General features: G+C 44.8%; 62 protein-coding genes and 2 tRNA genes (2 of these 64 only partly in view). 46 read left to right on the forward strand and 18 right to left on the reverse strand.

Annotated elements, in window-relative coordinates; genetic code table 11:
* The 35 genes from HMPREF1139_RS08565 to motB all read left to right on the forward strand — a co-directional run.
* Positions 1-300: the final stretch of a DNA ligase gene (locus HMPREF1139_RS08565; protein WP_009650991.1), read on the forward strand. It extends 609 nt beyond the left edge of the window; only the last 300 of its 909 coding nucleotides appear in the window; its start codon lies off the left edge, out of view; the stop codon is at positions 298-300.
* Between the two features lies 1 nt (position 301).
* Positions 302-1,288, forward strand: a complete 987-nt coding sequence (gene galE / locus HMPREF1139_RS08570) for a UDP-glucose 4-epimerase GalE (RefSeq protein WP_009651049.1) — start codon at positions 302-304, stop codon at positions 1,286-1,288.
* Positions 1,285-2,607, forward strand: coding sequence for a UDP-glucose dehydrogenase family protein (locus tag HMPREF1139_RS08575; RefSeq protein ID WP_009651018.1), 1,323 nt, complete (start codon positions 1,285-1,287; stop codon positions 2,605-2,607). Before galE ends, HMPREF1139_RS08575 begins: the two co-directional genes overlap by 4 nt.
* Positions 2,604-3,032, forward strand: a complete 429-nt coding sequence (locus HMPREF1139_RS08580) for an ecotin family protein (RefSeq protein WP_009651084.1) — start codon at positions 2,604-2,606, stop codon at positions 3,030-3,032. The genes HMPREF1139_RS08575 and HMPREF1139_RS08580 overlap by 4 nt, the downstream gene beginning before the upstream one ends.
* On the forward strand, positions 3,029-4,261 hold the full coding sequence (gene tviB, locus HMPREF1139_RS08585) for a Vi polysaccharide biosynthesis UDP-N-acetylglucosamine C-6 dehydrogenase TviB (RefSeq protein WP_009650992.1): 1,233 nt from the start codon (positions 3,029-3,031) through the stop codon (positions 4,259-4,261). The genes HMPREF1139_RS08580 and tviB overlap by 4 nt, the downstream gene beginning before the upstream one ends.
* Before the next feature lie 14 nt (positions 4,262-4,275).
* Positions 4,276-6,417 (forward strand): STT3 domain-containing protein, encoded by a 2,142-nt coding sequence (locus HMPREF1139_RS08590; protein WP_009651080.1) that lies wholly within the window; start codon positions 4,276-4,278, stop codon positions 6,415-6,417.
* On the forward strand, positions 6,418-7,935 hold the full coding sequence (locus HMPREF1139_RS08595; RefSeq protein ID WP_009651072.1) for an MATE family efflux transporter: 1,518 nt from the start codon (positions 6,418-6,420) through the stop codon (positions 7,933-7,935). It begins immediately after the preceding gene.
* Complete coding sequence (locus tag HMPREF1139_RS08600; RefSeq protein WP_009651013.1) at positions 7,936-8,715, forward strand: glycosyltransferase family 25 protein; 780 nt, start codon at positions 7,936-7,938, stop codon at positions 8,713-8,715.
* 16 nt (positions 8,716-8,731) lie between these two features.
* Complete coding sequence (locus HMPREF1139_RS08605; protein ID WP_009650995.1) at positions 8,732-9,694, forward strand: glycosyltransferase family 2 protein; 963 nt, start codon at positions 8,732-8,734, stop codon at positions 9,692-9,694.
* The gene (locus HMPREF1139_RS08610) at positions 9,691-10,767 is read left to right on the forward strand and encodes a glycosyltransferase (protein WP_009651055.1); all 1,077 of its coding nucleotides are present in this window, start codon (positions 9,691-9,693) and stop codon (positions 10,765-10,767) included. The genes HMPREF1139_RS08605 and HMPREF1139_RS08610 overlap by 4 nt, the downstream gene beginning before the upstream one ends.
* Positions 10,764-11,807 (forward strand): glycosyltransferase, encoded by a 1,044-nt coding sequence (locus HMPREF1139_RS08615; protein WP_009651063.1) that lies wholly within the window; start codon positions 10,764-10,766, stop codon positions 11,805-11,807. The genes HMPREF1139_RS08610 and HMPREF1139_RS08615 overlap by 4 nt, the downstream gene beginning before the upstream one ends.
* On the forward strand, positions 11,804-12,928 hold the full coding sequence (gene pglJ / locus HMPREF1139_RS08620; protein ID WP_009651003.1) for an N-acetylgalactosamine-N,N'-diacetylbacillosaminyl-diphospho-undecaprenol 4-alpha-N-acetylgalactosaminyltransferase: 1,125 nt from the start codon (positions 11,804-11,806) through the stop codon (positions 12,926-12,928). Before HMPREF1139_RS08615 ends, pglJ begins: the two co-directional genes overlap by 4 nt.
* The gene (locus HMPREF1139_RS08625) at positions 12,918-15,044 is read left to right on the forward strand and encodes an STT3 domain-containing protein (protein WP_034966425.1); all 2,127 of its coding nucleotides are present in this window, start codon (positions 12,918-12,920) and stop codon (positions 15,042-15,044) included. Before pglJ ends, HMPREF1139_RS08625 begins: the two co-directional genes overlap by 11 nt.
* A 1-nt stretch (position 15,045) precedes the next feature.
* Positions 15,046-16,161, forward strand: a complete 1,116-nt coding sequence (locus HMPREF1139_RS08630; RefSeq protein WP_009651019.1) for a glycosyltransferase family 4 protein — start codon at positions 15,046-15,048, stop codon at positions 16,159-16,161.
* Positions 16,154-16,759: an undecaprenyl phosphate N,N'-diacetylbacillosamine 1-phosphate transferase gene (gene pglC / locus HMPREF1139_RS08635; protein WP_009651068.1), complete on the forward strand. Its 606-nt coding sequence runs from the start codon at positions 16,154-16,156 to the stop codon at positions 16,757-16,759. The genes HMPREF1139_RS08630 and pglC overlap by 8 nt, the downstream gene beginning before the upstream one ends.
* Positions 16,746-17,330, forward strand: a complete 585-nt coding sequence (gene pglD / locus HMPREF1139_RS08640) for a UDP-N-acetylbacillosamine N-acetyltransferase (protein ID WP_009651002.1) — start codon at positions 16,746-16,748, stop codon at positions 17,328-17,330. The genes pglC and pglD overlap by 14 nt, the downstream gene beginning before the upstream one ends.
* A 34-nt stretch (positions 17,331-17,364) precedes the next feature.
* On the forward strand, positions 17,365-17,994 hold the full coding sequence (locus HMPREF1139_RS08645) for a helix-turn-helix transcriptional regulator (protein ID WP_169767204.1): 630 nt from the start codon (positions 17,365-17,367) through the stop codon (positions 17,992-17,994).
* Positions 17,995-18,187: 193 nt separating this feature from the next.
* Positions 18,188-18,541 carry a RidA family protein gene (locus HMPREF1139_RS08650; RefSeq protein ID WP_011991910.1) on the forward strand — a complete coding sequence of 118 codons (354 nt, stop codon included), beginning with the start codon at positions 18,188-18,190 and terminating at the stop codon, positions 18,539-18,541.
* 57 nt (positions 18,542-18,598) lie between these two features.
* Entirely contained in the window at positions 18,599-19,975 is a 1,377-nt protein-coding gene (gene dcuC / locus HMPREF1139_RS08655; RefSeq protein ID WP_009651065.1) for a C4-dicarboxylate transporter DcuC, read from the forward strand.
* Between the two features lie 10 nt (positions 19,976-19,985).
* Positions 19,986-21,149, forward strand: a complete 1,164-nt coding sequence (locus tag HMPREF1139_RS08660; RefSeq protein WP_009651005.1) for a trans-sulfuration enzyme family protein — start codon at positions 19,986-19,988, stop codon at positions 21,147-21,149.
* Between the two features lie 3 nt (positions 21,150-21,152).
* Positions 21,153-22,517 carry an adenylosuccinate lyase gene (gene purB, locus HMPREF1139_RS08665; protein WP_009650978.1) on the forward strand — a complete coding sequence of 455 codons (1,365 nt, stop codon included), beginning with the start codon at positions 21,153-21,155 and terminating at the stop codon, positions 22,515-22,517.
* A 5-nt stretch (positions 22,518-22,522) separates the two neighbouring features.
* Positions 22,523-23,872 carry an MmgE/PrpD family protein gene (locus HMPREF1139_RS08670; RefSeq protein WP_011991913.1) on the forward strand — a complete coding sequence of 450 codons (1,350 nt, stop codon included), beginning with the start codon at positions 22,523-22,525 and terminating at the stop codon, positions 23,870-23,872.
* An 89-nt stretch (positions 23,873-23,961) separates the two neighbouring features.
* Complete coding sequence (gene pglE, locus HMPREF1139_RS08675) at positions 23,962-25,053, forward strand: UDP-N-acetylbacillosamine transaminase (protein WP_009650996.1); 1,092 nt, start codon at positions 23,962-23,964, stop codon at positions 25,051-25,053.
* Positions 25,054-26,835, forward strand: a complete 1,782-nt coding sequence (gene pglF, locus HMPREF1139_RS08680) for a UDP-N-acetylglucosamine 4,6-dehydratase (configuration-retaining) (RefSeq protein ID WP_009651066.1) — start codon at positions 25,054-25,056, stop codon at positions 26,833-26,835. It abuts the gene before it with no gap.
* A gap of 2 nt (positions 26,836-26,837) precedes the next feature.
* A complete protein-coding gene (locus HMPREF1139_RS08685; RefSeq protein WP_009651102.1) occupies positions 26,838-27,731 on the forward strand; it encodes a PDC sensor domain-containing protein in 894 nt (297 codons plus the stop codon).
* Positions 27,728-28,339: an imidazole glycerol phosphate synthase subunit HisH gene (gene hisH / locus HMPREF1139_RS08690; RefSeq protein ID WP_009651012.1), complete on the forward strand. Its 612-nt coding sequence runs from the start codon at positions 27,728-27,730 to the stop codon at positions 28,337-28,339. Before HMPREF1139_RS08685 ends, hisH begins: the two co-directional genes overlap by 4 nt.
* Positions 28,339-29,049: a 1-(5-phosphoribosyl)-5-[(5-phosphoribosylamino)methylideneamino]imidazole-4-carboxamide isomerase gene (gene hisA, locus HMPREF1139_RS08695; RefSeq protein WP_009651077.1), complete on the forward strand. Its 711-nt coding sequence runs from the start codon at positions 28,339-28,341 to the stop codon at positions 29,047-29,049. The genes hisH and hisA overlap by 1 nt, the downstream gene beginning before the upstream one ends.
* A gap of 62 nt (positions 29,050-29,111) precedes the next feature.
* The gene (locus tag HMPREF1139_RS08700) at positions 29,112-29,477 is read left to right on the forward strand and encodes a chemotaxis response regulator CheY (RefSeq protein ID WP_026175517.1); all 366 of its coding nucleotides are present in this window, start codon (positions 29,112-29,114) and stop codon (positions 29,475-29,477) included.
* Positions 29,477-30,310, forward strand: a complete 834-nt coding sequence (locus HMPREF1139_RS08705) for a 50S ribosomal protein L11 methyltransferase (RefSeq protein ID WP_009651094.1) — start codon at positions 29,477-29,479, stop codon at positions 30,308-30,310. Before HMPREF1139_RS08700 ends, HMPREF1139_RS08705 begins: the two co-directional genes overlap by 1 nt.
* Complete coding sequence (ftsH, locus tag HMPREF1139_RS08710; protein WP_009651011.1) at positions 30,311-32,257, forward strand: ATP-dependent zinc metalloprotease FtsH; 1,947 nt, start codon at positions 30,311-30,313, stop codon at positions 32,255-32,257.
* 2 nt (positions 32,258-32,259) lie between these two features.
* The gene (locus tag HMPREF1139_RS08715) at positions 32,260-32,880 is read left to right on the forward strand and encodes a phosphatidylserine decarboxylase (RefSeq protein ID WP_009650979.1); all 621 of its coding nucleotides are present in this window, start codon (positions 32,260-32,262) and stop codon (positions 32,878-32,880) included.
* On the forward strand, positions 32,880-33,611 hold the full coding sequence (gene pssA / locus HMPREF1139_RS08720) for a CDP-diacylglycerol--serine O-phosphatidyltransferase (RefSeq protein ID WP_009651056.1): 732 nt from the start codon (positions 32,880-32,882) through the stop codon (positions 33,609-33,611). The genes HMPREF1139_RS08715 and pssA overlap by 1 nt, the downstream gene beginning before the upstream one ends.
* A 134-nt stretch (positions 33,612-33,745) precedes the next feature.
* Positions 33,746-35,260 carry a 2-isopropylmalate synthase gene (locus HMPREF1139_RS08725; protein ID WP_009651039.1) on the forward strand — a complete coding sequence of 505 codons (1,515 nt, stop codon included), beginning with the start codon at positions 33,746-33,748 and terminating at the stop codon, positions 35,258-35,260.
* Positions 35,261-35,377: 117 nt separating this feature from the next.
* Complete coding sequence (motA, locus tag HMPREF1139_RS08730) at positions 35,378-36,151, forward strand: flagellar motor stator protein MotA (RefSeq protein ID WP_009651053.1); 774 nt, start codon at positions 35,378-35,380, stop codon at positions 36,149-36,151.
* A gap of 6 nt (positions 36,152-36,157) precedes the next feature.
* Positions 36,158-36,886, forward strand: a complete 729-nt coding sequence (gene motB, locus HMPREF1139_RS08735) for a flagellar motor protein MotB (RefSeq protein WP_009650971.1) — start codon at positions 36,158-36,160, stop codon at positions 36,884-36,886.
* A gap of 9 nt (positions 36,887-36,895) precedes the next feature.
* Here motB and HMPREF1139_RS08740 read toward each other — a convergent pair whose 3' ends face one another.
* The 5 genes from HMPREF1139_RS08740 to der all read right to left on the reverse strand — a co-directional run bounded on the left by HMPREF1139_RS08740 (position 36,896) and on the right by der (position 43,482).
* Positions 36,896-39,259 (reverse strand): tetratricopeptide repeat protein, encoded by a 2,364-nt coding sequence (locus HMPREF1139_RS08740; RefSeq protein ID WP_009651035.1) that lies wholly within the window; start codon positions 39,257-39,259, stop codon positions 36,896-36,898.
* Positions 39,259-40,503, reverse strand: a complete 1,245-nt coding sequence (serS, locus tag HMPREF1139_RS08745) for a serine--tRNA ligase (RefSeq protein WP_009651024.1) — start codon at positions 40,501-40,503, stop codon at positions 39,259-39,261. Before serS ends, HMPREF1139_RS08740 begins: the two co-directional genes overlap by 1 nt.
* Before the next feature lie 8 nt (positions 40,504-40,511).
* A complete protein-coding gene (trpS, locus tag HMPREF1139_RS08750; RefSeq protein ID WP_009650994.1) occupies positions 40,512-41,477 on the reverse strand; it encodes a tryptophan--tRNA ligase in 966 nt (321 codons plus the stop codon).
* 114 nt (positions 41,478-41,591) lie between these two features.
* Positions 41,592-42,116 carry a shikimate kinase gene (locus HMPREF1139_RS08755; RefSeq protein WP_009651060.1) on the reverse strand — a complete coding sequence of 175 codons (525 nt, stop codon included), beginning with the start codon at positions 42,114-42,116 and terminating at the stop codon, positions 41,592-41,594.
* Positions 42,097-43,482, reverse strand: a complete 1,386-nt coding sequence (der, locus tag HMPREF1139_RS08760; RefSeq protein WP_009650986.1) for a ribosome biogenesis GTPase Der — start codon at positions 43,480-43,482, stop codon at positions 42,097-42,099. Before der ends, HMPREF1139_RS08755 begins: the two co-directional genes overlap by 20 nt.
* Positions 43,483-43,586: 104 nt before the next feature.
* Here der and HMPREF1139_RS08765 point away from each other — a divergent pair, with 104 nt between their 5' ends.
* The 10 genes from HMPREF1139_RS08765 to HMPREF1139_RS08810 all read left to right on the forward strand — a co-directional run bounded on the left by HMPREF1139_RS08765 (position 43,587) and on the right by HMPREF1139_RS08810 (position 49,444).
* Positions 43,587-44,480, forward strand: coding sequence for a DMT family transporter (locus HMPREF1139_RS08765; protein ID WP_009650970.1), 894 nt, complete (start codon positions 43,587-43,589; stop codon positions 44,478-44,480).
* Positions 44,477-45,283: a 3-deoxy-8-phosphooctulonate synthase gene (gene kdsA, locus HMPREF1139_RS08770; RefSeq protein WP_009651054.1), complete on the forward strand. Its 807-nt coding sequence runs from the start codon at positions 44,477-44,479 to the stop codon at positions 45,281-45,283. Before HMPREF1139_RS08765 ends, kdsA begins: the two co-directional genes overlap by 4 nt.
* On the forward strand, positions 45,273-45,599 hold the full coding sequence (locus tag HMPREF1139_RS08775) for a DMT family transporter (RefSeq protein ID WP_009650989.1): 327 nt from the start codon (positions 45,273-45,275) through the stop codon (positions 45,597-45,599). The genes kdsA and HMPREF1139_RS08775 overlap by 11 nt, the downstream gene beginning before the upstream one ends.
* A complete protein-coding gene (locus HMPREF1139_RS08780) occupies positions 45,596-45,922 on the forward strand; it encodes a DMT family transporter (RefSeq protein WP_009651089.1) in 327 nt (108 codons plus the stop codon). Before HMPREF1139_RS08775 ends, HMPREF1139_RS08780 begins: the two co-directional genes overlap by 4 nt.
* 132 nt (positions 45,923-46,054) lie before the next feature.
* A complete protein-coding gene (gene ribH / locus HMPREF1139_RS08785; RefSeq protein WP_009651061.1) occupies positions 46,055-46,525 on the forward strand; it encodes a 6,7-dimethyl-8-ribityllumazine synthase in 471 nt (156 codons plus the stop codon).
* Position 46,526: 1 nt separating this feature from the next.
* On the forward strand, positions 46,527-46,922 hold the full coding sequence (gene nusB, locus HMPREF1139_RS08790; protein WP_009650981.1) for a transcription antitermination factor NusB: 396 nt from the start codon (positions 46,527-46,529) through the stop codon (positions 46,920-46,922).
* On the forward strand, positions 46,919-47,599 hold the full coding sequence (gene pyrF / locus HMPREF1139_RS08795; RefSeq protein WP_009651079.1) for an orotidine-5'-phosphate decarboxylase: 681 nt from the start codon (positions 46,919-46,921) through the stop codon (positions 47,597-47,599). The genes nusB and pyrF overlap by 4 nt, the downstream gene beginning before the upstream one ends.
* Positions 47,600-47,607: 8 nt before the next feature.
* The gene (locus tag HMPREF1139_RS08800) at positions 47,608-47,850 is read left to right on the forward strand and encodes a helix-hairpin-helix domain-containing protein (protein WP_009650999.1); all 243 of its coding nucleotides are present in this window, start codon (positions 47,608-47,610) and stop codon (positions 47,848-47,850) included.
* A 103-nt stretch (positions 47,851-47,953) separates the two neighbouring features.
* Positions 47,954-48,044, forward strand: a tRNA-Ser gene (locus HMPREF1139_RS08805).
* Between the two features lie 209 nt (positions 48,045-48,253).
* Positions 48,254-49,444, forward strand: coding sequence for a tyrosine-type recombinase/integrase (locus tag HMPREF1139_RS08810; RefSeq protein WP_009651100.1), 1,191 nt, complete (start codon positions 48,254-48,256; stop codon positions 49,442-49,444).
* Here HMPREF1139_RS08810 and HMPREF1139_RS08815 read toward each other — a convergent pair.
* From HMPREF1139_RS08815 to HMPREF1139_RS11575, 13 genes are all read right to left on the reverse strand, one after another.
* A complete protein-coding gene (locus HMPREF1139_RS08815) occupies positions 49,418-49,603 on the reverse strand; it encodes a hypothetical protein (RefSeq protein ID WP_009651051.1) in 186 nt (61 codons plus the stop codon). The genes HMPREF1139_RS08810 and HMPREF1139_RS08815 overlap by 27 nt on opposite strands.
* A gap of 182 nt (positions 49,604-49,785) precedes the next feature.
* Entirely contained in the window at positions 49,786-50,055 is a 270-nt protein-coding gene (locus tag HMPREF1139_RS08820; protein WP_034966432.1) for a hypothetical protein, read from the reverse strand.
* Positions 50,048-50,452, reverse strand: coding sequence for a YopX family protein (locus HMPREF1139_RS08825; RefSeq protein ID WP_009651030.1), 405 nt, complete (start codon positions 50,450-50,452; stop codon positions 50,048-50,050). Before HMPREF1139_RS08825 ends, HMPREF1139_RS08820 begins: the two co-directional genes overlap by 8 nt.
* A gap of 1 nt (position 50,453) precedes the next feature.
* Positions 50,454-50,648, reverse strand: coding sequence for a hypothetical protein (locus tag HMPREF1139_RS08830; RefSeq protein ID WP_009651073.1), 195 nt, complete (start codon positions 50,646-50,648; stop codon positions 50,454-50,456).
* On the reverse strand, positions 50,645-51,214 hold the full coding sequence (locus HMPREF1139_RS08835) for a hypothetical protein (protein WP_009650990.1): 570 nt from the start codon (positions 51,212-51,214) through the stop codon (positions 50,645-50,647). Before HMPREF1139_RS08835 ends, HMPREF1139_RS08830 begins: the two co-directional genes overlap by 4 nt.
* A gap of 9 nt (positions 51,215-51,223) precedes the next feature.
* Entirely contained in the window at positions 51,224-51,709 is a 486-nt protein-coding gene (gene ssb / locus HMPREF1139_RS08840; protein ID WP_009651046.1) for a single-stranded DNA-binding protein, read from the reverse strand.
* Positions 51,710-51,891: 182 nt separating this feature from the next.
* A complete protein-coding gene (gene bet / locus HMPREF1139_RS08850) occupies positions 51,892-52,830 on the reverse strand; it encodes a phage recombination protein Bet (protein WP_009650998.1) in 939 nt (312 codons plus the stop codon).
* A gap of 17 nt (positions 52,831-52,847) precedes the next feature.
* Complete coding sequence (locus tag HMPREF1139_RS08855) at positions 52,848-53,714, reverse strand: PD-(D/E)XK nuclease-like domain-containing protein (protein WP_009651059.1); 867 nt, start codon at positions 53,712-53,714, stop codon at positions 52,848-52,850.
* A complete protein-coding gene (locus tag HMPREF1139_RS08860) occupies positions 53,707-54,648 on the reverse strand; it encodes a DUF1351 domain-containing protein (RefSeq protein ID WP_009651048.1) in 942 nt (313 codons plus the stop codon). Before HMPREF1139_RS08860 ends, HMPREF1139_RS08855 begins: the two co-directional genes overlap by 8 nt.
* Positions 54,645-55,145 carry a sigma factor-like helix-turn-helix DNA-binding protein gene (locus HMPREF1139_RS08865; protein WP_009651044.1) on the reverse strand — a complete coding sequence of 167 codons (501 nt, stop codon included), beginning with the start codon at positions 55,143-55,145 and terminating at the stop codon, positions 54,645-54,647. Before HMPREF1139_RS08865 ends, HMPREF1139_RS08860 begins: the two co-directional genes overlap by 4 nt.
* Positions 55,146-55,233: 88 nt before the next feature.
* Entirely contained in the window at positions 55,234-55,602 is a 369-nt protein-coding gene (locus HMPREF1139_RS08870; protein WP_009650988.1) for a hypothetical protein, read from the reverse strand.
* 90 nt (positions 55,603-55,692) lie between these two features.
* Complete coding sequence (locus HMPREF1139_RS08875) at positions 55,693-55,947, reverse strand: hypothetical protein (protein WP_009651022.1); 255 nt, start codon at positions 55,945-55,947, stop codon at positions 55,693-55,695.
* A gap of 36 nt (positions 55,948-55,983) precedes the next feature.
* Positions 55,984-56,056: transfer RNA gene (locus tag HMPREF1139_RS11575), tRNA-Gly, on the reverse strand.
* Positions 56,057-56,590: 534 nt separating this feature from the next.
* Here HMPREF1139_RS11575 and HMPREF1139_RS08880 point away from each other — a divergent pair.
* Positions 56,591-56,622, forward strand: partial view of a hypothetical protein gene (locus HMPREF1139_RS08880; RefSeq protein ID WP_009651081.1) — the beginning only. 490 nt of this gene lie beyond the right edge of the window; the window shows 32 of its 522 coding nt (coding positions 1-32); the start codon lies at positions 56,591-56,593; the stop codon falls past the right edge of the window.

Here is a 56,622-nt window from a genome sequence, read left to right on the forward strand (position 1 = left end):
CCAAACGCTCCGTATGAGCGCGGTCGCAGTCAAAACGCGCTAAAATATAAAAAATTTAACGACGCCGAGTGCGTGGTGGTCGCGCATAAGGCAGGGCAGGGTAAATTTAGCGGGCTGCTTGGCTCGGTCGTTTGCGAAAATTTAAGCGATAAAAAACGCTTTAAAATAGGCTCGGGTTTTAGTGACGAGCAGCGTGCGAACCCGCCAAAGATCGGCTCAGTGATAACCTATAAATATCAAAATTTAACGGCAAAAGGGCTTCCGAGATTTCCCGTATTTTTGCATGTTAGGAAGGATTAGGATGAAAATTTTAATAACAGGCGGGGCTGGCTATATCGGCAGCCACGTATTAAAGGCGCTTTTAAAACAAGGCGGTCACGAGATCACCGTGATAGACAACCTCTCAAAAGGCTCAAGCCAGGCAATAAAAACACTCGAAAATATAGGCGAATTTGAGTTTGTAATGGCAAATTTAGAAGATGATCTAAGTGAAATTTTTGCACGGGGCAAATTTGACGCGATCATCCATTTTGCCGCATTCATCGAGGTTTTTGAGAGCACGCAAGAGCCGCTAAAATACTACCTAAATAACACCGCAAATGTAGCGAAAATTTTAACGTATTGCCAAAAATTTGGCGTGAATAAATTCGTTTTTAGCTCCACGGCTGCTGTTTATGGCGAGCCTGACGTGCCGGAGGTGACAGAGCAAAGCGCGGCAAATCCGATAAATCCATACGGACGAAGCAAGCTGATGAGCGAGCAAATCATCAAAGACTACGCGCTAGCAAACCCAAATTTTAAATTCGCCATTTTGCGCTATTTTAATGTCGCCGGAGCCGATGAGGAGGGGCTCATCGGGCAAAACTACCCAAACGCGACGCACCTTATAAAGATCGCCACACAAACCGCACTTGGCAAGCGCGCGAGCATGAGTATCTTTGGCGATGACTACGCGACGAAGGACGGCACTTGCGTGAGAGACTACATCCATGTGAGCGACCTTGCAGACGCACATTTAAGCGCGCTAGAGTTTTTAAATGAGTGCGGCGAAAGCGAGGTATTTAACGTGGGCTACGGGCGAGGATTTAGCGTCAAAGAGGTCGTGGAGATCGCTAAAAAGGTAAGCGGAGTAAATTTTAAGGTAGAGCACGCGCCGCGCAGGGACGGCGATCCTGCCGTACTCATTGCAAATTCGAGCAAGCTACGCGAGAAAACGACGTGGAAGCCAAAGCGAGACGATCTTGAATTTATCGTCAAAACCGCGCTGGAATGGGAGAAAAAGATATGAGAATAGCAGTCATCGGCACCGGATACGTGGGGCTAGTTAGTGGTGCGTGCTTTGCCAAAATGGGCAACGACGTCATCTGTATCGACGTGGATAGCGCGAAAATCGAAAATTTAAAGCGTGGCGTCGTGCCGATATATGAGCCAGGTCTCTCCGAGATCGTGGCGGAGTGCTACGCAAACGGCACGCTAAAATTTAGTACGCGCATAACGGACGGGCTATCGCACGCTCAGGTGCTGTTTATCGCAGTCGGCACGCCGATGGGCGCAGACGGACAAGCAGATCTAAAATACGTGCTTGAAGTGGCGCGCAGCATCGGGCAAAATTTGACCCACCCGCTCATTGTCGTGGATAAGTCGACCGTCCCAGTGGGAACGGGCGAGCGCGTGAGCGAGGTGATCGCAGCGGAGCTAAAAAAGCGAAATTTGGACGTGAAATTTGAAGTCGTGAGCAACCCCGAGTTTTTAAAAGAGGGCGCGGCGGTCGAGGACTTTTTAAAGCCAGATCGCGTCGTCGTCGGGGCTAGCAGCGAGTGGGGCGAGAGCGTTATGCGCGAGCTTTATGCGCCGTTTATGAAAAATCACGACCGCTTCATCGCGATGGACGTAAAGTCTGCCGAGATGACCAAATACGCAGCAAATTCGATGCTGGCGACCAAGATCAGCTTCATAAATGAGATCGCAAACATCTGCGAGCGAGTAGGAGCTGACATAAATTTGGTGCGAAAAGGCATCGGCTCTGACGCGCGCATCGGATATAGCTTTATTTATCCAGGCTGCGGATACGGTGGCAGCTGCTTTCCAAAAGATGTCGAGGCGCTCATCTACACAGCCAGACAAAATGGCTTTGAGCCGGAGCTCTTAAACGCAGTCGAGAGCCGAAACAAGGCGCAAAAGCGCGTGTTGTTTGATAAAATTTCTGCATATTTTGGTGCAGATTTAAAGGGCAAGAGTATCGCGCTTTGGGGGCTTAGCTTTAAGCCAAATACCGATGATATGAGGGAGGCTAGCTCGCTCGTTCTCATAAATTTACTCGAAAACGCCGGCGCGAGAGTCAGGGCGTATGACCCAAAAGCGAGCGAGGAGGCTAAAAAATATCTACCAAACTCAAATTTAAAATACGTCACGAGTAAGTATGACGCGCTAAATGACGCGGACGCGATGGTGCTGGTGACCGAGTGGAGCGAGTTTAGATCGCCTGATTTTGACGAGATGAAAAAGCGACTAAAAAGCGCCGTGATCTTTGACGGGCGCAATCAATATAACGCTAAAATTTTAAACGAACTTGGATTTAAATATTTTCAGATAGGAGTGAAAGGATGAGGAAAATTTTGTCTTTTTTGGCAGCTGCGACGTTGATGTTTGGGGCGGAGGCGATGCAGATGAATGTCATAAAGCTAAAACCCATGAAAGCGCCGTTATGGGACTTTAAAGTCGAAGTCGTCTTTGCCAAAAAGATGCAGGCTGACTGCAATTACCAGTTTTTGCTCGGCGGGCAGATGGAGGAGAAAAACTCCGCTAAATTTGGCGATTATTATGAATTCACAGGCGGCGATGAGGTCGCGACGAGCCTGATGCTCTGCCCTGACGATAAAAAGCGGCTCAAAGAGATAGAGTATGAGTTTAAGCCCATTTTGCCATACACGGGCGGTGCGAGCGATATAAAGATCCTAGCGCCAAAAGATGTCATCGTAAAATACAGGCTTTATGAAAAATTTGAAGAAAAAAATGCAAAGGTCAAAAAATGAAAATAGCAGTTGTAGGACTTGGTTACGTTGGGCTTCCGCTTGCGGCGGCGTTTAGTGAGAAATACGAAGTCGTAGGCTTTGATGTAAATCGCGCCCGCATCGAGGAGCTAAAAAACGCTCACGACCGCACGTTGGAGCTTAGTCATGAGCAGATGCAAAAGGCGATAGCAAATGGGATGAAATTTAGCCTAAATTTAGACGACATAAAAGACTGCAACTTTTTCATCGTCACTGTCCCTACGCCGATTGATAAAAATAAGCGCCCCGATCTAACGCCCGTGATAAAGGCAACGCAAAGTGTCGCAAAGGTGCTAAAAAAGGGCGACATCGTCGTGTATGAGAGCACGGTGTATCCGGGTGTGACGGAGGAGATTTGCGTGCCGCTGCTTGAAGAGAGCGGGCTAAAATTTAACGAGGACTTTTTCTGCGGGTATTCGCCAGAGCGCATAAATCCGGGCGATAAAGAGCATACGGTCACAAAGATCAAGAAAATCACGAGCGGTAGCACCCCTGCGGTCGCGGACAAGGTAGATGAAATTTACGCCTCGATCATCACTGCCGGCACGCACAAAGCCCCGTCTATCAAGGTCGCCGAAGCCGCGAAAGTCATCGAAAACACGCAGCGTGACATCAATATCGCCTTTATAAACGAGCTTGCGATGATATTTGAAAGGCTTGGTATCGACACGAACGCCGTTTTAGAGGCTGCGGGGACGAAGTGGAATTTCTTAAATTTCCGTCCGGGGCTAGTCGGCGGTCACTGCATCGGCGTAGATCCCTACTACCTCACGCACAAAGCGCAGGAGGTGGGCTATCATCCAGAGATCATCCTGGCAGGTCGCCGCATAAATGACAACATGGGCAAATACGCCGCCGATCAGGTCATAAAGCTGATGATAAAGCGCGGCGTGCTCATCAACAAAGCCCGCGTTTTGGTGCTAGGGCTTACCTTTAAGGAAAACTGCCCGGACATCCGCAACTCTCGCGTGATAGACGTGATAGACGAGCTAAAAGATTTTGGTTGTAAGGTCGATGTGTATGATCCATGGGTGGATGAAGCCGAAGTCGTGCGCGAATACGGCATAACGCCGCTAAAAAGCTATGAGCTAAAAGACTACGACTGCGTGGTGATAGCCGTGGCGCATGATGAATTTAAAAATATAAATTTAGACGGCTGCTTGGTTTATGATATTAAAAACGTCTATAAAAAAGCCGATGGCAGGCTGTAAATTTAAGGAAATATGTGGATAGTCAAGCCTTAAATTCAAATTTTCGCTCATCGAGGCAAATTTTAGCTTTTATTTTGCTGGCTTATTTATTTGGAGTGATATGCCGTTTTTACTGGGTGTATTGGGCTAGTGGGATAGAGCAGTTTTATTTTAACGGTGAATTCATAACCAACACGAACGACGGCTTTTATAACGCCGAGGGTGCGCGCGATATGCTCGCAGGCTTTCATCAGCCAAACGACCTTAGCCCGTATGGTGGCTCGATACCCACATTCACTTTTATCTTGGCTAAAATTTTGCCGTTTAAATTTGAAAGTATCATCTTTTATATGAGTGTGTTTTTAAGCCCGCTCATCGTTCTGCCTATCATCTTGATCGCTCGCGAATACAAAATTACAAATGTCGGCATCGTAGCGGCTTTGATCGCCTCTATACTTCCGGGATATTATATAAGGACGCTTGCGGGGTATTATGATAGCGATATGCTAAATGTGACTTTGCCGCTACTTGTAGTGTGGGCGCTCATAAGGCTAGTCGATAGAAAAAGCCAAAATTTCATCTTGCCTGCAATATTTATGGTGATTTATGACTGGTGGTATCAAAGCTCTTATTCGCTAAATTTAGCTTTGATCGTTATGTTTTTGCTTTATACGCTTGTGTTTGATAGGAAAAACGAGACGAACTATAAAGCTATGATCTTTATGCTGATGGCTGTTATAGATTTTGACGCTTATAGTGCGGATACCATCGTAAATTTCGTTTTTGTTTTAAAAGCAGCGATGATAGGCTTGCTTTATGTTTTGATGCTCTTAAGGCCTCAAATGTTTGGCAAAAAGATGCTTTTTTGCCTCGGAGCTTTTATGGTTGCTTTGTTTGCGGCTTTTGGTGGATTTAGCTCTGTATCCAGTAAATTGCATTTTTATCTCGTAAAACAAGCTAGCGAACTAAACGATACGTTTTATTTTCTCAATGTCAGTAAAACGATAGCGGAGGTTAAAAACACCAGTATTAGCCTCTTTGCCGTAAATGTCGGAGGGCATATCGTGGTATTTGCGCTCTCTTGTATCGGTATAGTCTTGATGCTGGTGAAATTTCGCTCGTTTTGGCTTGTCATGCCTATGCTTGCGCTTGGCTGTCTGGCCTTTGTGAGCGGAGGCAGGTTTAGTATGTATCTTACGCCTATAACGGCGCTTGGCTTTGGTTATTTTTTATATTTTGCGCTGAATTTATTTCAGATACGGGCTTGGTTGAAAGGCGCATTGTTTTGGGTATGCACTTGCTTGGCGCTTGTGCCAAATTTAGAGTATATTTACCGCTATCATATACCTACGCTACTTGGAAATAGCGCCATAAGTGCGCTTGATCTACTTAAAACGAAAGCTAGCAGAGAGGACTATGTCCTGTCATGGTGGGATTATGGCTATTTGATCAAGTATTATGCCGATGTCAAAACGCTGAGCGATCCGGGGAGGCAATCAGGCACATACAGCTTTCTAACGAGCTTTGCGCTTAGCCAAGATCAAATCAGCTCTGCAAATATGGCACGCCTTGACGTGGAGTATAGTGAAAGGCAGTTTGATGAGAAATTTAGATTTGGTTTGTCTGAAATGCTAAAGGACTACAACCAAACGGATGTCAATAAATTTTTAAATTCGCTAGAAGATAAAAATTTTAAACTCCCGCCAAAGACGAGAGAAATTTACTACTATCTTTTGCCAGAGATGGTAAATATCCTTCCTGAGATACTTAGCTTTTCGATGCTTGATATAACGACTGGGAAAGAGTTTGAAAAGCCGCTCATTTATATTGGCTTTCCGTTTTCGTCCGATGAAAAGGGTTTAAATATAGGAGAGGGTTTTGTCTTGCCGCTTGGAGATTTTAAATTTATAACGCATAATGGTGAGAAAATACCGATAAATTCGTATTATCAGGTATCTTATATCGATGGGAAGCTCGATGTGAAGGCAAACAAGATCGATGAAAACGCTAAAATTTACGTGATATTTTTGGCTAATTACAACAGAATTTTACTACTTGAGAAAAAGGCCTTTGACTCGACTTTTGTTCAGCTTTTTATATTTGAAAACTACGACAAAGAGCTTTTTGAGCCTGTTGTTTTGGATCAAGCGGCTAAAATTTACAGGTTGCTAAAGTAAATGCTCATAAATCTCATCAGTTCCATCATCGTTTTCGTCATCTCGATAGGGATAAATTTTTTCCTCACGCCATTTATCTTAAAAAGCCTTGGCAACGAGGCTTACGGCTTTGTGGGGCTAAGCAACGCCATCGTTAGCTACGCAGCCGTCATCACGGTCGCGATAAACTCGGTCAGTGGCCGCTTCGTCGCCTATGAGTGGCATAGAGACGACATAGAGAGGGCAAACGGCTACTACTCCTCGGTTTTAGCCGTGAATATATTTTTCTCTCTCCTTGTTGCGCTGCTTTCTGGCGTTTTTATCCTAAATTTGCAGTACGTTTTAAACGTCCCGCAAAATTTACTGACCGATGTCAGGCTCACGCTCGTTTTTTATTTTATAAATTTTTGCGTCGGGCTTTTTAACGGCGTGCTGACCGTGTGTGCATTCGTGCGAAACAAGCTTTATCTGCTATCCATCAGAAATGCCCTCTCAAGCGTGATCCTAGCCGCTCTCATCGTGGCGCTTTTTTATTTTTTTAGACCGATGATCGCTTATATCGCTATTTCCGCGCTCGCAGCCTCGATGTTTGTCTTTTTCAGCACCGTTTTGATGTCCGCGCGCATCACACCGCAGCTTAAATTTAGCCTTTCCAAATTTGACTTTGCCAAGATAAAAGAGCTGCTAAGATCGGGCGTTTGGAATAGCTTTAATGCGTTAAATCGCATACTGATGACCGGCATGGATCTATTCATCTGCAACATCTTCATAAACGCCGACATCACCGGAATTTTATCGGTCGCAAAGGCCGCTCCGATCATCTTAGAGAGCTTCGTAGCTCAGCTTAGCGCGATATTTGCGCCAAAATTCGTAGAGCTTCACTCAAAGACGAATTTGACTGCACTAATCGCCGAGGCAAAATTTTCCATGCGCGTGGTCGCTTTTGTGATGAGCGCACCGGCTGCTATTTTTGTCGTGTTCGGACGCGAGTTTTACACGCTTTGGCTACCGTTTAAAAGCGCTGCGGAGATCGCGCTCATTTACGAGCTTTCGATGATCACGCTCGTGCCTATCGTGTTTATCAGCTTCGTTTTTTCGCTTTTTAACCTCGACAGTGCGACGAATAAACTGCGTCGCCCGGCGATCGCAAATACGATCCTTGGCGTTAGCACGATCGCAGCTCAAATTTGCGTTTTGAAATTCACGCATTACGGCATTTACGGCGTCGTCATCGTCGGTGCAGTGCTTTATAGCGTGCGGATCTTGGGCTTTGACCTCATAAACGCGGCGCTAAATTTAGGCGTGAAGCTCACGACCTTTTACGGCGTTTATTTTAAAAATTTATGCGTTTTTGCCACGCTTATGCTGTTGTTTTTTTGGACGAGCCAATTTATCAGCATCGCTAGCTGGAGCGAGTTTGTCATGGTCGCGCTATCGTTTCTAGGCGGCGGATACGCACTCACGTTTGCACTGTTTTTCAACAAATTCGAGCGCGCCATAGTCGCTCAAAAAATTTTAATGAAATTTAAAAGGCGTTAGATGTATCCTGTTTTTTTGATCTCCCTCACAAAGGATGCGGGAAGGCGCGAAGCCCTGAAACGGCGCTTCAAAAGCTACGATGATTTTAGGCTCATCGACGCCGTTGATGGGCGGCAGATGAACGCGCGGGAGTATTTTGGCTATGTTTTGCCCTCGTTTCGAGCTTACGGCAAAATTTTAAGCCCGGCAGAAGTGGGCTGCTCGCTCTCTCACGTGAAGGCTTACGAGGCGTTTTTGGCGAGCGAGGCTAAATTTGCGCTCGTGCTTGAAGATGACGTGATTGGCGATGACGTGGGCGTAGCGGCGGCGTTTGAGCTGGCGGAGCAAATACCTCAAAATTCACTGCTCGTTTGCGGCTGCCAAGACGGGCTGGCGGGTAGATTTAGCGCATTTGGCAAGAGGGTAAATTTAAACGCAAACCTTGAAAATACCAAGCTTTGGCTGGTCTCAAAGTATTCGCATTCTAGTATTTATAGGGCGGGAGCCTACGTCCTGACTAGGCAAAGCGCGCAAAATCTGCTGCGGATACACAAGCGAGCGCTTTGCACGACCGATGTTTGGGAGTATTTGCTGAAGCAAGATGATATGGCGATGTATTTTAGCGATATTTTTTCTCATCCGATAGATCTAAGTGGCTCAAATATCGAAGCCGAGCGCATCGACAGGGGCTATAAGCCAAATTTAAAGGCTAGGCTAAAGAGCCTGAAATTCCTGTTTTGCTCGCGTTTTGAGAAGTATTTCATGGGCCATGAGAGAATTTTTAAAAGGGATGAGGTTTGAGCCAAAGGGGTAAAATTTGAGCAAGATACAAGATATGACGTGCGCTGGCGGAAACGAGCCCTTAATAAGCGTCGTGATCCCCACGTTCAACCGCTCCGAGCTTCTTAAAAAGGCGCTAAATTCAGCCCTCGCTCAAAGCTATAAAAATTTAGAGATCATCGTGACCGATGACGGCGCGGACGAAAGCGCGTATGAAATTTGCAAGGCGGCAAACGACGCACGCGTGAAATATTTTAAAAACAGCGCTCATGCAAAAAGCCCCAACGGCAACAAAAATAACGGCTTTGACAACGTTACGGGCGAGTTTGTCTGCTTGCTCGATGATGATGACGAGCTTTATGAGGGCGCGATCAAAGAGTGCTTCGAGTGCCTTAACGGCGGCTATGCGTGCGTTTTTGCAGACGCGATATGCGAAAAAGATGGCGTCATTACAGGCAAAGTCGCAGGCCGTAGCCCTTACGCACAAAGTGGCGAAATGAGTAAGATAGACTATCACTGCGGGCGTATAAGCGGCGAGTTTTTCAAGCTTTTCTCGCGCGAATTTATAGAGGATTTTCACTTTGACGAGCAGAGTTTTGGCGGTGAGAACGAGCTTTACATACGCTTTTTTGAAAAGCGCGTGTTTTACCTTAAAAAGCCGCTTTATATCTACCGCATCGCCCGCGCCGACAGTGCGACCGTAAATGCCTCGAAGCACGCTAAAAGCGTAGCGTATGCCTACTTGAAAACGGCAGATTTATGCCGCGAGATAGCAAGCGTTCATGCGCCGGGATTTTTGGCGCTTCAGTATAAAAACGGCGCTTACTACGCCAAAATGGCGGGCGAATACAAAATGATGTATCGCGCGATCTTTAAAAGCCTGAGCGTCAAAGTAAGCAAAGAAGCTATCATTTTTTTACTGCTTAGCCCGCTGCCAAGCTCGGTTTTACCGATGCTCTCAAGGCTTCGAGTCTGGATAAAGCAAAGGTTTGAGATATGAAAATTTTATTTGTCATCTCGACTCTTAGAAGCGGCGGTGCAGAGCGCGTCTGCTCGCTCATAGCCTCGCAGTTTGCGAAATTTCACGACGTAAGCTTGGCTAAATTTGATAGCAATGCGCCATTTTACGAGCTTAGCGAACAAGTCAAGCTTGTGAATTTAAACCAAGGCGCAGATGATCTTGGTGTTTTAGGAAATTTTAAAAAGCGCCTAAATAAGCTGCTTGCGCTTAGGAGTCTGATAAAAAACGGCGGCTTTGACGCGGTCATTTCGTTCCTTGATAGCACGAACGCGCTCGTGATCGTTAGCTCGCTTGGGCTAAAGACGCCTGTCATCGTGAGCGAGCATACGAGCTTTGACGCGCCAAAGAGGGCGATATTTAAAATTTTACGCCGCATTCTTTATCCGTTTGCAGACGCTATGAGCGTGCTAACGCGCTACGACGCCGCGCATTACGCTAAATTTTACAAAAACGTCCGCGTGATCCATAATCCATTTTTTGCAGACAAAGCGCAAAATTTAGAGTCAAAAAAGCAAAATCTAGTCATTTTTGTCGGGCGTTTGATGAGGCTTAAAAACTGCGAGATGTTCGTGAGGGTTGCAGCCGACCTAAAAGACAGCGGATATGAGTTTGTAGTCGCTGGAGAGGGCGAGCAAAGAAGCGATCTTGAAAAGCTGTCCGTGCATCTTGGTGCAAACGTTAAATTTTTAGGCAACGTCGCTGATATCTGTGTGCTTTATCAAAGGGCTAAAATTTTGCTATCTTGCTCGATCTACGAGGGACTTGGCAATACCTTGATAGAAGCGATGAATTTTGACTGCGCCAGGGTGGCGACTAAGACGAGCGGTGCAGCAGAGCTCATTACGGACGGCTTTGACGGACTACTTTGCGAGATAAACGACGTGCACTCGATGAGTGCGGCCGTCAGATCGCTCATGGATGACGAAGAGCGGCGCGTGCAAATCTGTAAAAACGCTAGAGCCAGACTGGATGAATTTAGCCTGCAAAACATCTACGAGCAGTGGCTAGAGCTGCTTAAACTAGGCGGTGCGGACGATGAGGAGCGCGAGTGAAGATTTTATTCGTGATAGCAGCACTTAGAAACGGCGGTGCAGAGCGCGTGCTAAGCGCGCTATCTACCCAGCTGGCGGGGCAAAACGAGGTGCATATAGCGGTGCTTGAAGATGATATGGGATTTTATGACTTTGCGCCAAATATCGTTTTCCATCATCTCAAAATTTACGGTGGAAATAAAATTTTGGCTAAATTCAAGAAAATTTTAGCCCTTCGCGCGTGCTTTAAGAGTGTAGATCCTGACGTGATAATCAGCTTCATAGACTGGACGAACGTAGCGTGCGTGGTCGCAAATTTGGGGCTAAATTATAAACTCATCGCGACCGAGCATCACGCGAACGAATACCTAAAAAGCGCTAAATTTAGGCTCATACGCGATCTTGCTTACAAAAGAGTAGATGCGCTTAGCGTGCTTAGCAGGAGCGATTTTGAGTATTATGACTTCGTAAAAAGGCGCGTCATCTTGCACAATCCCCTTTTCATAGACGCCGCGCCCGCGCAAAAACAAAATATCGTTTTAAGCGTCGGCAGACTCGAGACGGTCAAGGGCTACGACGTGTATTTCAAGGCCCTTGCAAAGCTTGATAAAAGTCTGCTTGAGGGTTGGCGCGTGCAGATAGCTGGCGAGGGCAAAGAGGAGCGAAATTTAAAAAATTTAGCGCAAGAGCTTGGACTGGATATCGAATTTTTAGGGCATATAAAGGACGTGGCACCGCTTTATGCCAAAGCTAAAATTTTCGTTCTAAGCTCAAGGAGCGAAGGGCTTTCAAACGTACTCATAGAGGCTGGAGCGTCTGGCTGTGCGCGAATTTCTAGTGACACGGTAGGAGGGCGAGAGCTCATAACCAACGGCGTAGACGGCATACTCTTTGAAAATGAAAACGAGGACGAGCTTGCCAGTGCGCTAAATTCGCTTTTAAGCGATGAGGTTTTGATAGAGCGCATCGCGGATAACGCAGTGCGAAATTCGAGCGAATTTGGTATAAAAAATATAATGGAAAAATGGCGAAATTTAATAGACGAGGTCGTAAAAAGTTGAAAAAATTAGCTGTATTTTTATATTCGATGGGGCCCGGAGGCGCGGAGCGAAACGTCTCGAATTTGCTGCCTTTTTTGGTGCAAAGATACGAGGTGCATCTAGTCTTGATGAGCGAAGTGATCGCATACGAGCTGCCAAGCGAGGTAAAGATACATTTCATCGAAAAGAGCGATCCTTATGAAAGCGGTGTGCGTAAGCTTATTAGGCTGTTTTTTGCGCTGCCAAATTTAGCTCTTAGATACAAAAAGCTATGCGAAAATTTAGGCATAGACACGCATTTTGTGCTGATGAACCGCCCTTGCTATATCGCTCTCATCGCCCGTATTTTTGGGCTTAAGGGGCGCATAGTCATAAGTGAGCGAAGCTGCCCGTCGGTGATCTATAAAAACGGCGTCAGCGGGGTTGTGAATAGAATTTTGCTTAAAAGCCTTTATAATAAGGCCGACTTGATACTTGCCAACGCACAGGGCAATGCAGACGATCTGGTGCGAAATTTTGGCTGCGACGAGCGCAAGACGAAGATACTTTACAATGCGCTGAATTTAAGCGCGATAAAGCAGCTCGAAAACGAGCCTCTCGAGGGGGAATTTAGGCCGTTTTTCATAAATATCGGGCGGCTTGACAGCGGTAAAAATCAAGCGATGCTGATTAGTATAATAGCCTCTTTTAGCGATCCTCGCGCCACTCTTGGCATACTTGGCAAAGGGCCGTTAAAAGAGCAGCTGCAAAATTTGATCGATGAGCTTGGCGTGAATGAACGCGTGAAGCTGCTTGGCACTGACAAAAATCCTTTTAAATTTATAAAAAACGCCTCGTGTTTCGTCTGCGCTTCGAGATTCGAGGGCTTTTCAAATGTCTTACTGGAGGCCTTGGCGTGCGAAAAATTCGTAATCTCGACCGATCATCAAAGCGGTGCAAGGGAGCTGCTTGGCGATGATGAGTTTGGCATCTTGACGCCCGTAGATGATGAGCAAGCGATGAAAAATGCGATGAAAATAGCGCTTGAGGACGAGCGAATAAGGCAAAATTTTGAAAAGATTGCGTATAATCGCGCAAAATCGTTTGATAGCGCCCAAATCGCGCAAAAACTTATAAAATTTTTGGAAAATGATGATGGATAAAGAGGGTTTTAGCTCATATTTTAAAAATTTTCACCTTTCAAAGCAAAGCGTTTTACTGATAGCGATCGCTTTTGTTTTCAGCGTGGTTTGTCGCCTTTACTGGGTCGTTTGGGCGAGCGAATTTTCATCGTTTTTTTGGAACGGCGAGCTGATGATAAGCACCAATGACGGCTACGCGTTTGCCGAAGGTGCACGCGATATGCTCGCAGGCTTTCACCAGCCAAACGACCTAAGCTATTTTGGCTATCCGCTCTCGACGCTGACTTATTGGATAGTGAAAATTTTTGGCGTCAAGCTAGAGGCCGCGATGCTTTATATGAGTGTGTTTTTCAGCTCGCTAGTCGTCATACCTATACTTCTCATATCACTTGAATACAAAAACCCAAAAGCAGGCCTCATCGCCGCACTTTTAGGCTCTATCGCAGACAGCTACTACAACCGCACGATGGCTGGATATTATGACACCGACATGCTCATCATCCCTCTTAGCGTCTTCATGCTTTGGGGCTTGGTGCGCGTGCTTGAAAAAAGGGATACCGCAAGCATCATCATAGCGCCGGTCAGCATACTGATTTATATGTGGTGGTATGCGAGCGCATTTTCTTTGATAAGCGTGAGTGCGGGGATATTTTTAGTCTATACGCTTATTTTTGAGCGTAGAAATCGGGCCTGTTACGCACAGCTCGTTTTGCTCGTTTTATCTATCACGAACATAGATATTTACGTCAAAATTTTGCTCGTTTTTGGCTTTTATCTTGGTGTTTTGTTTAAAAAAGAGCTTTTAAATTTCAAATTTATCCTGGCGGCTTTGGCGGTCTCGTTTGCGCTTTTTGTTATAGGAGGCGGGCTAAATCCGATAATCTTCCAGCTTAAATTTTACGTTTTTAGAGCCGTGCCCGAGAGTGCTGGCGTCAGTTTTAAATATTTTAATGTGAATCAAACTATCCAAGAGTCGGGCATCGTCGATCTGCAGCTGTTTTGCGAGCGTATCAGCTCGAGCGCGCTGACCTTTCTCGTCTCGCTGGCGGGCGTCATCATGCTTTGCGTGAAGCATCGCTCGTTTTTAGTTACGCTTGGTATGCTATTTTTGGGCTTTTTAGCGCTTAAAGGCGGGCTTAGATTTACGATTTACGCCGTGCCTGTGATGGCGATAGGGTTTGGGTATTTCATCGTTTATTTTCTTGAAATTTTAAAGCTAAAGCCCTCTGGCTTCAACGCTGCGTATTGTATCATCACCGCACTTGCGCTGCTGCCGGCACTAAGTCATATCTATAACTACAAAGCTTCGCCAGTTTTTAGCAGGAGCGAGGTCGAAATTTTAAACAAGCTAAAAGGCATCGCCGGACGCGAGGACTACGTGCTTGCGTGGTGGGATTATGGATATCCGATACGATATTACGCCGATGTCAAGACTCTAATAGACGGCGGTAAGCATCTTGGACGTGACAACTACGCTGTTAGCTATGCACTTGGAAGCGACGAGACGAGCTCGGCAAACATGGCGCGCCTCGAGGTAGAATACACCGAGCGTAAATTTAACGAGCGTTTCGCCTCGAATATGACGCAAATTTTAGAGGATAGAAATATCAGCGATGTGAATGTGTTTTTAAGTGGTCTTAAAGATGAAAATTTAAGCTTACCGCCTAAAACACGCGAGATTTATTATTATCTGCCGGACCGTATGCTTTATATTTTCCCTACGATACTGCAGTTTAGTAGGCTCGATCTAAAAAATGGCAAGAGCCATGCCGAGGGGATATTTTTCATCGCAAGCGCGATCGCGCAGGATGAAAGAGGGATAAATTTAGGCAACGGCTTCGTACTTTCAAGCGATGTAAGCACGCTTAGCTACAACGGCATGAAGATGAGCTTGGCTGCGTTCATCGAGACTAGCTACGATGAGAAGGGCAGGCTTAACGTAAAAGAGTATAAAAACGATGAAAATTCTAAAATTTACGTCATTTTCATGCGCGATTACGGACGCTTCTTGATCCTTGATGAGAGCATGTTAAATAGCGCCTATATCCAGCTTTTCGTGCTCGAGCGATATGACGAGAGGCTTTTTGAGCCTGTGATTTTAAGCGGCGCAGCAAAGGTTTATAGACTAAAGAGGTGATATGGCACGCATAGGATTTTTATCTCACGCCGATATGAGCATTTACTTTTTTAGAAGCCCGATAATGCGCGCTTTGCAGGCACTCGGGCACGAAGTGTTTGCCATCGCTCCAAAGGGTGCTTACACAAAGGCACTGGCGAGCGAATTTAATGCCGTCACCTACGAGCTTGACAGAGCCAGTCTAAATCCGTTTGTAGTGCTTGAAAACTCAAAAAAACTAAGCGAAATTTTACGCGGGCTAAATTTAGACCTGCTGCAAACGGGCGCACACAAGTCAAACGTCTTTGGCACGTTTGCCGCAAAGCGCGCGGGCATAAAGCGCGTGATAAATTTAATCGAGGGGCTTGGCAGCTTTTACATCGACGATGATTTCAAGACACGCGTCATCAGGCTCGTTTTGGAGCGGCTTTATAAAATTTCGCTCGCAAAGGCTGACGCGTGCATTTTCGTAAATGACGCCGATCCTGCGTATTTTCTCTCACGCGGACTCATCGCAAAGGAGAAAATTTTCAAGGTAAAAAGCGTGGGCGTGGATACGGCTAAATTTGACGAGAGTCGCGTCGAGGCGGCAAATTTAGGCGATAAAAAGGTCGTTTTGATGATCGCTCGGGCGATGTGGCACAAGGGCGTGAGAGAATTTTACGAAGCGGCGCAAATTTTAAAAGATCGCGCGGATTGCGAATTCGTCTTTGTGGGCGAGGGCTTTGACGGCAACAAAAGCACAGCCGATCTTAAATTTTTAAACGGTGGCAATGTGCGTTATCTGGGCGCACGCGATGACATCCCGCAGCTTTTGAAGGCCGCTTATATGCTCGTGCTGCCAAGCTACAAAGAGGGCTTCCCGCGAACGGTGCTAGAAGCCATGAGTATGTCGCGCGCGGTCGTGGCTAGCGATGTAGAGGGCTGCAACGAAGCGGTGATAGAGGGCGCAAACGGACTGCTTTGTCAGGTGCGAAATGCGCGCGATCTGGCGGCGAAGATCGAAATTTTGCTAAATGATGAAAATTTGGCGGCTCAAATGGGGCGCAACGGGCGCGAGATGGCGGTGCGAGAGTTTGACGAGCGAGAGATCGCCAAAAAATATATTGAAATTTACAGGAAATTTATCGATGTATAGGGCTTTTTTCAAGCGATTTTTGGATATTTCGGGCGCGATTTTTCTCATCGTTTTGACGCTGCCTTTTATGGTGGTGACGGCGATATTTATCTACTTTAAGATCAGTCGCGATGTCGTTTTTACGCAGGCTCGCCCGGGTCTAAACGCACAAATTTTTAAAATTTATAAATTTAAGACGATGAGCGACGAGCGCGGCACAGACGGCGAGCTACTACCCGATGAAATGCGGCTGAATAGATTTGGCAAGCTTATCCGCTCGCTCAGCCTTGATGAGCTTCCACAGCTTTTTAACGTGCTAAAAGGCGATATGAGCTTCATCGGACCCCGCCCGCTACTTATTGAATACCTGCCCCTTTACACCCCCGAGCAAGCCACGCGCCACGATGTACGCCCGGGTATCACGGGACTGGCGCAGGTAAATGGCAGAAATGCGATCAGCTGGGCGAAAAAATTTGAATACGACGCGCAATATGTGCGTGAGCTAAGCTTCGCGCTTGACGTAAAGATCGCGCTTCTTACGATACAAAAGGTGCTAAAACGAAGCGGAGTCAGCAAAGAGGGGATGGCGACGACGGAGAAATTTAATGGCAAAAACTAAAAGGATCTACATTTACGGAGCGAGCGGACACGGGCTGGTGGTCGCTGATATCGCGCGTGCAGTCGGATACGATGAGATCGTGTTTTTAGATGATGCGGCGGGGCTGAAATTTAGCCCCGATCTGCTTCGTGCCGACATCGTCATTGCCGTAGGAGCGAACAAGACACGTGAAATTTTAAGTAAAAAGGTAAGCGAGGCCGGATTTAACATCGTAAATTTGATCCACCCAAGCGCAATCATTAGCCAAAGTGCTCAAATTTATGAAGGCGCGGTCGTTATGCCAAACGCCGTCATCAACGCACACGCCGTGATAAATCAAGGAGCTATCATAAACACCGCCGCCGTCATAGAGCATGAGTGCGTGATCGGCGAATTCGCTCACATCAGCCCAAACGCCGCGCTGGCTGGCAACGTGCATGTTGGCGCGCGGACGCACATCGGCATAGGCTCATGCGTGATACAAGGCGTAAATATCGGCTCTGACACGATCATAGGTGCAGGAAGCGTCGTCGTGCGCGATATACCAAGCGACGTGAAAGCTTACGGCGTACCGGCGAGGATTGTTTTGTAATTATTTTGCAAAAAAGGCTTTTGAGAGGTTTAAGATGAATACAATTTTAAAGGATAGATATAAAAAATTAGTCCATTTTTTAGGTAGAGTACTTGGTGAGAATTATGAAGTAGTATTGCATGATATAAGCGATGACGGCTCAAGTGTAATAGCGATAGAGAATTCTCACATCAGTGGCAGAAGTGTAAATTCCCCGCTTACAGGTTTTGCGCTGGAGTTAATTCAGAATAAAAAATACTTAGAGAGCGATTATCTCATAAACTATAAAGCGAAAACGAAGCAGAATTTAAAAATAAACGGCTCGACGTTTTTTATCAAAGATAGCGATAAGATCGAGGGCATGCTATGTATCAACTACGACGGGACAAAATTTGAAAAACTATCAAATGAAATTTTGAGGCTTGGTAATTTAGTTAGCCTTGATGCAAAGCAAGATGCGATAGAGCAACTAAGCCAAAGCGTAGAAGAAATTATTGTCGATACTCTTGAAAGATATAATCTAAATATAGAAAATTTGAAACCAAAAGATAGGGCCAAATGTATCAAAATGCTTTATAAAAGTGGCATTTTTAATATAAAAGGTGCGATTCCAAAGGTAGCAAAATATCTAAATATTTCAGAGCCAAGCGTTTATCGATATCTACAAAAAAATCAAAAAAAGTAAACTTTAAAATATAATAAAAAATTATTATAATACCCAAATATACCCAAAAAACGTCAATATACTCAATAATATAAAAAATCATTAAAAAATACTAATAAATTTATATCAAAATTTTTAAATTTCAATAAAAATTTATTTTAATTGCTATAAAATTCTTATAAATATAATAATACTTTATTATAAAGGATAGATAGTGAGTGATAATTTAAAGATCGGGCCATATAGCACATACAGGGTTTGTGGAGATTTTATTTTTATATCGGGTCAGTTACCGGTGGATAGTGATGGCAGGTTAGTTGATGGTATAGAGGCTCAAACACAAAAATCGCTTGAGAATTTAGCCTCTGTGCTAGAGGAATTGGGGTTAGGTCTTGCTAATGTCGCGAAGACTACTTGCTTTTTAAGCGATATTGCAAATTTTACAAAGATGAATGAAATTTACATGAAATTTTTTAACGAGCCGTATCCTGCAAGAAGCGCATTTGGCGTAAAGGATTTACCAAAAGGAGCTCTAGTGGAGATCGAAGCCATCGCATTTAGAGGATAGTTTGGTGCTGGTGGCTTGAGCCACTAGCTTGCATACTAAAAATTTAAAGGACAAAAAATGTTTGGACTAATCATTGCGTTTTTAGTAATTGCATTTCTTATTTTTATGCTGTATAAGAAAATGAACGCGCAGGCGGCTTTGCTGATAAGCGGTCTTTTGCTGCTAAGTTGCGCGGCTATATTTGGCTTAGGCGATATAATAGATCCTAAGAAAAGTCTAAATTTAACCTTTTTCGATCTATTTGAAGTCGTCAATCAAAAAATGTCCTCCACACTTGCCGGGCTTGGTTTGACGTTAATGTGTATAGCCGGTTTTTCAGCGTATATGGATCACGTCGGAGCCAGCTACTCTTTATTTAAAGTATTTGAAAAACCGCTTCAAAAGGTTACGAATCCCTACATTTTACTCGTAGCGTCTTATTTTGTAGTGCAGGTGATCGTTATTTTTATCCCTTCGCATGCAGGGCTTGCTCTGCTGTTAATGGTAACGCTTTATCCGATTTTGGTTAGAACGGGAGTTAGCAAACTATCCGCACTTTCAGTCATCGGTGCTTGCCAGTTTATAGACCATGGTCCGGGAAGTGGAAACGTGATTTACGCTTCAAAAGTCGCTGGCATAGACCCTGCGGCATATTTTGTGCATTATCAGCTATCCACGACCATACCGATAATAATCGCGGTCGCCGTTACGATATATTTTTCTCAAAAATACTTCGACAAAAAGGAAAATTTTGTCTTTGACGCCGCTAGCGTGGAAGAATATCTAAAAGAAGCGGGCGAAAAAGAGATTAAAAAGCCGCCTTTGGTCTACGCCGTGCTGCCGATCGTTCCGATCGTTTTGATTTTAGGATTTAGCAAAATTTTTGGCAGTCCTATAAAGATGAATGTTCCCGTTGCGATGCTTATTTCGACCGGTATTGCGATAGTTTTTGAGTGCGTCAGATATAAAAACCTCATAGAGACGCTAAATTCCATAATGATCTTTTTTAAGGGCATGGGGCATCTTTTTGTCATAACGGTTTCTCTCATCGTGTGCGGTCAAGTGTTTGCCAGCGGTCTTTTGGCGGTCGGCTTTGTAGATACATTGATAAATTTTGCCAAAGACATGGGAGTTGGCGTATTTGCGATCATCGTCTTCGTATCGCTACTTTTAGCGGTGAGTGCATTTTTAATGGGTTCTGGAAATGCTGCGTTTTTTAGCTTTGCGGACTTAATACCTGGCATCGCCAAGTCGTTTAATATAGAAACTATATCTATCATCTTGCCGGTTCAAGTGATGACTGGCTTTGGCAGATGTATGTCGCCGATAGCTCCGGCTATCATCGCAGTTGCCTCTATCGCTAAGGTAAGCCCCTTTGCCGTCGTCAAAAGAACGGCTCTGCCTATGATAGTAGCTGGTATTACAAATTTAGTCATGACGTTTATATATTTATAAAGGAGAAAAAATGAAAATAGATACCAAACTCACTCATATCGGCAGAGGAGATGAGACACTTGACGTTAGACCGGTAAATCCTTGCATTATGAGGGCTTCGACGATACTTTTTAAAAATCACGACGCTTGGCAAGCGACCAGAAAAGCGCGTGAGAGCGAGCGAGTTTTGAGCTACGGCGCAAGGGGCACAAGCACGAATTTCGAGCTTGAAAAGCTTCTTTGCGAGCTTGAAGGCGGTTATAGAGCGCAGCTTTTCCCGACCGGACTTGCTTCGCTAGCCATGGTTTTATTAAATTACGCCGCTAGCGGCGCTCATTTCATAATAACAGACGCCATCTACGGACCGGTGCGGGCGATATGCGAAAATTTTTTAAAAAAGATTGGCATTGAAATTGATTTTATAAAAGCCGACGCGAGCGATGTGGAAGAAAAGATCAAGCCTAACACAAAGCTCATCTTATGCGAGAGCCCCGGCTCTATACTTTATGAGATCATCGACTTGCCAAAGCTATGCCAAATCGCACACTCTCATAATATCCCAGTTGCGATCGACAGCACGTATAGCTCAGGGTATTTGCTAAATCCTATGAAATTTGGCGTCGATATAGTTGTCATCGCTGCTACGAAATACCTAAGCGGACACAGCGACCTTACTATGGGGGCGGTCATAATAAACGAAAAAGAGTGGAAAAATTTCAACAAACTTCCTGAAATTTTCGGCTTCACGGCAAGTCCGGATGACGCATATCTTGTCTTGCGCGGTATGAGAACACTTGGAGTGAGATTTAAAGCTCACGAAAAATCCGCCAAAGAAGTGGTAGAATTTTTCAAAACCAGAAAAGAGATAAAAACGATATTTTATCCCGCTTTAAAAACCCATCCTAATCATGAAATTTTCGTGCGCGATCACAAAGGCGCAAACGGCATGATCACGATAGAATTTGCAGACGGTATCGACAGGCAAAAGGCAATAAAATTTGTAGATGATCTTAAATTTTTCTCTATCGGCGCTTCTTGGGGCGGATATGAGAGCTTGGCTACGGTTACCGTTCCGCCTAGGACGGCAACGGATTGGAGCAAGAGAGGGCCGTTTGTGAGATTTCACATCGGGCTTGAAGACAGCGACGATCTAATAGACGATCTTGCTCAGGCATTAGATAAAATAAAAGGATGAGCGATGCAAGTAAGTGTATTTGATATGACGATACTTAGAGATGCTTGGAGCACCGCACAGATGAGAGAAATTTTTTGCGAAGAAAATAGGATACAAAAGTGGCTGGACGTTGAAGCCGCTCTTGCCAAAGCACAAGCAAAGCTTAAAATCATCCCCAAAGACGCCGCCGATGAGATCGTAAAAAAGGCGCATTTTAAATTTATGGATATAGATTTTATTTTAAGCGAATTTAAAAAGACAAAGCATCCTTTGGTGCCTACCGTGCGGGGGTTAGAGCGAGCTTGCGAAAACGGGCGGGGCGAATTCGTGCATTTTGGAGTCACAACCCAAGACATCATCGACACCGGGCTTGTTTTGCAGTTTAAAGAGGGGCTAAATTTGATAAAAAGCGAGCTAAAAGAGATCGCGAAAGCCCTTTTAAAACTTACAAAAGAGCACAAAAACACCCCGATGATGGGGCGCACACTCTCGCTTCAAGCTTTGCCTATCACATTCGGGCACAAGAGTGCCATTTGGCTATCGGAGCTAAATAGGCATTTTGATAGGATAGAGGAGCTTGAATCAAGGCTTTATGTTGGCTTGATAGTAGGAGCTGTGGGCACGAAAGCGTCGTTTGGTGAAAAATATAGCGAGCTTGAAGAGCTGGTAAATGAGCTACTCGGTCTAAAAACAGCCGATATTTCTTGGCAGCCAGCTAGGGATAGATTTATCGAGCTTGGCTATGTTTTGGGAAATATAAACGCCACTTTCAACAAGATCGCTCATCAAATTTTACTAATGTCGCACAATGAATTTGACGAGCTTGCCGAGCCGTTTAGTAAAGGTCAAGTAGGAAGCTCCACGATGCCGCACAAAAGAAATCCTGCCATCAGTGAAAATGCTGTTACCGTAAGTAACACGCTAAAAGCAAATTTAGCTATACTCTCCGACATCGAAAGACACGAGCACGAAAGAGACGGGCAGGTCTGGAAAATGGAGTGGAAGCTGCTGCCTGAAATTTTCTTAATGCTCTCCGTGGTGCTAGCGAATATGAAAACGGCACTATCTGGTCTTGAAGTCAAAAAAGAAAGTATGCTTAAAAATTTAAATCTGCTTGGTGGCTATGTTTTGGCTGAAAGGGTGATGTTTGCGCTGGCTGGGAAGCTTGGCAAACAGCATGCGCACGAAGTGGTGTATCAAGCCGCGATGAAAGGCATAGAAAATCATCTAAGCTTTAAAGAGGTACTTTTAAAAGACGAGACGGTATCAAAAATTTTAAGCAATGATGAGATAGAAAAGTTGCTCGATGCGACTACTTACGTCGGATACGCGCCAAAACTCGTGGATGATTTTTTAGAAAAGATCAAAGACGCTAAAATTTTAAAGTAGATTTTATGTATTCGGATGACATAGCCCGGTTTGTATCGAATTTAAAATTTGATCGAATTCCAAAAGATGTAATCTCGCGCGCAAAAGAGTTGATGCTAGACTGCGTGGGTGTAGCGATCGCAGGAAGCAGTGAGATGAGCGTAAAAAACGCTATAAAGGCTTTGGAAAAACTACCAAGCTCAAAAGGAGAGTGTAAAATTTGGGGGCATAGAAAAAAGCTCGCCCCAAATTTTGCCGCCATGATAAACGCGATAAGCTCTCACGCGCTTGATTTTGACGATACGCATACAGGGGCGATCGTGCATGCAAGCGCGATACTAACGCCACTTTGTCTAAGTTACGCGGATTTTTTAAACATTTCTCACAAGAGAATTTTGACTGCATTTGTAGCCGGTTGGGAGGTCGCGGCACGCGTGGGGATCGCCTCAAAGGGCGGCTTTCACAAGCGAGGTTTTCATACCACCGCAATCGCCGGGATATTTGGCGCGACCGCCGCGGCAAGCGTGATATTCGGGCTAGATAAAAACGAATGCGTAAATGCTTTGGGGCTTGCCGGAAGCTACGCCGGCGGGATAAACGAGTTTTTATCAAACGGCTCGAACTCGAAAGTTATCCACGTAGCAAACTGCTTAAATAACGCCATTATGGCTACAAATTTTGCAAAGTGCGGTATGAGCGGACCCGCAAGCGTTTTTGAAGGTCGCGATAATATCTTTAAGACCTTTGGCGTGGAGAGCGAATGCGACAAAAAGGGGCTTACAAAGGGGCTTGGTAAAATTTGGCAAACGATGCAGGTATCGATAAAGCCCTATCCAAGTTGTCATTTTGCGCACGGACTGATCGAGTGCGCGATCTTGCTGAGAAATGACGGGCTAAAAAGCGATGACATAAAAAGCATAAAATGTTTCGTAAATGGCGTGGCGGCAAATTTTATCTGCGATCCGATGGACGCCAAATACGCCCCCAAAACCGCTTATGAAGCGAAATTTTCCATGCCGTTTTTGATGGCTCTTGCGTTTTTTGACGGCAAGATAGAGATCAAAAGCTACGAAAATTTAAATAGAGCGGACGTGATAAATTTCGCAAAAAAGATAAGCTACGAAAGGCGCGAAAACAGCGGATTTCCAAAATATTTCCCGGGGCATATCGAGGCTATCTTAAATAGCGGTGAGAGCCTGAAAAAGGACGTTTTTATAAATAGAGGAAATTTTGACAATCCACTTGGTATAGATGAAATTTTTGAAAAATTTACGCGCTGTGTCGGCGCAAAAATGAGTCCGAATAAAATTTTAGCCCTCAAAAACGCTATTGCAAACTATGAAAATTTAAAAGAGCCTTTAGATAAAATTCTATAAGATTTATGCCTTTAATTCGTCTTTGATTTCTAAAACTTTGTTATAATACCCCAAAATTTGTAAGAATTTTAGGATTTAAAGGATTGGAAATGGATAGAGTTTTTTTATCTCCGCCAAATATGAGCGGACGTGAGCAAGACTACATCGCAGAAGTCTTTAAAAGCAACTACATCGCCCCGCTTGGCGAATATGTCAATAAATTTGAAAACAGCATAAAAAGCTACACGGGCGCGCACGATGCCTTGGCGCTTAGCGCGGGCACTGCCGGGCTGCACCTCGCACTTCGCGTGCTTGGGGTAACAGCTGGCGATCTCGTGCTCGCGAGCAGTTTTACCTTTATGGCGTCCGTTAGTCCGATACTTTATGAAAAGGCGACTCCCGTTTTCATCGACTGCGACGAGAGCTGGAATCTAAGCCCCGAGCTGCTTAAAAAAGCGATCGCAAATTTACCTAAAAAGCCAAAAGCGCTCGTGCTCACGCACCTTTACGGACAGGCGGCAAAGATGAAAGAGATTTGCCAAATTTGCCAAAACGAGGGCATAGATCTGGTGGAGGACGCAGCCGAGGCGTTAGGCGGATTTTACGGCGGCAAGGCGCTTGGCACGTTTGGTAAATTTGGCGTTTATAGCTTTAATGGCAACAAGATCATCACGACTTCGGGCGGCGGTATGCTGGTTGGCGACACGACAGGCGTTGAGAAGGCGAGGTATTACAGCACGCAAGCGCGCGAGCCACTACTTCACTACGAGCACAAAGACTACGGATACAACTACCGCCTAAGCAACGTCCTAGGCGCGATAGGAACGGCGCAGATGGAGGTCTTGGAGCAGCGCGTAATACAAAAAAGAAGGGTCTTTGAAATTTACGAGCGCGAGCTGGGCGGGGTATTAGAATTTATGCCTGAAATTTCAAATTCGCGCGGCAACCGCTGGCTGACGACTGGTGTCTTTAAACAAAAAGGCGCGCACCTGCGAGTCATCGACGCACTGGCAAAGGCAAACATCGAGAGCCGTCCGCTTTGGAAGCCTATGCACATGCAGCCTGTGTTTAAGGGCGCGCTTGGTTTCATTGACGGCACGAGCGAAGAGCTGTTTGAGCGCGGTATCTGCCTGCCAAGCGGCTCAGATATGAGCGAGGCTACGCAGGCTAGAGTGATAGATATCGTAAAGGAAAACGCGTAGATGTTTCAGGCGACGAAGCTAAAACGGCTCATTTTCTTTCTCGTAGGCGACGCGGTCATATTTATCGCCTCGATATACGCGGCGTATCTTTTGAGATTTAACGGAGGGATACCTGAAATTTACCTGCAAGGGCTATTTATAACCGCCGCTTTTCTCGTGGTCTTTAAGCTCGTTTTCATGTGGCTTTTTAAAATTTACAAGGTGCCTTGGAGATTTTTCGGACTTAACGAAGCGCGTAAAATTTTCCTCGTGCATCTAAGCGCAGCCGCGGCGTTCATGCTCGTTTTTTTCATCTTGCAAGATTTTTTAAACCCGTATCCAAGAAGCGTCATTTTGATAGACATGCTGATTTCATGCCTGCTTGTGGGCGCTCTTAGGATATCAAAACGTATGTTCATAGACTTTTCAAACCGCCCTCACAAGGGCGAGCCTTGCATCGTCTTAGGCGCTACGACGAAGGCGCTTCATGTCTTAAGCGGGCTAAAACAGGGCTATCTCGACTTTTACGCAGTCGGTGTAGTCGATGGCAGGAGCGATCTGGTCGGCACTTACTGCGACGGCTTTTTGGTGCAGGATAAGAGTGAAATTCCGACCCTCATCAAAGAATACAACGTCAAAACCGCCATCATCGCGCTAGCTTTGGAACAAGACGACCTTCAGGCTTTGTTTGACGAGCTTACGGGTTACGGCATAAGAGACATCAAGCTCTTTTCGCTCATCGAAAAAGAGCCGATAAAGGACATCTCTATCGAGGATCTGCTCGCTAGAAAGCCAAAAGATCTAAACCCTGAAGTGATCTCGAATTTCTTAAAAGATAAAGTCGTTTTGGTCACGGGAGCCGGTGGCAGCATAGGTAGCGAGATATGCAAGCAGTGTTTGAATTTTGGCGTGAAAGAGCTAATAATGGTCGATCATAGCGAATTTAACCTCTATAAGATCGGCGAAGACACCAAAGATAGGCGAACGATAAGTAAGCTCATAAATATCGTGAATTTTAAGGACTTTGAGGAAATTTTCACTCAGTTTAGACCTCAGATCGTCATCCACGCAGCCGCGTATAAGCACGTGCCCCTTTGCGAGCTAAACCCTCGCTCGGCGGTCGAAAACAACATACTAGGCACCAAAAATACGATCGATCTATCTAAAAAATACGGCGTCAAAAAGATCGTCATGATCTCATCTGACAAAGCCGTTCGTCCGACAAACATAATGGGGACGACAAAGCGAGTTTGTGAGCTTTACGCGCTAAATTCCAACGAAAAAGGCGCTTGCGAGATCGTTTGCGTGCGTTTTGGCAACGTCCTTGGTAGCAGTGGTAGCGTCATACCTAAATTTAAAGCGCAGATCGCCGCAAATAAGCCTCTCACCGTCACACATCCTGACATCACACGCTACTTCATGCTCACATCGGAAGCCTGCCAGCTCGTGCTACAAGCCGCGTCCATCGCAAATGGCGGAGAGCTTTTCGTGCTTGATATGGGCGAGCCGGTAAAGATCGTCGATCTTGCTAAAAAGATGCTTCTACTTTCCAACAAAGAGCATTTGGGTATCGAATTTGTAGGGCTTAGGACCGGTGAGAAGCTCTACGAAGAGCTACTCATAAACAAAGACGACGTAAAGACGAAATTCGAGTCCATCTTCGTCACTCACTCCTCGCCTTACGATATCGCCGTTTTAAACGAGCAGATCGCTCATTTGCTCGAGCTTGAAGACGATGACATCGCGGGCGAGCTAAAAAAAATAGTGCCTGAATTTAACCACGCACTAAATTTAAAAGGATAAATTTGGTAATAAAAGACATCCAGCGTTTCAGCGATACCCGCTACAAGGCGCGCGCATATATCTGCTATCTTTTTAGTCGCAACCTTCCAAACCACCTGCCCGGCGTCTCGCTCGCCTCGATAAAAAGCGGCTTTGAAAAGATCAGTCGCGAGATAGAAAATTTCGACGCATTTTACGTGCTGGACGAGAACGGCATACAGCTGGAAAACGCGATCAGCCTAAACAAAAAATACGAGGTCGGCGAGGGCGAGGATCGCTCGAATAAGGCTTATTATTATCTGGCAGTGCGTGAAAAACGCTGCGTGCTGAGCGACCCCTATCCTTCGAGCCTGAACGCAAATTTATGTGTCACGGCGAGCGTGCCGATATATGATGACGCTGGCAGGCTTAAATTTATCGCCTGCATCGATATTTCGCTAGAAAATATCCTCACGATGACCGACTCTGGCGAGCTGGAAAATTATTTTGGTAAATTTTTAAAGGCGGTTTATAGCCTCTTTTGCGCCGCACTTTTTATGATCTGTGCGTTTTTGTTTTGGCACGGGGTGAAGGACTTTATCCTCACAAGCATCGAATATATCGACATCGAGGAGATATTTTCATCGACTATCATCTTAACGCTAGCCTTAGCGATATTTGATCTGGTTAAAACGATATTTGAAGAGGAGGTCATCGGCAAAAATCACGACGAAAACAGCGTCGTTTATAAGACGATGGTGCGATTTATCGGCTCGATCATCATCGCCCTTGCGATCGAAGCGCTCATGCTTGTATTTAAATTTGCCATCACCGCGCCCGAAAACATCATAAACGCGATCTATCTCATCGGCGGCGTGGCGGTGCTGATGATAGCACTTAGCGTCTATCTTTTTAGCGTCAAAAGGCAGGAGAAATGATCGGTATCATCGATTATGGCGCGGGAAATTTACAAAGTGTGATGAACGCGTTTGAGAAGCTAAATTTAAGCGCGCGGCTTGTAAGAAACGCCGAGGAGCTCGTAAAATTTGAGCGCATTATCTTGCCGGGCGTTGGGGCGTTTGGCGAGGCGATGAAAAAGCTAAAATCTGCAAATTTAGACGAAGCGATCAAAGATTTCGTCGCGAGCGGAAGACCGTTTTTAGGCATTTGCCTTGGCATGCAGCTGCTTTTTGAAAAGAGCAGCGAATTTGGCGAGCATGCTGGGCTTGGCTTGCTTCGCGGCGAGGTGGTTAAATTTGACGACGCTAAATTTGACGAGCCGTTAAAAGTGCCGCACACCGGCTGGAACGTGATAAATTTCGTGCGCGAAAGGCCTATAAATCGCGGGCTCAAAAAGAGCGAATATCTTTACTTCGTGCATAGCTACCACGTTGTCTGCGATGAAAATGCCGTGCTTGGCAGTAGCGAATACGGCTATAAATTTACGAGCGCGGTAGCGATTGATAACGTCTTTGGCTTTCAGCCACACCCCGAGAAAAGCCACGACACGGGACTAAAAATTTTACAAAATTTTGGGAGGCTTTGATGGAGATTTTCCCCGCGATCGATCTAAAAGAGGGTAAGGCGGTGAGGCTTAGTAAGGGCGAGATGAGGAGTGCGAAAATTTACTCTCACGCCCCGCAGGAGTTAGCAAAAATTTTTGAGGGTTACGGCGCAAAATGGCTGCACGTCGTCGATCTAGACGGTGCGTTTGCCGGCGAGACGGTAAATTTTGACGTGGTCGAAAAGATCATAAAATCCACAAATTTAAAGGTGCAAATCGGCGGAGGCATACGCGACGAAGCGCGCATAAAACGCTATCTTGACATCGGAGCTAGCCGCGTGATCTTGGGCTCAGTCGCGCTAAACGAGCCAAATTTCGTCCGCAAGATGGCTAAAATTTATCCAGTCGTTGTCGGCATCGACGCAAAAGATGGCTTTGTCGCGACGCAGGGCTGGGCAGAGGTCTCGCAGATGAGAGCTAGCGAGCTGGCGGCTAAATTTGCGGATGCTGGCGTGAAAGCGATAATCTGCACCGACATCGCAAAGGACGGCATGCTAGGTGGCGTGAATTTAGACTTCACGCTTGAAATAGCGCGTGCAAGCGGCGTGGATACGATCGCAAGCGGTGGCGTGAAAGATATGAGCGACATCGTGCGACTAAAAGACAGTGGCGAAGTAGCCGGCGTGATCGTGGGAAAGGCGTATTACGAGGGCAAAATCGACCTAAAAGAGGCTTTTAGAAAAGTTTTATAATTAAAGCTTTGATAAATTTAAAATTTGATAGAATAGAGCAATTTTTACTAAAAGGATATTGTGTGAAGATTTTGGTTGTAGATGACAGCTCGACGATGAGAAGAATCATAAAAAATACTTTACAAAGACTTGGACATCAAGAAATTTTAGAGGCCGAACATGGGCTTGAAGCATGGAATTTGATGGCGCAACATAGCGATATAGATGTGCTCATCACCGACTGGAATATGCCTGAGATGAACGGGCTGGAGCTGGTTAAAAAGGTTCGCGCCGAGCAAAAATACGTCGATATGCCTATCATAATGGTAACGACAGAAGGCGGTAAAGCCGAAGTCATCACCGCTTTGAAGGCTGGTGTGAACAACTACATCGTCAAGCCTTTTACGCCGCAAGTTTTAAAAGAGAAGCTTGAAGACGTTCTTGGTTGATGAAAGATAAATTCTACGAATTAAGCATCAAAACATCGGAATTTTACGATGAGATTTTGGAGCTTGTCTTCTCTTTCGGGACTACTTGCCTAGAAGAGCTGGACAACGAAATAATATTGCGAGACGAGGACGATCTAAGCCAAATCGAATGGGGCGTGAACGAATACGCCAAGAGGCTCTGCACAGCGCTAGAAAAGCCAAACGATATCCGAACAAAACTCAGCATAAAAGAAAACAAAGACTGGATAAACGAATACAAAAAGGCAGTCAAGCCTATCCTTTTAGATAAAATTTACATCCGTCCAAGCTGGGAAAACGAGCTAAAGGGCGTGACAAACATCATAATAGACCCGGCGCTAGCCTTTGGGTCGGGCCATCATGAGAGCACAAGCTCTTGTTTGCTGTTTTTGCAAAAATATGCAAAAAACGGCGATAAGGCACTTGATGTAGGTTGCGGAAGTGGGATTTTAAGCATCGCGCTCGCTAAGCTTGGCTGCGATGTCGAGGCCTGCGACACTGACGAGCAAGCCATCGAGAGCTCTAAAAGCAACGCTATGCTAAATGGCGTAAATTTTAGTAAAATTTGGGTCGGTTCCATTGCAAATTTAGATAAAAAATACGACATAGTCGTGGCAAACATCATCGCAGACGTGATATTCATGCTTGCAAACGATCTAAAGCGTGCATTGAAAGATGGCGCATATCTCATACTTTCGGGGATCTTGACCAAGTATGAAGAGCGGATAAAAGAGACTTTTAAACAGCTTGATCTGATCGAGAAAAAAGAGCTTGGCGACTGGGTCAGCTTTGTTTTTAAAAATAAGAGGAAATGAATGAATAATCAAAATAATAAAAATCAAAACAATGGCGACAATAACGGCTTTTTTAATAAAAATCCGATACTGATTTTTGCGATTTTCGCCATAATCATCGTGCTTGCTTTTAGAAGCTTTACTGGTGATAGCATGGGCTCTATCGCTATGGGCTCACAGGCTCAAAGCAAGGTCATACCGTATTCCGAATTTAAAGACATGCTAAAAGCGAAGCAAATAAACGAGGTCGCGATCTCCGATAGCACGATAAGAGCCGCCGGGCACGATAAAACGGTTTACATCATAAAGCGTGTCAGCGATCCTACGCTAATTAGCCTACTTGAGCAAAACAACGTCGCATACAGCGCTTATAGCGATACTAATTGGTTCACCGAGCTACTGTTTTCATGGGTACTTCCTGTGTTTATATTCTTTGGTATCTGGATGTTTTTGGCTAGCAGGATGCAAAGAAATATGGGCGGGGGCATACTCGGCATAGGAAGCGCGAAAAAGCTTATAAATTCCGAGAAGCCAAAGGTGAAATTTGACGATGTGGCAGGCGTGGAAGAGGCTAAAGAAGAGGTTCAAGAGATAGTCGATTATCTAAAAAGCCCGGATAAATATCTAAATTTAGGAGCGAAAATACCAAAAGGAATTTTGCTCGTAGGACCTCCTGGAACAGGCAAAACGCTTTTAGCCAGAGCCGTTGCCGGCGAAGCTGATGTGCCGTTTTTTTCTATGTCGGCCTCAAGCTTCATAGAGATGTTTGTTGGTGTGGGCGCCAGCCGCGTGCGCGATTTGTTTGAAAATGCGAAAAAAGAGGCGCCGGCGATCGTGTTTATCGACGAGATAGACGCGATAGGAAAGAGTAGAAATTCCGGCCCAATGGGAGGAAACGACGAGCGCGAGCAGACGCTTAATCAACTACTTTCCGAGATGGACGGGTTTGACGCTGACAAATCGCCTGTCATCGTCATCGCAGCTACGAACAGACCCGAAATTTTAGACGCTGCGCTTTTAAGACCCGGTAGGTTTGATAGACAGGTGCTTGTCGATAAGCCTGATTTTAAGGGGCGCTGTGATATATTGAAAGTGCATATGAAAGATGTCAAGATAGGCAAAGACGTCAGCCTCGAGGAGATCGGGCGTCTTACGACCGGGCTTGCAGGAGCCGATCTTGAAAATATCATAAACGAGGCCGCGCTCCTTGCCGGACGCAAGTCAAAGCCTTTCGTCGAGCAAGCCGACCTAGTAGAGGCAGTCGAGCGCTCTATCGCGGGCTTGGAGAAAAAGTCGCGCCGTGTAAATCCGAAAGAAAAAAAGATAGTCACCTATCACGAGTGCGGCCACGCCCTCATCGCCGAGATAACCAAAGGCGCAAAAAAGGTCACCAAGGTTTCCGTCGTCCCACGCGGCCTTGCGGCACTTGGCTATACGCTAAATACGCCTGAAGAAAATAAATTTATGATGCAAAAGCACGAGCTCATAGCCGAGGTCGATGTGCTTCTTGGCGGACGCGCTGCCGAGGAAGTTTTCATAAAAGAAATTTCGACCGGCGCCAGCAACGACCTTGAGCGAGCGACTGACATCATAAAAGCCATGGTAAGCATGTATGGAATGAGCGATGTTGCCGGACTTATGGTGCTTGAAAAGCAGCGAGCGACATTTTTAAACGGCGGACAGAGCATAAAAGATTACAGCGATAAGATGGCTGAAAAGGTTGATGACTTCGTAAAAAGCATGCTTCATGAGAGGTATTCCGCCGTTTTGGAAGCACTTGAAATTTATAGCGGTGCGATAGAAAGTATGGTAAGCGCGCTTTACGAAGAGGAGACTATCGAAGGCAAGAGAGTCCGCGAGATCATTAAAGCTTATGAGGAGCAAAACGGACTTGAAACTCGCCTAGTCTCAAACGACGAGCATAGCGAATTTGACGGACACGCCAAACAAGGTCAAAAAGAGGACTGAAAATGACAGGATATATCGCGAGATACGGCTATAAATGTATCGTATTTTCGGGCATTCTATTGCTTTTGTCATTGCTATTTGGCTTTTTGCCGCTATTTTTTACGGTGATTTTCATCCTGACATTGTATTTTTTTAGAGACCCGGAGCGAGTGCCTTATACAGATGACGAGCTAGCTTTGCTATCGCCTATCGACGGTAAGATTGCCGATATTTCTCTTTCAAATTTTGAAGGAGACGACGTTACCAAGATCGTGATAGAAAAATCGTTTTTTGGCGTTGGTTCGCTTCGTGCGCCGTGCGATATGCAAATTTTGGATATTCGCCGTAGGCACGGGCTGTTTTTGTGCAATCATATGAAAATTTCAGAGGCTCTCAACGAGCGAGCTTTGCTAGTTTGTCAAAGTGGCTCGCTAAAATTTGCGATGCGCATAATCGCGGGAGTCTTTAGCAAAAGGCTTTTTTTAGATAGAGTTCAAAATTTAAAGGCCGCTCGTAAATTTGGTTTCCTGGGCTGCGGTATAGTGGTGATGTTTTTGCCAAAAGATACTAAAATTTGCGTAAGCTTGGGCGAAAAGCTAAAAGCCGGCGAGCTTTTGGGTTATTTTGATAAAAAGGATAGATGATGAATAGCTTACAAAAGATGCAGCTTATGTATATCTTGCCAAATTTATTTACCGCTGCGAGCGCATTTTTGGGCGTCATAAGCGTTATCTCGTCTATCCAGGGCAACTACACCAAAGCGATCATTTATGTCGTTTTATCTCTCGTGCTTGACGGACTTGATGGACGCGTAGCCAGACTAACGAAAACTACCAGTAAATTTGGCGTAGAATTTGACAGCTTGGCCGATCTGGTCGCATTTGGCGTCGCACCGGCCATTTTGTTTTACATCGTCATCGGAGTGCAGTTTGGTAAATTTGGAGCGCTGATAGCTGCGATGTTCGTAGTTTTTGGAGCTATCAGACTTGCTAGATTTAACGTAACTACGGGCACCTACGAACCAAACGTTTTCATCGGGCTTCCTATACCGACGGCCGCGATAGTCAGCGTCCTTTGGATCGGCGTGTATCTTGATTATGAAATTTTGCAAGGATTCGAGTGGTTTTACGTCCTTTTACAAAGCGTCTTGGCGGTTTTGATGGTCAGTAACATCCGCTATCCAAGCTTTAAAAAGATGAATTTAAAACAAACTCACGTTATGCGCATACTAGTCGTTTTGGTGGTAGCATTTTCCATGCTTTATCTTTATCCCTTTGAAAGCGCGACGATAGTTATGAGCGTTTACACTTTATATGGTATAATTAGGGCGGCCATAATGTTTAGCAAAAATTCTAAGAAAAAGGAGAGCGAATGAGCGATGCAGGTATCATAAAATCGCGTAAATTCTTGCCTAAAATCGAAATCAAAAACTCTCTACTGCTACTTTGGTAGCAAATACTCACTCTAAAACTAACCCCAAAATTTTAAAATTCACACTAAGGATAAAAAATGGATAATAAAATAATAATTTTTGATACGACATTAAGAGACGGTGAGCAAAGTCCGGGAGCTTCGATGAATACGGCTGAAAAGCTTCAAATAGCGCTTCAGCTAGAAAGGCTTGGCGTAGATGTCATGGAGGCTGGTTTCGCGGCGGCAAGCCCCGGGGATTTTGACGCGGTAAATCAAATAGCCAAACAAGCGTCCAATATAACCGTATGCTCGCTAGCTAGAGCCGTAGAGCGCGACATAAAGGCTGCCGGCGAGGCCTTGGCTCCCGCTAAACATAAGCGCATCCACACATTCATCGCCACAAGCCCTATCCATATGGAATTTAAGCTGAAAATGAAACCGGACGAGGTCATCAAACGCGCGATAGACGCCGTGAAATACGCCAAGAGCTTTTGCGATGATGTCGAGTTTAGCTGCGAGGACGCGTGCAGGAGCGAGATGAGCTTTTTAAAAGAAATTTGCGACGCCGCTATAAACGCTGGAGCAAAAACGATCAACATCCCCGACACCGTGGGGTATCTATATCCCGAGGAGATTACCGCTCGCATAGGAGAAATGGTTAAATTTATAAATGGTCGCGCAGTCGTCTCCGTGCATAATCACAACGACCTAGGCCTAGCTACGGCAAACTCGCTAGCCGCGATAAAAGCGGGCGCAAGGCAGGTTGAGTGTACGCTAAACGGTATCGGCGAGCGTGCGGGAAATGCCGCGCTTGAAGAGATCGTGATGGCGATAAAGACGCGTCAAGACGTGTTCGCTCCACTTTATACGGACATCATATGCAAGGAAATTTATCCGACTTCGCGTCTCATCGCTAGCATCACCGGCATCGAGCCTCAGCCAAACAAAGCGATCGTGGGTAAAAACGCCTTTGCTCATGAAAGCGGCATACACCAAGACGGCGTGCTAAAACATAAAGAGACCTACGAGATCATCTCGGCCGAGAGTATCGGGCTTGAGAAAAATTCGCTCGTGCTCGGCAAACATAGTGGCCGTCACGCGTTTAAAGATAAGCTTGCCACACTTGGGTTTGACCTTGAAAGTGAGGCTTTAAATACTGCGTTTGAGAAATTTAAAGATCTTGCGGACAAGAAAAAGGAAATTTTCGATGATGATTTGCGTGCGCTCGTGGCTGAAGAGATAACCAAGATACCGCAAGCTTACGAGATAGTAAGACTACTTCAAAGTAGCTGCAACAACGCTCTGGCAAGCGCATCCGTAAGCATAAAGCATGATGATGAGGTCGTAAGCGACTCTGCACTTGGAAACGGCACTGTCGATGCGATATTTAAGGTCGTAGATAGGATAAGCGGAGTTAGCGGCATACTAAAAGATTATAAAGTCACCGCCGTTTCACAGGGTAAAGACGCTTTGGCCAAGGTCGATGTGAAGGTCGAATTTGAGGGCTTTAACGCGGTCATGGGGCACGGACTTGACATAGATACGATGATGGCTAGCGCAAAGGCGTATGTAGGGGCGCTAAATAGCTTTTTGAAAATGAGAAGGAATTGATTTGAAATTTAGCCCGCTTTATGAGGCGGGCATCATCAGTAGCGATAAGTAAGTAAGTATTATTCAAATTTTACGATATAATTACACAATAAAAATTTAATACTTCAAGGACATTGTATGGATCTATCTACGATACTTGGGATGCTTCTGTCAGTCACTAGTATCTCTATAGGCGATATCTTGGAGGGTGGAAGCCCCCTTCATGTCATTCATGTCTCGTCACTGCTTATCGTTATCCCGACTGCTATATTTTCGGCTATGACATCTACTAATAAAAAATTTATAAAGCCTGCTTTCAAGGAGTTAAAAATCATTTTTAAAGGCACCGGTACCGACGTGCCAAAGCTGATAAAAGAGCTCATCGACCTCTCTGTCACCGCACGTAGAGACGGGCTTTTGGCGCTTGAGCCAAAGGTAGCTACTATCGAAGATGAATTTTTAAAGAGTGCGATGATGATGCTAGTCGACGGTCAGCCAATAGGCGACATCAGAGAAAATATGGAGATCAAGATAGAACAGCTTGAAGAGTATTATCACGAGTGCGGGCACTTTTGGATCAAGACTGGCGAGAGCTGCCCGACGTTTGGGCTAGTCGGAGCGGTCATGGGTCTGATGCTGGCTCTTGCCTTGCTTGATGATCCTGCGGCTATGGCGGCTGGTATCGCCGGTGCATTTACCGCAACGGTGACTGGTATCATGGGTGCGTATGCGATCTTTGGTCCTTGGGGAGCTAAGATAATGGCAAATGCAAAAGACATAATAAGAACTAAAACCGTGATCATAGAGGCGGTCACGGGCATAGCAGAAGGTGCAAACCCGAGGAATTTAGAAGAGAGGCTGTTTAACTTCCTTTCGCATGACGAGCCGGCTCAGTCGCAATTTAACAAGTAGGTAAAAATGGGTAAAAAATGTAAAAAACAAGAGTGTCCGGCCGGCGAGAAATGGGCCGTTCCTTATGCGGACTTCCTCTCTTTGTTGCTCGCGCTTTTCATCGCACTTTACGCTATATCGGCTGCAAATACCGAAAAAGTCAAGGCTTTAAAGACGGAATTTATTAAAATTTTTGACTATCCGGCGAGTAAAACTACCGACAACATCGTCTCTCAAGGCAACAAAGAATCAAATGCCAAAAACGATGCCAAATCACAGCTCGAACAACTAAAAGCCGCTAACGCCGAGCAAGAGCAGACCATAAAAGAGCTTAAAGCGATGCTGGATCAAAGCGAGGGGCAAATTTCGCTTGATATGCCAGACGGCGTTAGTTTTAAAGCTGGCGAGACGCAAGTAACGGATCAAAATTCCATTGAATTTATAAAAACAACGGCAAAGATAGCAAATAAATTGCCTCAAAATATCTCTGTCGAGATCAGAGGCTACACCGGCGGCTCGGCAAACGGGCTGGAAAGCTTTGAACTAGGGTATAAACGAGCTATGAGCGTCGCTCAAATTTTGGCTGATGATGGCTTGGACGCCTCTAGGATGCGCATCGTCTCATACGGTAACGAGCCTGCTCCAAAGAGCGTCTCTGGCAGCGACAGCAATAGAGTTCAGATATTTTTTAAAGTCGATAAAAACGATACTAAGACGCAAAAATCTGTCCTTGACGCCTTAAAAGGGCTACGATAAAATAGCCCTTCATCTATCTTTTGCGTGATTTATCATAAAATCAAAAAATTCGCTTTTAAATTCAGTATTTTTTATGAGCTCATACTGTATGAGCGCCGCCTCTATGTTCCCGACCTCTTGATAAAGATATCCAAGTGCTACGCGACTTTCGTAGGAATTTGGATCGGTTAGCTTGGATAGCTCTAAAAGCGCGATCGCGTTTTGCGGCTTGTTCGCACCCGTGGCTGCTACCGCGGCTAAAAATAATGTGCCCGCATCTTGCACCTTAAACTCATCGATCGCTTTATTGTAAAGCCTAAACGCGTCATCGAAGTCATTGGTGAAAATTTCGACATAGGCAAGCGTTTGGACGATATTGGCATTCGCCGGTGCGATGCGCAGCTGCTCTTTTAGTTTGTCGCGTTCGTAGTTTAAGAGCCCGGCGATTTGCAAGAGTTTGATGTATTGCTTGCGGATGATGCTGGCTCCGTGGTAAAAGGCGCTTGAGTCAAGCTGCCTGTCTTTGAAATAAATTTGAATGGCTCTGGCGTATTCTTTGACGCTTTTTTGCTGATTGTTCGCGATGAAATTTAGGATGTTGGTGATGATATCGTTTGGTAAAATTTGCATCAGCTGCTTCGTTTTTTCACGCATCATCTCATCTTGCGAGGTCATCTTTGCGATGATCGTATCAAAGGCCAAATTTAGCGTATTTTGATCCTTTGGCTCTTCAAGCCACCTTAGCATCGCACTTTGGTTACCACTTACCAGGCTAAGTAGCGCAGCGTAAATATTTACCGGCTTTAAATTTTTATCGTTTTCTAAATTTTCACCTATCTCCTCGATGAGCTTTGGATCGACGCTGTGGGTCATATCCATACTGATCGCGCAAAAAACGCCCGCTAAATGGTTATTCACGTCAAGATGATAGCTCGTTATGAAATGCTTTGCAGCCAGACTGAAATTCCCAAGCTGTGCGTAGCTAAGCGCTAGGTTGTATTGAAGTATCGAGTGGTTTGGATAGAGCTTGACAAGGGCCTCGAAGTCGCGATTGGCCTCTTTTAGCTGGTAGTTTAGCGCTTTTGCGATGGCGCTGCTTAGCTCTATGTTTACCTTTGACATGGTCGCACTCTTGCTTAGATAGTCGTTTGCCGCCGAGGTATCGTCTAGAAATACACTGACTCCGCCTTTTCTGATGTATTCCACGCTTTGTTTAGCGTCAAAGACTTTGTAAGGTGCGAAGTAAAACAGCGTCTCGTATCTTCTGATTTTATTGAAAAACATATCGTCGTTAAAGTGTAGCTGGGCTAAATTTACATCAAACAGCTCGGGATTTAGTATCGTTTTTATCTTGTAAATTTTGCTTGGCTTTAACGGATCGATCGAGTAAATATCCCTTATGAAAGCCGCTGCGTCCTTGTAGTAGCCGGTTTTTAGATCTATTAGCGCCGCTATCATTTTGATGAGGTCAGGGTCGGTCGTGCTTTTGGCGGCTTTACTTAGATAATCGCGCGCCTTGTCGTAGTTTGCCTGCCTTGCGTAAAGCTGCGCGAGGGTGATGTTGGCGTTAAATTCCTTTTGGCTTTCGAGCTTTGCTATCGCCGCCTCGTCGTTGCCTAGAAGCGATAAAATTTTAGCGCTTAGGTAGACGTATTTGTCCTTGTAGTCATCTCCGCTAGGGTGCGAGAGAGCCTGCAAAGCCTCAAAATAGTTGCCTTTATAATAACTCACTAACGCGTAATAATAGCTATAAAGCGGCGAGCTCTCCTCATATTGCAAGAACGAGTTGGCAAGCCCGATGTAGTAGTTGAAATTTTTAGTGTTGTTTGACTCGAGCGAGCAAACGGCGGCGTTTATCGCGCTAACGGCGGTATTTTCATGATCGGCGATGGCTTTGGTGAAGGAGGTGATAGCTTCGGCGCATTTGCCTTGCTTCATTTGAGAGACGCCTAGATTGTAGTTTGAGAGCGACTCGTTGTAAACGGCTATATTTTCGTAAATTTTAAGCGCTTCGAATTTATTGCCCCTTTCGTAGAGCTGATTTGCCTTGCTGATCATGTCATCGATCTTGGAAGCGCCGAAATTTTGCGTTTTGTAGTTTTCCTCTATATTTTGGGCGAGCGTTGTCGTATCGATCGGCGGATTTTTATCCTTTTTCAGTAAAAATATAAGCAAAACCGCTACCAAAACGATCAGCACCAAAGCGCCAAGCCCTATGAAGATAAATTTTTTATTGCTCTTTTTTACCTTGATAGGCTCGGGGATATTTTCATCATTTAGCACATCGCCCGGCTGGATGCTCTCAAGAGATACGATCTCCTCGTTCACATCGGCGTTTGGCTGTTCGTTTTCCTCGCCGGGCGGCTTTAAGACTACGACTTCTTCATCGGCCACTACATATACCTTTTAAGAACGTCTGGGATCTCGATCGTCCCGTCTTGACGTTGATAGTTTTCCATTATGGCTATGAGCGTCCTGCCTACGGCTAGGCTGGAGCCGTTTAGCGTATTTACAAGGGCGTTTTTCTTGCCATCTTTGAAGCGAATTTTTGCTCGTCTGGCCTGAAAATCGCGTGTATTTGAGATGGAGCTTATCTCGCGATATTTGTTTTGAGACGGCAGCCAGACCTCAAGGTCGATCGTCTTTGCCGCACTAAAGCCAAGATCGCCGCTACAAAGCAGCATATGTCGGTGCGGTAAGCCAAGCGAAGTGAGCAGGTCGCTCGCGCAAGCGACCATTTCGTCTAAAATTTGCTCGCTTTGCTCGGGCTTTGTTATGCTTACAAGCTCGACCTTTTCAAACTGATGCTGGCGGATCATACCGCGCGTATCGCGACCGGCCGAGCCTGCCTCTTGACGAAAGCACGCCGAGTAGCAAGTCATCTTGATCGGTAAAATTTCAGCGTCTATTATCTCGTCGTTGTAGATATTAGTCACCGGCACTTCGCTAGTCGGGATCAAGTAAAGATCCTCGTCGCGCACCTTGTAAAGATCGTCCTCAAATTTTGGCAGCTGTCCGGTGCCGTAAAGCGTGTTTGAATTTACCAAAAACGGCACATTTACCAGCTCAAACCCTCGCGCGCTGTTAAAATCGATCATATAATTTACCAAAGCCCTTGAGAGCCTCGCCGCCTCGCCTCTTAAGATCGTAAAACGAGAGCCTGAAATTTTAGCTCCGCGCTCGAAATCAAGCCAGCCAAGCTGCTCTCCAAGCTCATAATGCGCCTTTGGCGTAAAAGAAAATTCTCGCGGATTAAGCACCTTTTTTATGCAGACATTATCCTCTTCGTCTCGGCCCAAAGGCACGTCATCGTCAGTGATATTTGGCACGTTTGAGGCGATATTATCTAGCTTTTCCTCGAGTACTCGTACGATTTCGTTTTGCGCACTAAGCGCTTCTTTGTTTTTACTAAGCTCCTCTTTTAGGTCCGTCACATCGCCGCCACTTCTAGTTAGTGCGCCTAGCTCTTTGCTCTTTGCGTTTTGCACGGCTTGGAAGTTTTCTAAAATTTGGCGCTGTTTTTTTAGCTCGTTAAACGTGTCAAGCAGGCTTTTTAGAACGTCTTCGTTTGTATTTTTGCCTCGAAGCTTGCTGACGAAATTTTCGTAATTGCTCTCAAGTAGTTTTAAATTTATCATCGCTTTTCCTATCTGTAAATTCCCGTTTTTTCTCGCACCTTTTCTATCAAAGGCAGCGCATAAATTCGCGCCTTGGCTGCACCTTCGTTCAAGATCTCCTTGACCTCGCCGAAGTGGTTCGTGTAATATTCAAATTTCTCTCTTGCGTCTTTAAAATACTCCCAAACAAGCTCGTTTAGGTAGGCTTTGAAGTGCCCGTGCCCTTCGCCGCCTTTTTCGTAGCGCGCTTGAAGTGCTTTTTGTCCGTCCTCGTCTAAAAACAGCTTTGCGATGTTATAAACGTTGCAGTTTTGCCACTGTTTTGGGGCTTCGAGCGGTTCGCTGGCCGTTACGATGGAGCCGATTTGTTTTTTGAGCGTTTTGGCGTCTGCGAAAATATCTATCGTGTTGCCGTAGCTCTTGCTCATTTTTGCGCCGTCTGTGCCCGGTACGGTAGCGACGTTCTCATCGACACGGTGAGTCGGTAGAGTTAAAATTTCGCCGTGTTCGTTATTGAATTTAAGCGCGATGTCGCGTGCTATCTCGACGTGCTGGATCTGATCCTTACCCACGGGCACGATCTGGGCGCTATATAGCAGTATGTCAGCCGCCATCAGCACCGGGTAGCTAAACAGTCCGTGGCTGGCGCCTATGCCCTTTGCGACCTTATCTTTGTAGCTGTGCGCGCGCTCTAGCAGGCCCATTGGAGTGTATTGGCTTAGCACCCAATAAAGCTCAAGCACCTCTTTGACGTCGCTTTGCACCCAAAATACACTTTTTTCAGGATCGATACCAAGCGCTAAAAACGCAGCCGCAGCTTCTAGCGTGTTTTGCCTGAGCGCCTTTGCGTCGCTTAGCGATGTCATCGCGTGGTAGTTTGCGATAAACATAAACATCTCGCTTGTCTTTTGCGCTTCTACCATCTGCTTTATCGATGCGAAATAGTTGCCCAAATGCAGCTTCCCGCTAGGCTGCAAGCCTGTTAAAACTCTCATTTTTATCCTTTTTTCTCGCTCTAAATTTATAAATTTTGGCTTTATTTTACCCGCTTTTGGCTAAATTTACTTTATTTGCGTCAAATTTAAACCGATTTTATCCTCGCGTTTGAGTCATCTTTTTTGTAAATTTTTGATTATCTCTTTTACGATCTGCTTTGGTGTTTTTTGCTCGACTTCGATGATGATATCGGCCTTTTTCTCGTAAATTTTCTCACGCGTCTTGTGAAGCTCTTTGGCTTTTGTTAGGTTACTTAAAAGCGGTCTTTTTGCCATTTTCTTTTCGCTGTTGGCGCTGTTTTTTAAGCGCTCGATGATAGCTTCAAAGCTAGCTTTTAGATAGATGACCGTGCCGATTTTGTTTAGTCCTTTGACATTCACAAAGCCCCCGCCCGTCGAGATGATGGTATTTTTGACGTTAGTAGTTAGAAATTTCGCCAGATTTTTTTCTAAATTCCTAAAATATTTCTCTCCGTGCTGCTCGAAAATTTCCTTTATTTTCATATTTTGCGAGCTTTCTATCAGGTCGTCACAGTCGAGGTTGACGGTCTTTAGGCTCTTACTTAGCGCCCTTGCTGTCGTGCCTTTGCCAACACCCATGAAGCCGATCAGGACGATGTTATTGTTCTTCGTTTTCATCGCTCTCTCCGCGTTTTTTAGGTGCTAGCACGATAGGAACGCCGCTTAGCTCGAAATTTTGCCTGAGTTTGTTGATGAGATATCGTTTGTAGCTAAAATGCAGGCATTTTGGGCGGTTCATGATAAGGGCGATCTTTGGCGGTGCGAAGCCAAACTGCGCAGCGTAGTAAATTTTCACGCTTTTGCCCTTTTCTCGGGGTATCGGATGGGCTTTTGTCGCCTCTTCGATCACTTCGTTGAGTTTTGAGGTTTGTATCTTTTGGGTGAAATTTTTATAGACCTCGAGTATGAGCGGGTAGAGCTTGTGGATGCGCTTTTTGCCAAGTGCGCTCACGCTGATGATAGGTGCGTAAGAGAGAAATTTAAAGCGATCTTTTATCTCTTTTACGAGCTCATCAAATTCTCTCTCGCTCTTGTCCCATTTATTCAGCACTATGATCATGCCAAGGTTAAATTTGCTCGCGACTCCTGCTATGCGCTCGTCAAGCTCAGTTAGAGGCTCCGAGCTGTCAAGCACCAAAAGCGCTATGTCTGAATTTTCTAAAATTTTTTCCGTGCGGTTTAGCGCGTATCGCTCGATACCTTCGATCTTGCCGCGTTTTCTGATGCCTGCCGTGTCGACAAACTCAAATATCCGCCCTTCGTGTTCGTAAATTTCATTTACAGGATCTATGGTCGTGCCCGCTATATCGCTCACGACCGCGCGAGCGTCTTTCACGAGGGCGTTTAAAAGGCTGCTTTTACCCACATTCACGCGCCCGACTATGCCTACACGGATATACCTGTCTTCAAAATTTTCGCTACTTTCAAGCTCGCCCTCGTCATTGAAATTTTCTAAAAAATCATCAAAATCCTCGCTCTCATCGGTCTTTATAACGTCATATTCAAGCTGCCCGGCTATCCACTGGCTAAGCTCATCGATGCCGGTGTTGTGGCTGACGGAAATTTCAAATATCTCTTTGACGCCAAAATTTATAAATTCCCACGCGCGCTGCTCGTCTTTTTTGCTATCTATCTTGTTTATGACTAAAGCGATTGGCAAATTTAGCTTGCAAAGCTCGTAAAATATCGCGCGATCCTCATCACTTGGTGCCATTTTGCCATCGACCATATAGATGATGATGTCCGAGTTTTTAGCCTCGGCTAGGGTTTTAAATTTCACATTTTTAAAAAGCTCGCTGCTTTCATCGAGTCCGCCGCTGTCGATCAGCAGACAGCTTTTGTCCTCTACCTCGATCCTGGCTTTGTTGGTATCTCTTGTAGTGCCGCTTATTTCGCTTGTGATGGCTATCCTTTGTCTAGCCAAGCGGTTAAAAAGCGAGCTTTTTCCAACGTTTGGCTTTCCGACCAATATTATTTTTTGCACGTTATTCCCTTTAGTTGGCGTATTATACAAAAAATGGCTTATTTTATTTATAAATTAGCCAGTTTGCACTAAAATATGGCTTTAAAATAAAAAAGGTTTTTATCTTGCTGCATAGGTTTTTGATGCGTCATCTTGGCGTTTATTATATGCTCATTGCGTGTTTTATGTTTGCTGTCACAGGGGCGTTTGCAAAGTATTTGAGCAAAGATATGCCATCGATCGAGGTCGTATTTTTTAGAAATTTGATCGGCCTTGTGATGATAGTCTATGCGCTTTATAAAAAGCCGGCAAAGCAAACAGGCGGCCATCCGTGGCTCTTGATGTTTCGCGGGTTTGTCGGGACGATGGCGCTTTTTGCGTTTTTTTATAATGTCGCTCACATCAGCCTTGGCGCGGCATTTACTTTTTCAAAAACGAGCCCGATCTTTACGGCGATCTTGGCCGCAATCGTTTTTAAGGAGCGGCTTGGCTCGCTTGGCTGGTTTGCGATCTTTCTAGGCTTTGGTGGCATTTTGTTTATCATACAGCCAAATTTAGGCATCTCAAAAACCGACATCATCGGCATCTGGAGCGGCCTGGGAGCGGCACTTGCCTACACGAGCGTGCGCGAGCTGAAAAAGAGCTACGATACCAATACTATCGTGCTTAGCTTTATGGGCTGGGGCACGATTTTACCGCTTATTTTCATGGGATTGGCAGAAAAATTTAGCTACGAACCGCTTGATTTTTTGCTATCGAAATTCGTCCTTCCAAACCTCTCAAATGTCTTACTCATCGTGTTAATGGGTATCACCGGTCTATATTTTCAGATAAACATGACTAAAGCTTATGCCGCCTCAAGAAAGGCCGGGACGGTCGCTGCAGTCAGCTACGCAGACGTCATTTTTACGATCATCATCGGCACGGCGATGGGCGATGCGCTACCAAATGCAGCAGCGTTTTTTGGTATAATGCTCGTTATTTTAAGCGGAATTTTAGTGGTAAGGGAGAAAAAATGATCTTAATAGCAGGTCCATGCGTCATCGAGAGCGAGAAGCTCGTATTTGACGTGGCAAAAAGGCTCGTTAAATTTAACGAAGATGCACGGATAGATTTTTATTTCAAATCAAGCTTTGATAAGGCAAACCGCACGAGTATCAGCTCATTTCGGGGTCCGGGGCTCGAAAAAGGCTGCGAAATTTTAGCCAAGGTAAAAAAGGAATTTGGCTTTAAAATTTTGACCGACATCCACGAGAGCTATCAGGCTGCGCCCGTAGGCGAGGTCGCTGACGTGCTGCAAATCCCAGCCTTTTTGTGCCGTCAGACCGACCTGCTCGTGGCGGCTGCGAGGACAAAGGCGATAGTAAATATCAAAAAAGGGCAGTTTTTAGCCGCCAGTGCGATGAAGCACTCGGTCAAAAAAGTGCTCGAAACCAGAGGCATTAGCGGTGATGGCTACGAGCTCGCGTGGCAAAACGGCGTGTGGCTGACCGAGCGAGGCAGCACCTTTGGCTACGGCAATCTCGTCGTCGATATGCGAAATTTGGTGCTTATGCGCGAATTTGCGCCGGTGATATTCGACGCGACGCACAGCGTTCAGATGCCCTCAGCCCTTGGCGAGAAGAGCGGTGGCGACGCGAAATTCGTGCCATATCTAGCGCGAGCTGCGGCGGCTGTGGGTGTGGATGGCTTTTTTTACGAGACGCACATCAATCCTTGCGAGGCGCTTTGCGACGGACCGAATATGCTAAATTTAGACGAGCTGAACGCAAATATAAATGAAATTTTCAGGATACAAGAGGCGCTAAATTTTGCGAAATAAGGGCTTTTTGTTCGTATTTTTGGGCGCGCTGGCGGAGTGTGGCTGGGCTTATGGCTTAAAGCACGCGGACTCAAATTTAGAGTATTTTTTGACCGGCGCGATGGTGTGCGTGAGCTTTTATATGTTTATTTTGGGCTTCAAGCGGCTTGATACGAGCGTGGCATACACGCTGTTTGTCGGGCTTGGGACGTTCTTTTTGGTCGTGGTCGAGGCTGCGAGCGAGCTATATCACGGCGGGAGCGTGAATTTATGGCGGCTATTTTTTATCGCGACCCTTGTCATCGGGGTTTTAGGCATAAAAGGGGCGAAGTCATGATGCACTTTTTGGCTTTGCTCGGGGCGAGTGCGTGCGAAGTGCTGGGTGTTTATGTGCTCTCAATGATCGAGAAATCGAGCAAATTTAGCCGTAAAGCCGCTCTCATGGCGTTTGATCTATGCGTGCTGGTGCTCTCGCTCGTGCTGCTTAGGTACGCGATGCAAGCACTCCCGATGTCCGTAGCATACGCGATCTGGACGGGTCTAGGGGCGATCGGAGCGGTCGTGGTGGGTATCGTCATAAACGGCGAAAAATTTAGCCTGAAAAAGGGCGTTTGCCTGTTTTTGATAATTTTTAGTGTTATAATGCTTAAAATTGTTTAGGTTTGAAATTTATTGCGCGGTGCAAAGCCTGGCTTTTAAATTTGTTAAATTTAGGGCTGGTGGCACAGGTTAAATTTGTTGTTTTGCTGTGCTTGAAAATTTGGCAATTTAGTAAAAATTTAAGGAGAATCCATGAAAATAATCGAAGGAAAATTAGCCCTTAGCGGCAAGGAAAAGGTCGCGATCATCAATGCGCGCTTCAACCACATCGTTACCGACCGTCTCGTCGAGGGTGCGCGAGATGCGTTTTTGCGCCACGGCGGAGACGAGGCGAATTTAAGCCTCATTTTAGTGCCTGGTGCATTCGAGATACCGATGGCTTTGGAAAAGGCGCTCGCCAGTAGTAAATTTGACGCCGTTTGCTGCGTGGGTGCGGTCATCAGAGGCTCGACGCCGCACTTTGACTACGTCTCGGCCGAGACCACGAAAGGCATCGCAAACGTGACGCTAAAATACGGCAAGCCGGTGAGCTTTGGGGTGCTAACGGTCGATAACATCGAGCAAGCCATCGAGCGAGCGGGCAGTAAGGCCGGAAACAAGGGCTTTGAGGCGATGACGGGCGTCATCGAGATGCTAAATTTATATAAAAATTTAGGAGCGTGAAATGGCGACGCGTCATCAGGTCAGGCAAGCCGTAGTTTCGCTACTTTATGCACATGAGATGGGTAGCGAGATGAACGAATTCAAGGATGAGTTTTTAGAGGAGAAAAAGATAAGAAACGAGCGTAAAATGCAGGCGCTCGAGACCTTTGACGCTATTTGCTTGAAAAAAGGCGAGCTTGATGAAATTTTAAAGCCGTATCTAAAGGAAAAGGATATCGAGAGGATCGGTATAGTCGAGCTTGCGATCTTACGTCTTGGTGTGTATGAGATGAAATTTACGGACACCGACAAAGCCGTCATCATCAACGAAGCCATCGAGCTTGCAAAAGAGCTTGGCGGCGACTCTGCGCCAAAATTTATAAATGGCGTGCTGGATGCGCTAAAAGGCGAGATGTGAAGCTTTGCGTGGCGCTTGATATGGTAAGCAAGGAGGCAAATCTAGCCATCGCGCGCGAGCTAGTCGGGCTTGACGTGTGGCTAAAAGTCGGACTTCGGGCGTATCTAAGAGACGGGGCGAAATTTATCGAAGAGTTAAAAGGCGTGGCGGATTTTAGGGTTTTTCTTGACCTTAAACTCTACGACATACCAAACACGATGGCGGACGCAGCCGAGGTCATCGCCAAGGTGGGTGCCGATATGATAAATCTGCACGCAAGTAGCGGCGCGCATGCGATGCGGACTGTGATGTCGCGGCTAAATGCGCTGCCGTCGCGCCCTTTAGTGCTGGCGGTCTCGGCTCTAACAAGCTTTGACGAGAGCGAATTTAGCGCGGTTTATAATGAAAATTTAGCCGCCGCCGTGCGTAAATTTAGCGTGATGAGCTATGAGGCGGGGCTTGACGGGATGGTCTGCTCGGTGTTTGAAAGCCGCTTGATAAAGAACGCGACGAGTACGGACTTTCTTACCTTGACGCCTGGCGTGCGCCCCTTTGGCGAGAGTGCAGACGATCAAAAGCGAGTGGCTGATTTGAGCGCGGCAAAGGAGCAGGGCAGCGACTTTATCGTGGTTGGACGCCCGATATATGAAAGCAACGAGCCTCGTGAAATTTGCGAGCGTATACTGGGGAAAATTTAGGAAATTTTATGAGCGATCTTAGACAAATCCCTTATGTCGGCAAGAAGACCGAGGATGACCTGCTCGCACTTGGCTACGCCGACATCGCCTCTTTAAAAGGGGCGGATGCGGACGGGCTGTACGAACGCACAAAGGCTCTCGGACGAGGCAGTGACAAGTGCATTTTATATATGTATCGCATGATATGCTACTACGCAAACACGCCAGATCCGGACGTTGGTAAGCTGAAATGGTGGCTTTATAAAGACTAGCAGTAGTTATCGGCGTTTGTTGGTCAAATTTGTCAAAAATAGCGGTTAAAATTTTAAGCCATATATCAGCAGCTTTTGTTTATAATGCGACTTCTTATTTTGCGGACAGATGGGTGAGTGGCCGAAACCACACCCCTGCTAAGGGTGCAGCTCTTAATCGGGGCTCGAGGGTTCAAATCCCTCTCTGTCCGCCAGTACTTATAAACAATTACAAACTTTTATCAACTTTTGCAAACATTGAGTCACGATTTTAACGTTATTTTAAAGCCTTTATACATAAAATTACAAACAATTATAAACAATGGCAAACTATTATTATCACAACTTTTTGGCTGACTCTTGGCTGATCGTCTTTAAAAAAGTAGCTAAAAATATAAAAATAGTCAGCCAACAAGGATTATAAATGCCTAAACTATCACGCCAACTAACGATCACGCAGTTTAAAAATCTAAAAGCCAAAGAGAAGCCATATTTTGTCAGCGACGGCGATAACCTGCTAATTAAGATAATGCCAAATGGCACAAAGTTTTTTATGTATGAGTTTAGAGAAAATGGCAAGCGTCACCGCCTAACTCTTGGCAAATATGATAAAATGAGCCTAAGCGATGCAAGAGATAAAAGAAGTGAGCTACGATCAAAACTAAGCCAAGGCGAAAGCCTAGTGCAAACAGTAGAAAAAACAAAATTTAGGGCAGTGTTTGAAGCGTGGTATAGGACAAAAACTAAGTTGAGCGAGAAACAGCAATTTTGGATAAAAAGGCGTTTTGAAACGTTATTTTTACCTAAATTTGGCGAGATGGACATAAAAGATATTAGCAGGAAAGATATTATAAACGCACTTGCACCACTTCTTGGCGATGACAAGCAAGAAACGACACGAAAAACACTAGGTACACTAAATAGTTTTTATAAATTTGCTCTTTTGCACGAATATGTAGAGCATAATATTATCTCGGATATTGATAAAAGTGCGTTAATGGGTAAGCAAGAAGTTAAACATTTCGCATATTTAAAAAATGGTGATGAAATAAGAGCCGTATTAATGGCGATAAGAGATTATTTTGGGGATTTGCGAGTGAAAGTGTGTGCGATTTTTCAACTATACACCGCAGTAAGAGGACAAAATGCTAGAAACGCTAAATGGTCGCAGATAGATTTTGAAAATTGCGTTTGGCATATCCCAGCAAGTGAGATGAAAATGGCAAAGCCTCACGATGTATTTTTATCTCAAAGTGTAATTACCTTGTTAAAAACATATCGTGAGCGCCTACCATTAAAAAGTGAGTTAATTTTTCCGTCCGTAAAATCAAATATACGCCCTATTAGTGATAATACTATCCGCTCAATGCTTAGAAGTCTAGGCTTTAATAATGAAATGGTAACTCCACACGGCTTTAGAGCCACGTTTAGCACGATAGCTAACGAAAACATAGATAAGCACGGCTGCAATAGTGACGTTATCGAGCTTTGCCTCGCTCATGTTGAGAGCAATAAGGTCAAAGAAGCATACAACCACGCCAAGAACCTAAAAGCAAGGGCTAGGCTTATGCAATGGTGGAGCGATTATTTAGATAGTTTGGGCGGTTTTGCCTGATTTATAGGCAGAAATAGAGTTTTGGGAATAATAAATTATCTTAGAGTTGATCTTACTTGCCGTGATCTTGCCTGCTAGCACTAATCGCCTTAAACTGATAGGCGATGTTAGTCCTAGTTCTTTTAAGGCTTCATCACGAGTAATAAATTTATCGCTCATTTTTTATCCTTTATATAATCTTTCAAATCTTGCAGTGCATGCCGTAAATAGCGGACGTCGCATTTAAAGAGCAAACCTTGTATTTGCTCGACTAATTTAGATTTTTCATTGCGAGCCTCGCAAAACGCCTCTAGGCTTGCATAACCTCAATCTTTTGTTTTGTTTGTTCTTGTGGTGTCATCTCATGCTCCTTTTATCCATGCGCCAATTTCTTTTGTAACAAAGAAAGATATTACAAGACTCGCTATAACAGCAATAATAGTAAGTGCTAAAAATAAATTTCTCTGCCACGCTTTATTCCAAACAAAAACTTTAAAAAACGTGTCATATTCTATATCACAAAAAGCTGTGATAAGCGGTATTACAACGATTCGATTTACGATGTTAAAAATAGCCTTGACAGCACCTAAAACAATAAAATATCCGATCACATATAAAAAATACTCAAGCATTTTTATCCTCCTCTAAAAGTTCTGGGTTTTCGTAGATGTTGCCGACGACTTCGCATGCTTCATTGAGTCTTACTCTTCCGCCTTGTTTGTTTCTTATATCCGGCGGCAGGTATTGTCCAATATAATTATTCCATTCATCTCTAAACCCGCCGTCTTTAAAAACTACTTGAAATAAATCCCTTTTCCTATCAAAAGGGTTTGCGCGAAATTCAAGAATATCTCCCTCGTAAATTTCCTTGCCGTTTCGGTCTTTCAAGCCTGTGTATTGCATGACTTCAAATGCTCTTTGTTCGGGAGTGCCGGGGAAAATTTCCCAAGCAGGTAAGTCAAAAACTTCACCCCAGCTAAGCATTTTTTTATTGAGCACATCCCACGCTCTAAATTTTATCTCTTTCATATCACTCCCATAAATTTCCAAGCGGCTCATCAAAATATACCGCCACCATTTCAAAGACTGCACTTACTGCTGTTTGAGTATCTAAGTCTTTATTCTCAACAAGCCTAAAAATCTCTTCCAAGTCAGCTTTTAAGCTCTTTTTTGTCTTAGGAGCTTTATACTCTCCCTCCTCAAAATATCTCTCGACTCTTGTCATCTCTCACCTTTCTTTAAAACATCATCGTTATTATCCAGCCATTCGATCGTTGGCTGACCGCTAAAATGCTTGCTAAAAATATACCAAGCATAAACCATCATCCCCGTTTCGTATTTGCCGTCGCTCCTGATCTCGTCGCTAAGCATAGGATAGCGGGTAAATACATAAACTCTCTCTAAAGCCTTGCGTGCGTAAATTTCATCGTGTCGCTCTTTGCCGTGCAAGTAATTAAGTGGCAGTAAAAAGGCGAATTTATCTGAAATTTCAAGAGCTTTGAGGATAAATTCCTTTGCAAGGCTAAAAGGCGGATTTGTGATCACGCAGTCAAATTTACTGTTCTCTTGTAGAAAATCCTTGCCACTTGTCAAAATGTCATAAAATTTGATGTCTTGATAGCCAAATTCTTTTAACACGGAGACTATCGCGCCATTACCACAAGCAGGTTCAAGTATGCTACCCTCAAATTTTTCTACCTCTAAAAGCCGTCTTGTCAGGTTGTAAGGCGTTTGATAGAAGTCGCTTTTTGATCGGCGCTTGTTCGTGTTGCCGCTGAAGTTCTTGCCCATTTCCGCCCCTTAAAACGGTATCGTTTCGTCGTTGTCGTATTTGTCGCCATCCACGTATATTTCTGGCGCGTCGTAGCTTTCAGGCGGTTTTTGCTGCTGCGCTTTCTTTGGCGCGCTTTGCTGTGGGCGCTGATTTGAATATCCGCCTTGCTGATAGCCTTGATTACTTTGCTTTGGCTCGCCTAGCATTTCCATTACTTCCACAACGACCGAGTGCTTACTTCTATTTTGTCCGTTGCTATCCTGCCATTGGTCGAATTTTAAGCGACCTTCTACTAGAAGCTTACTTCCCTTGTTGAGGTATTGGTTTGCTATTTCCGCGTGCTTGCCGAAAAATGTTATGTCGATAAAGCACGTCTCTTCGCGCTTTTCGCCGTTGAGTGTGTATTTGCGCGTTACGGCTATACCCGAGCTACCTATCGCCGCGCCGCTTTGGGTGTAGCGCAACTCAATATCTCGCGTCAAATGCCCGACTAAAACTATTTTGTTAAACATCTCTTAGCCTTTCGCTTGTTTGCCCTTATTCTTTGGCTCCTATCATAAGCGCCTTTTGTGCGTCTTGTTTTTGAGCGAGGTATGCGGGCTTTGCTCTTTTTTGTTTGTGGCGCGTCCTGAAAAGTATCTACACTATTTAACCCCGCAAATAATGCACCTAAAACTCCTAATGCTTTCATTTTTTAGCTCCTTAAATTTTCCATTAGCGCGTCAATGCTGTTTGGATCGTCCAGATACGCCCTCGCTTCATCAATGCTTAATCTCTCGACCAAATTCTCAGCTTCAGCCTCACTAGCGCCTCGTTTTACTAGCTCGCTTTGTAGTAGGTCGTGAGGCATTGGCTCAACTGTCAAATTTTCTTTTACAGTTGCGATTTCTACTTCAAGGGGCGCAGCCTCGATGTATTCGGTTTTTTCAGTTTGTGAATTTTTTGCACCAACTGAGATGTTTGGTTTTTCTGAACTACTCAAAAGCTCGTTTAGGTTTTGTGTCGCTTTTGTTTCAATTTTAGGCGCTATTTTTGTCTTTTTAGGCTCATCATCGCCGACTTCGTCGACCGAATAAAGTCCTGAGATGTCAAAGGCTTTTCGCAATGCTTGGCTTTCGGCTACTTTTTTTAACATAGTTTTAGGCTTGTCGCGCCAAAATTTGGTTATGCTTCCGTCTTTTGTTCTTTGCACATATTCGCTATACTCCACTTCGGCGCAAAAAGGGCGATCGTTGTCCGTGCGATATACTCTTGCTGTTGCGACTAGCTCGTTCTTGGTTACCCATTCGCCGTCTTGCAATACTGCCGTTTGTTTTATGGCGCAGTCGCTATCGATGCCCGCAAATTTACCACTTCTATGCGCTAGGGTTAAAAAGCTGTCGCGCCCAGCCAAAGGCTCTATTTTTGTTATCCATCTGCCGTCGATATTTGCCGAGCGCTCGACAAAAAATATTTGTTTTAAGATAGGGTTTAAATTAAAGGTTTCAGCAACCTTCATGCAATAAATCATATCCATATCGGTAGCGTTTGGCGGGAAAAACTGCGCCTTTATAATTTTTTTCTCGTCTTGGCTTAGCCAGTTGCTTTTTGCTATCTGCTCTGCTTGCGGTTTAGCTTGTTGTAGTTGGTTCATTTTTTATCCTTTCAAATTTAAGCTACATTTATGTAGTTTTCTTTGCGGTATTCGTAGCTGTGCGCCTTATATCTAGCAAGGTCGGATATTATCAAATTCATATCTTCTTCGCCTAATTCTTTTTCGGCGGCAATGTAGTCCATATACCGAGCTAAAAGCTCTTGGTATTTGCTGCGCCCCTTTTCTAGCAACTCCTCACTCACTCTTACCATAAACGGGATATGCGGCGCAGATTTAGGGATACAAAGCCAACCCATAAGCTCTAAGTTCGTTTTGTAGCCGCATAAATTTAAGACATCGTTGTAGTAAGCTAACGACAAATCGTAGTTATACGGCTCGATAATTTTTTCAAATTCTTCTTGACTATTGGCTTTCGTGCTTTTTAGGTCATAAAGCATTCCAAATTTGCGAATGTAAATATCAGGTCGCGCTTGCATAAGCAAATCCGCGTCTTTGTGGTAGTGGAAAAAGCTCACTTCTTTGTCGGCGTATTTTAGAAATGGCACGATTTCATTAACGATCTTGGAGATTTCTAAATAATGCTCTATCATCCCTTTAGCCACTATAATTTTATCGGGGTTGGCTTCTCGCAACGCCTCAGCCTTTTTAGTATCAAGCCCTAGCGTCGGGCTTTCGATGTATGTTTTATCGATATTTTCGGGCGTCAAAATGCAGTCGTGGCAAAGCGTGCCCTCGTCAAAGCACGGTTTCCACGTATCAAACAGATGCCTAAATTTAAAGACTCGCACGCTTTTTCTGATTAGCTCGAAACGGGTAGAGCTTAGCCCACCCGCCTCGTGGTACTCTTTGTTTGATAACCCCTTTATCATCGTGTTTAGGGGGTGCTTAACCCCCTTAAACCCGCCCAAATCTATTTCAAGCATTTAACACCTCGATTTTACTTAGGTTGGCTATGCCCGCCGCGGCTAGCATCTCTTTGATTTTGTCTGTTAGCTTGTCGTGCGGAGCGTTTGCTGGAGCTTTGACCTCAAACTCGGCACGGATAGTGTAGATAGCTTTGCCGTTTTCAGCTTCGCGTGGTTTTTGCAAAATTTCACGTTGTGCATCATAAAAAGCTTGTGGGTTAGGGTTTGCTTGCTCGGCTTTTGCGCGCTCGATCGCCTCTTGTTTTTCTCTTTCGACTCTTGCTAGTAGTTCAGCCTCTCTTTGTGCGGCTTTTGCTTCTAGCTCCGCCTTTTCTCTAGCTGCTCGCTCCTCTGCTTCACGTCTTGCTTGCGCTGCTATTTCGGCATCTCTAGCCGCTTTTTCTTGCTCTACGATCTTGGCCTGCAAAATTTCATTTTCAAGAGCTTGTATTTTTGCCTCTATTGCTTCTTTCGTAGCTTTTGCTAGAGTGCCCGCAGGCGTTACGGCGCTTAGCTTGATTAGATCGGACGTATTTATCCTCTCAAAATTTAGCCCCTTTTCATCGCACACGCTTTTTACGTATGCGCTTATCTTTTGTGAAATTTCATCAAGCCTCTTGCTTTCAAATTCCGCTACGCCGTCAGCTATCTTTTGGCGTCCGTCCGTGATTATTGCCTCTATCTCTTTCTTTTCGGTTTTTAGCTGATTAATAGGGACTGAAAGCTTATCGATATAGAATTTATACTTTTCGCCGATCTCTGTTTTTACCTTATTGAAATTTGCCATTACCTTTTTGGCTTCCGGTATATTATCTTCGGTAACTTCGATCGAATACTTTTCGACTTGACTGACTACTTCAGCTTTGATGTCATCAAAATTTGTCTTTAGGACTTGATTGTCCGCCGTGCTTGCCTCATAGCTTATAATAAGCTCCATTGCTTCGTTACTCATTGTTTTATCCTTGAAATTTTATATTTTTGTACATACCAGGCTACTACTGCTTCAACTTCTTGAGGTTGATAGAAGCGAAGCCCTAAAAGCGATATATAAGAGGGCGCATAATCAGAGCATAAAATCCTTTTTTGAAAAATACTTCGAGATTTTATGCCTAGCTTTTTCTTGAAGTCATATTCAAGAACTAGCTCATTTAAATTTAACTCGTTAGGCACGCACTCTAACCCTAAAATCGCAAGTATTTGTCTTTTTAGTCTCGGGTGAGCTAGGTTTTTATACGCGCTATATTCTAATTGCCTTGCTCTTTCTGCCGAGCATCCTAAAATATCGCCAATAGCTCTAAGCGTAAGGTGTGGTAGTCGTTTATCATTTAAAGGCAATCCCCACCTTAGCGAAAAAGCTATACGTTCCTTTTCTTTTAGTTGATTTAAAATTTCATTCAATTTACTTTCATCTCTAGATAAAAGCTCTAAAAGATAAAAAAGTTCCCTCATCGTCTTACCTTTGAAATTTTAAAATTTGACTTGTTGCCATAAACTCTAAATCCTCTCGCCATCCAAAGGGCGCAAAAGCTGATCCAGCTCATATCGCGACCTTTAAAATTTGATTTAGCAACTCTACGTTAGCTTGCACTTCTTTTTGGCTCGTTTGTAGCTTTGCTCTCGTGCGTTTTAGATCGTCTTGTAGCTCTTTCCAGCTGCGAGATAGCTTTTTGTTGCTATTAGCCGCTACGAAGTCCTCTATCTCTTGCCAAACATCTGCAGCGTCGTCATCCTCGTAAGCATGTCTGATCTCATCGAGCTGTCCGTAGATTTCGTCATCGTCTAAATTTAGATCGATATTGTTTAAGTCTTTTCGTATCCACTCTTTAAGCTTTGCCGTCTCGTCATACTCAAACGGCACAAGCTTGATCTCGCCTGCGTCGTCCCTGATGTCCTCGAATGCTATCATTTCAGATCCTTTGAAGTTGTAGGAATTTGATGTTTTGTATTAAATGGCCGCTTGATTTTTTGGGTTTGAACAAGCGTAATAAAAATCGTATCATTGCTTGTTCCTTTTTTCTGCAGCTTCTTTTATCTTTTCGTAGTTAAATCCGAAGTGGATAAAACCCATTAAAAGAAAGAAGCTCAAAATAGCTAGCAAATAAGGCACTAAAGTCAGTGCTATCTTTAATGTCAAAGGAAGCTTTTTATTGCCTAGACTGCCACCCTTTGGCGTAATAGCCCTTGCAATAACCCAAATGATAGCCATTGCGTAGATGTTGGCTAGAATGCCGTGTATTAAAAAATTTAACATTACCTTTCCTTTGTGTTTTTAATGAGTTTGATTGGTTGGAGAAGCCGGGTGGATTTGCACCACCATCTACCACGATGGAATGTGGTTGTATTTCTTAGACTACAGCTTCATAAATTTGGTCTTTCTCGTTTTTTCTACCCCTGTGAGAAACTATCCTAAGTCAGGGCTGGCGATGGGTATAACATTATGTCCGCTATACTCGGGTTACCGCGTAGCTTCAGCTAAACTCTAGCTAGGAGTGGGGCTCCTGCCTGATGTCTGTCAGGGCTTTAAGACTTTTTTGTTTTGATGAGAGAAGTATAGTATAACTATCCTTAAATTTATATAAAATAGAATAGTATAACTATACTTTTTAAAATATATTTTTGTGGTATAATTTTTGTTAAATTTTTAGGGGAGGTTTCTATGAAAAGGACATTGTTTGTAATCTTAGCAGTTTGCCTATTGGGTTCTATGGGAAGCTTTGCTTACGGCAAAAGTGTAGGCGGGTATCATAAAAGAAACGGGACTTATGTTAGATCCTACCACAGAACGAGTAGAGACCATACACAAACTAATAACTACTCATCAAAAGGCAACTATAATCCATACACCGGCAAGAAAGGCACTAAAAGGCCTAAGTGGTAAAATTTAGGATTTAAATATGAAAAATATCGCTTTTATATGCCTTGTTGG

It is taken from the genome of Campylobacter sp. FOBRC14 (genome assembly GCF_000287855.1).
GTDB classification, from domain to species: Bacteria; Campylobacterota; Campylobacteria; order Campylobacterales; family Campylobacteraceae; genus Campylobacter_A; species Campylobacter_A curvus.

Bases quoted from the DNA above. Each gene is read 5' to 3' on its own strand.
- galE (WP_009651049.1), top strand. From the start codon at position 302: ATGAAAATTTTAATAACAGGCGGGGCTGGCTATATCGGCAGCCACGTA.
- HMPREF1139_RS08575 (WP_009651018.1), top strand. From the start codon at position 1,285: ATGAGAATAGCAGTCATCGGCACCGGATACGTGGGGCTAGTTAGTGGT.
- HMPREF1139_RS08580 (WP_009651084.1), top strand. From the start codon at position 2,604: ATGAGGAAAATTTTGTCTTTTTTGGCAGCTGCGACGTTGATGTTTGGG.
- tviB (WP_009650992.1), top strand. From the start codon at position 3,029: ATGAAAATAGCAGTTGTAGGACTTGGTTACGTTGGGCTTCCGCTTGCG.
- HMPREF1139_RS08595 (WP_009651072.1), top strand. From the start codon at position 6,418: ATGCTCATAAATCTCATCAGTTCCATCATCGTTTTCGTCATCTCGATA.
- HMPREF1139_RS08600 (WP_009651013.1), top strand. From the start codon at position 7,936: ATGTATCCTGTTTTTTTGATCTCCCTCACAAAGGATGCGGGAAGGCGC.
- HMPREF1139_RS08610 (WP_009651055.1), top strand. From the start codon at position 9,691: ATGAAAATTTTATTTGTCATCTCGACTCTTAGAAGCGGCGGTGCAGAG.
- HMPREF1139_RS08625 (WP_034966425.1), top strand. From the start codon at position 12,918: ATGATGGATAAAGAGGGTTTTAGCTCATATTTTAAAAATTTTCACCTT.
- HMPREF1139_RS08630 (WP_009651019.1), top strand. From the start codon at position 15,046: ATGGCACGCATAGGATTTTTATCTCACGCCGATATGAGCATTTACTTT.
- pglC (WP_009651068.1), top strand. From the start codon at position 16,154: ATGTATAGGGCTTTTTTCAAGCGATTTTTGGATATTTCGGGCGCGATT.
- pglD (WP_009651002.1), top strand. From the start codon at position 16,746: ATGGCAAAAACTAAAAGGATCTACATTTACGGAGCGAGCGGACACGGG.
- HMPREF1139_RS08645 (WP_169767204.1), top strand. From the start codon at position 17,365: ATGAATACAATTTTAAAGGATAGATATAAAAAATTAGTCCATTTTTTA.
- dcuC (WP_009651065.1), top strand. From the start codon at position 18,599: ATGTTTGGACTAATCATTGCGTTTTTAGTAATTGCATTTCTTATTTTT.
- HMPREF1139_RS08660 (WP_009651005.1), top strand. From the start codon at position 19,986: ATGAAAATAGATACCAAACTCACTCATATCGGCAGAGGAGATGAGACA.
- purB (WP_009650978.1), top strand. From the start codon at position 21,153: ATGCAAGTAAGTGTATTTGATATGACGATACTTAGAGATGCTTGGAGC.
- HMPREF1139_RS08670 (WP_011991913.1), top strand. From the start codon at position 22,523: ATGTATTCGGATGACATAGCCCGGTTTGTATCGAATTTAAAATTTGAT.
- pglE (WP_009650996.1), top strand. From the start codon at position 23,962: ATGGATAGAGTTTTTTTATCTCCGCCAAATATGAGCGGACGTGAGCAA.
- pglF (WP_009651066.1), top strand. From the start codon at position 25,054: ATGTTTCAGGCGACGAAGCTAAAACGGCTCATTTTCTTTCTCGTAGGC.
- hisH (WP_009651012.1), top strand. From the start codon at position 27,728: ATGATCGGTATCATCGATTATGGCGCGGGAAATTTACAAAGTGTGATG.
- hisA (WP_009651077.1), top strand. From the start codon at position 28,339: ATGGAGATTTTCCCCGCGATCGATCTAAAAGAGGGTAAGGCGGTGAGG.
- HMPREF1139_RS08705 (WP_009651094.1), top strand. From the start codon at position 29,477: ATGAAAGATAAATTCTACGAATTAAGCATCAAAACATCGGAATTTTAC.
- ftsH (WP_009651011.1), top strand. From the start codon at position 30,311: ATGAATAATCAAAATAATAAAAATCAAAACAATGGCGACAATAACGGC.
- HMPREF1139_RS08715 (WP_009650979.1), top strand. From the start codon at position 32,260: ATGACAGGATATATCGCGAGATACGGCTATAAATGTATCGTATTTTCG.
- pssA (WP_009651056.1), top strand. From the start codon at position 32,880: ATGAATAGCTTACAAAAGATGCAGCTTATGTATATCTTGCCAAATTTA.
- HMPREF1139_RS08725 (WP_009651039.1), top strand. From the start codon at position 33,746: ATGGATAATAAAATAATAATTTTTGATACGACATTAAGAGACGGTGAG.
- motA (WP_009651053.1), top strand. From the start codon at position 35,378: ATGGATCTATCTACGATACTTGGGATGCTTCTGTCAGTCACTAGTATC.
- motB (WP_009650971.1), top strand. From the start codon at position 36,158: ATGGGTAAAAAATGTAAAAAACAAGAGTGTCCGGCCGGCGAGAAATGG.
- serS (WP_009651024.1), bottom strand. From the start codon at position 40,503: ATGATAAATTTAAAACTACTTGAGAGCAATTACGAAAATTTCGTCAGC.
- trpS (WP_009650994.1), bottom strand. From the start codon at position 41,477: ATGAGAGTTTTAACAGGCTTGCAGCCTAGCGGGAAGCTGCATTTGGGC.
- HMPREF1139_RS08755 (WP_009651060.1), bottom strand. From the start codon at position 42,116: ATGAAAACGAAGAACAATAACATCGTCCTGATCGGCTTCATGGGTGTT.
- kdsA (WP_009651054.1), top strand. From the start codon at position 44,477: ATGATCTTAATAGCAGGTCCATGCGTCATCGAGAGCGAGAAGCTCGTA.
- HMPREF1139_RS08780 (WP_009651089.1), top strand. From the start codon at position 45,596: ATGATGCACTTTTTGGCTTTGCTCGGGGCGAGTGCGTGCGAAGTGCTG.
- ribH (WP_009651061.1), top strand. From the start codon at position 46,055: ATGAAAATAATCGAAGGAAAATTAGCCCTTAGCGGCAAGGAAAAGGTC.
- nusB (WP_009650981.1), top strand. From the start codon at position 46,527: ATGGCGACGCGTCATCAGGTCAGGCAAGCCGTAGTTTCGCTACTTTAT.
- HMPREF1139_RS08800 (WP_009650999.1), top strand. From the start codon at position 47,608: ATGAGCGATCTTAGACAAATCCCTTATGTCGGCAAGAAGACCGAGGAT.
- HMPREF1139_RS08810 (WP_009651100.1), top strand. From the start codon at position 48,254: ATGCCTAAACTATCACGCCAACTAACGATCACGCAGTTTAAAAATCTA.
- HMPREF1139_RS08815 (WP_009651051.1), bottom strand. From the start codon at position 49,603: ATGAGCGATAAATTTATTACTCGTGATGAAGCCTTAAAAGAACTAGGA.
- HMPREF1139_RS08820 (WP_034966432.1), bottom strand. From the start codon at position 50,055: ATGCTTGAGTATTTTTTATATGTGATCGGATATTTTATTGTTTTAGGT.
- HMPREF1139_RS08825 (WP_009651030.1), bottom strand. From the start codon at position 50,452: ATGAAAGAGATAAAATTTAGAGCGTGGGATGTGCTCAATAAAAAAATG.
- HMPREF1139_RS08830 (WP_009651073.1), bottom strand. From the start codon at position 50,648: ATGACAAGAGTCGAGAGATATTTTGAGGAGGGAGAGTATAAAGCTCCT.
- HMPREF1139_RS08835 (WP_009650990.1), bottom strand. From the start codon at position 51,214: ATGGGCAAGAACTTCAGCGGCAACACGAACAAGCGCCGATCAAAAAGC.
- ssb (WP_009651046.1), bottom strand. From the start codon at position 51,709: ATGTTTAACAAAATAGTTTTAGTCGGGCATTTGACGCGAGATATTGAG.
- bet (WP_009650998.1), bottom strand. From the start codon at position 52,830: ATGAACCAACTACAACAAGCTAAACCGCAAGCAGAGCAGATAGCAAAA.
- HMPREF1139_RS08855 (WP_009651059.1), bottom strand. From the start codon at position 53,714: ATGCTTGAAATAGATTTGGGCGGGTTTAAGGGGGTTAAGCACCCCCTA.
- HMPREF1139_RS08860 (WP_009651048.1), bottom strand. From the start codon at position 54,648: ATGAGTAACGAAGCAATGGAGCTTATTATAAGCTATGAGGCAAGCACG.
- HMPREF1139_RS08865 (WP_009651044.1), bottom strand. From the start codon at position 55,145: ATGAGGGAACTTTTTTATCTTTTAGAGCTTTTATCTAGAGATGAAAGT.
- HMPREF1139_RS08870 (WP_009650988.1), bottom strand. From the start codon at position 55,602: ATGATAGCATTCGAGGACATCAGGGACGACGCAGGCGAGATCAAGCTT.
- HMPREF1139_RS08875 (WP_009651022.1), bottom strand. From the start codon at position 55,947: ATGTTAAATTTTTTAATACACGGCATTCTAGCCAACATCTACGCAATG.